This is a genomic window from Herbaspirillum sp. Sphag64 (assembly GCF_014192645.1).
GTDB lineage: Bacteria > Pseudomonadota > Gammaproteobacteria > Burkholderiales > Burkholderiaceae_D > Herbaspirillum.
Genome location: NZ_JACHYE010000009.1, coordinates 115343 through 165894, shown reverse-complemented (window position 1 = coordinate 165894; position 50552 = coordinate 115343). Strand labels below are relative to the sequence as shown.

The 50552-nt window shown below is 56.1% G+C and carries 51 protein-coding genes and 1 riboswitch (1 of these 52 cut by a window edge); of the genes, 16 read left to right on the top strand and 35 right to left on the bottom strand.

Features of this window, described 5'->3' with window-relative positions:
- Positions 1-166 precede the first annotated feature (166 nt).
- From FHW66_RS15195 to thiC, 6 genes are all read right to left on the bottom strand, one after another.
- Positions 167-772: an ankyrin repeat domain-containing protein gene (locus tag FHW66_RS15195; protein WP_183380655.1), complete on the bottom strand. Its 606-nt coding sequence runs from the start codon at positions 770-772 to the stop codon at positions 167-169.
- Between the two features lie 88 nt (positions 773-860).
- Positions 861-1502, bottom strand: a complete 642-nt coding sequence (gene thiE / locus FHW66_RS15190; RefSeq protein WP_183380654.1) for a thiamine phosphate synthase — start codon at positions 1500-1502, stop codon at positions 861-863.
- Complete coding sequence (locus tag FHW66_RS15185) at positions 1499-2329, bottom strand: hydroxymethylpyrimidine/phosphomethylpyrimidine kinase (protein ID WP_183380653.1); 831 nt, start codon at positions 2327-2329, stop codon at positions 1499-1501. The genes thiE and FHW66_RS15185 overlap by 4 nt, the downstream gene beginning before the upstream one ends.
- Positions 2326-3135, bottom strand: coding sequence for a thiazole synthase (locus FHW66_RS15180; RefSeq protein WP_183380652.1), 810 nt, complete (start codon positions 3133-3135; stop codon positions 2326-2328). The genes FHW66_RS15185 and FHW66_RS15180 overlap by 4 nt, the downstream gene beginning before the upstream one ends.
- Before the next feature lie 68 nt (positions 3136-3203).
- Positions 3204-3404 carry a sulfur carrier protein ThiS gene (thiS, locus tag FHW66_RS15175; protein ID WP_183380651.1) on the bottom strand — a complete coding sequence of 67 codons (201 nt, stop codon included), beginning with the start codon at positions 3402-3404 and terminating at the stop codon, positions 3204-3206.
- A gap of 18 nt (positions 3405-3422) precedes the next feature.
- A complete protein-coding gene (thiC, locus tag FHW66_RS15170) occupies positions 3423-5336 on the bottom strand; it encodes a phosphomethylpyrimidine synthase ThiC (protein WP_183380650.1) in 1914 nt (637 codons plus the stop codon).
- A 95-nt stretch (positions 5337-5431) separates the two neighbouring features.
- Positions 5432-5527, bottom strand: a riboswitch (TPP riboswitch).
- 217 nt (positions 5528-5744) lie between these two features.
- On the opposite strand from thiC, the gene FHW66_RS15165 reads away from it, so the two are divergent.
- Positions 5745-6926, top strand: coding sequence for an ATP/GTP-binding protein (locus tag FHW66_RS15165; RefSeq protein ID WP_183380649.1), 1182 nt, complete (start codon positions 5745-5747; stop codon positions 6924-6926).
- A gap of 8 nt (positions 6927-6934) precedes the next feature.
- Positions 6935-7429, top strand: a complete 495-nt coding sequence (locus FHW66_RS15160; RefSeq protein WP_183380648.1) for an RloB domain-containing protein — start codon at positions 6935-6937, stop codon at positions 7427-7429.
- A 57-nt stretch (positions 7430-7486) separates the two neighbouring features.
- On the opposite strand, the gene FHW66_RS15155 is transcribed toward FHW66_RS15160, so the two are convergent.
- Positions 7487-7855: a hypothetical protein gene (locus FHW66_RS15155; protein WP_183380647.1), complete on the bottom strand. Its 369-nt coding sequence runs from the start codon at positions 7853-7855 to the stop codon at positions 7487-7489.
- 429 nt (positions 7856-8284) lie between these two features.
- On the opposite strand from FHW66_RS15155, the gene FHW66_RS15150 reads away from it, so the two are divergent.
- From FHW66_RS15150 to FHW66_RS15130, 5 genes are read left to right on the top strand one after another with little or no spacing between them, the layout of a single operon-like run.
- The gene (locus FHW66_RS15150; protein ID WP_183380646.1) at positions 8285-9085 is read left to right on the top strand and encodes an ABC transporter ATP-binding protein; all 801 of its coding nucleotides are present in this window, start codon (positions 8285-8287) and stop codon (positions 9083-9085) included.
- A gap of 15 nt (positions 9086-9100) precedes the next feature.
- Positions 9101-9862: an ABC transporter permease gene (locus FHW66_RS15145; RefSeq protein WP_183380645.1), complete on the top strand. Its 762-nt coding sequence runs from the start codon at positions 9101-9103 to the stop codon at positions 9860-9862.
- Positions 9844-10830 (top strand): ABC transporter substrate-binding protein, encoded by a 987-nt coding sequence (locus tag FHW66_RS15140; RefSeq protein WP_183380644.1) that lies wholly within the window; start codon positions 9844-9846, stop codon positions 10828-10830. Before FHW66_RS15145 ends, FHW66_RS15140 begins: the two co-directional genes overlap by 19 nt.
- 46 nt (positions 10831-10876) lie before the next feature.
- The gene (locus FHW66_RS15135) at positions 10877-12133 is read left to right on the top strand and encodes an amidase (RefSeq protein WP_183380643.1); all 1257 of its coding nucleotides are present in this window, start codon (positions 10877-10879) and stop codon (positions 12131-12133) included.
- A gap of 27 nt (positions 12134-12160) precedes the next feature.
- Positions 12161-12832, top strand: coding sequence for a GntR family transcriptional regulator (locus FHW66_RS15130; protein ID WP_183380642.1), 672 nt, complete (start codon positions 12161-12163; stop codon positions 12830-12832).
- Positions 12833-12845: 13 nt separating this feature from the next.
- On the opposite strand, the gene FHW66_RS15125 is transcribed toward FHW66_RS15130, so the two are convergent.
- Together FHW66_RS15125 and FHW66_RS15120 are read right to left on the bottom strand one after the other, a co-directional pair.
- A complete protein-coding gene (locus tag FHW66_RS15125; protein ID WP_183380641.1) occupies positions 12846-13976 on the bottom strand; it encodes an MFS transporter in 1131 nt (376 codons plus the stop codon).
- 30 nt (positions 13977-14006) lie between these two features.
- Positions 14007-14345 carry a hypothetical protein gene (locus tag FHW66_RS15120; protein WP_255458995.1) on the bottom strand — a complete coding sequence of 113 codons (339 nt, stop codon included), beginning with the start codon at positions 14343-14345 and terminating at the stop codon, positions 14007-14009.
- A 308-nt stretch (positions 14346-14653) separates the two neighbouring features.
- Here FHW66_RS15120 and FHW66_RS15115 point away from each other — a divergent pair, with 308 nt between their 5' ends.
- The gene (locus FHW66_RS15115) at positions 14654-15814 is read left to right on the top strand and encodes an NAD(P)/FAD-dependent oxidoreductase (protein ID WP_183380640.1); all 1161 of its coding nucleotides are present in this window, start codon (positions 14654-14656) and stop codon (positions 15812-15814) included.
- A 3-nt stretch (positions 15815-15817) separates the two neighbouring features.
- Here the strand turns inward: FHW66_RS15115 and FHW66_RS15110 are convergent, their stop codons facing one another.
- The 5 genes from FHW66_RS15110 to FHW66_RS15090 all read right to left on the bottom strand — a co-directional run bounded on the left by FHW66_RS15110 (position 15818) and on the right by FHW66_RS15090 (position 22202).
- A complete protein-coding gene (locus FHW66_RS15110) occupies positions 15818-17542 on the bottom strand; it encodes an ABC transporter ATP-binding protein (protein ID WP_183380639.1) in 1725 nt (574 codons plus the stop codon).
- Entirely contained in the window at positions 17539-18444 is a 906-nt protein-coding gene (locus FHW66_RS15105) for an ABC transporter permease (protein WP_183380638.1), read from the bottom strand. The genes FHW66_RS15110 and FHW66_RS15105 overlap by 4 nt, the downstream gene beginning before the upstream one ends.
- Complete coding sequence (locus tag FHW66_RS15100; protein ID WP_183380637.1) at positions 18441-19358, bottom strand: ABC transporter permease; 918 nt, start codon at positions 19356-19358, stop codon at positions 18441-18443. The genes FHW66_RS15105 and FHW66_RS15100 overlap by 4 nt, the downstream gene beginning before the upstream one ends.
- A gap of 41 nt (positions 19359-19399) precedes the next feature.
- Positions 19400-21058, bottom strand: a complete 1659-nt coding sequence (locus FHW66_RS15095; RefSeq protein WP_183380636.1) for an ABC transporter substrate-binding protein — start codon at positions 21056-21058, stop codon at positions 19400-19402.
- 250 nt (positions 21059-21308) lie between these two features.
- Complete coding sequence (locus tag FHW66_RS15090) at positions 21309-22202, bottom strand: LysR family transcriptional regulator (RefSeq protein ID WP_183380635.1); 894 nt, start codon at positions 22200-22202, stop codon at positions 21309-21311.
- Between FHW66_RS15090 and FHW66_RS20985 the strand changes: the two genes are divergently transcribed.
- Positions 22108-22509 (top strand): 4-oxalocrotonate tautomerase, encoded by a 402-nt coding sequence (locus FHW66_RS20985; protein WP_370543476.1) that lies wholly within the window; start codon positions 22108-22110, stop codon positions 22507-22509. The two genes, FHW66_RS15090 and FHW66_RS20985, sit on opposite strands and share 95 nt — an antisense overlap.
- Before the next feature lie 141 nt (positions 22510-22650).
- Here FHW66_RS20985 and FHW66_RS15080 read toward each other — a convergent pair whose 3' ends face one another.
- Together FHW66_RS15080 and FHW66_RS15075 are read right to left on the bottom strand one after the other, a co-directional pair.
- Positions 22651-23061 carry a hypothetical protein gene (locus tag FHW66_RS15080; RefSeq protein WP_183380633.1) on the bottom strand — a complete coding sequence of 137 codons (411 nt, stop codon included), beginning with the start codon at positions 23059-23061 and terminating at the stop codon, positions 22651-22653.
- Positions 23062-23178: 117 nt separating this feature from the next.
- Entirely contained in the window at positions 23179-23535 is a 357-nt protein-coding gene (locus FHW66_RS15075) for a hypothetical protein (RefSeq protein WP_183380632.1), read from the bottom strand.
- Positions 23536-24027: 492 nt separating this feature from the next.
- Between FHW66_RS15075 and FHW66_RS15070 the strand changes: the two genes are divergently transcribed.
- The 3 genes from FHW66_RS15070 (at position 24028) to FHW66_RS15060 (ending at position 28251) form a co-directional block, all read left to right on the top strand.
- Positions 24028-24756, top strand: coding sequence for an NYN domain-containing protein (locus FHW66_RS15070; RefSeq protein ID WP_183380631.1), 729 nt, complete (start codon positions 24028-24030; stop codon positions 24754-24756).
- A gap of 69 nt (positions 24757-24825) precedes the next feature.
- Complete coding sequence (locus FHW66_RS15065; RefSeq protein WP_183380630.1) at positions 24826-27636, top strand: valine--tRNA ligase; 2811 nt, start codon at positions 24826-24828, stop codon at positions 27634-27636.
- Positions 27637-27798: 162 nt separating this feature from the next.
- Positions 27799-28251: a DUF2147 domain-containing protein gene (locus FHW66_RS15060; protein WP_183380629.1), complete on the top strand. Its 453-nt coding sequence runs from the start codon at positions 27799-27801 to the stop codon at positions 28249-28251.
- A gap of 39 nt (positions 28252-28290) precedes the next feature.
- On the opposite strand, the gene FHW66_RS15055 is transcribed toward FHW66_RS15060, so the two are convergent.
- From FHW66_RS15055 to tyrS, 12 genes are all read right to left on the bottom strand, one after another.
- Positions 28291-28746 (bottom strand): YaiI/YqxD family protein, encoded by a 456-nt coding sequence (locus FHW66_RS15055; protein WP_183380628.1) that lies wholly within the window; start codon positions 28744-28746, stop codon positions 28291-28293.
- Between the two features lie 10 nt (positions 28747-28756).
- Positions 28757-29599, bottom strand: coding sequence for a 2-keto-4-pentenoate hydratase (locus tag FHW66_RS15050; protein ID WP_183380627.1), 843 nt, complete (start codon positions 29597-29599; stop codon positions 28757-28759).
- Positions 29600-29750: 151 nt separating this feature from the next.
- Positions 29751-30815: a Holliday junction branch migration DNA helicase RuvB gene (gene ruvB / locus FHW66_RS15045; protein WP_183380626.1), complete on the bottom strand. Its 1065-nt coding sequence runs from the start codon at positions 30813-30815 to the stop codon at positions 29751-29753.
- A 12-nt stretch (positions 30816-30827) separates the two neighbouring features.
- Positions 30828-31406: a Holliday junction branch migration protein RuvA gene (ruvA, locus tag FHW66_RS15040; protein WP_183380667.1), complete on the bottom strand. Its 579-nt coding sequence runs from the start codon at positions 31404-31406 to the stop codon at positions 30828-30830.
- A gap of 104 nt (positions 31407-31510) precedes the next feature.
- Entirely contained in the window at positions 31511-32053 is a 543-nt protein-coding gene (gene ruvC / locus FHW66_RS15035) for a crossover junction endodeoxyribonuclease RuvC (protein ID WP_183380625.1), read from the bottom strand.
- Positions 32054-32164: 111 nt separating this feature from the next.
- Positions 32165-33736, bottom strand: coding sequence for a bifunctional phosphoribosylaminoimidazolecarboxamide formyltransferase/IMP cyclohydrolase (gene purH, locus FHW66_RS15030; RefSeq protein WP_183380666.1), 1572 nt, complete (start codon positions 33734-33736; stop codon positions 32165-32167).
- A gap of 72 nt (positions 33737-33808) precedes the next feature.
- The gene (locus FHW66_RS15025) at positions 33809-34042 is read right to left on the bottom strand and encodes a Fis family transcriptional regulator (RefSeq protein ID WP_183380624.1); all 234 of its coding nucleotides are present in this window, start codon (positions 34040-34042) and stop codon (positions 33809-33811) included.
- 66 nt (positions 34043-34108) lie between these two features.
- Entirely contained in the window at positions 34109-35125 is a 1017-nt protein-coding gene (gene dusB / locus FHW66_RS15020; protein ID WP_183380623.1) for a tRNA dihydrouridine synthase DusB, read from the bottom strand.
- 219 nt (positions 35126-35344) lie between these two features.
- On the bottom strand, positions 35345-35989 hold the full coding sequence (locus FHW66_RS15015; RefSeq protein WP_183380622.1) for a histidine phosphatase family protein: 645 nt from the start codon (positions 35987-35989) through the stop codon (positions 35345-35347).
- Between the two features lie 53 nt (positions 35990-36042).
- Entirely contained in the window at positions 36043-36681 is a 639-nt protein-coding gene (locus FHW66_RS15010; RefSeq protein WP_183380621.1) for a YbhB/YbcL family Raf kinase inhibitor-like protein, read from the bottom strand.
- Positions 36682-36721: 40 nt separating this feature from the next.
- Positions 36722-37177 (bottom strand): D-aminoacyl-tRNA deacylase, encoded by a 456-nt coding sequence (dtd, locus tag FHW66_RS15005; RefSeq protein WP_183380620.1) that lies wholly within the window; start codon positions 37175-37177, stop codon positions 36722-36724.
- Positions 37178-37215: 38 nt separating this feature from the next.
- Positions 37216-38481: a tyrosine--tRNA ligase gene (tyrS, locus tag FHW66_RS15000; RefSeq protein ID WP_183380619.1), complete on the bottom strand. Its 1266-nt coding sequence runs from the start codon at positions 38479-38481 to the stop codon at positions 37216-37218.
- Between the two features lie 481 nt (positions 38482-38962).
- On the opposite strand from tyrS, the gene FHW66_RS14995 reads away from it, so the two are divergent.
- From FHW66_RS14995 to FHW66_RS14985, 3 genes are all read left to right on the top strand, one after another.
- Positions 38963-40363, top strand: a complete 1401-nt coding sequence (locus tag FHW66_RS14995) for a peptidoglycan DD-metalloendopeptidase family protein (RefSeq protein WP_183380618.1) — start codon at positions 38963-38965, stop codon at positions 40361-40363.
- A gap of 92 nt (positions 40364-40455) precedes the next feature.
- On the top strand, positions 40456-41631 hold the full coding sequence (locus FHW66_RS14990; RefSeq protein ID WP_183380617.1) for an anhydro-N-acetylmuramic acid kinase: 1176 nt from the start codon (positions 40456-40458) through the stop codon (positions 41629-41631).
- Positions 41632-41774: 143 nt separating this feature from the next.
- Entirely contained in the window at positions 41775-42911 is a 1137-nt protein-coding gene (locus FHW66_RS14985) for a branched-chain amino acid ABC transporter substrate-binding protein (RefSeq protein WP_255458993.1), read from the top strand.
- Positions 42912-42936: 25 nt separating this feature from the next.
- Here the strand turns inward: FHW66_RS14985 and mtgA are convergent, their stop codons facing one another.
- From mtgA to mpl, 7 genes are all read right to left on the bottom strand, one after another.
- On the bottom strand, positions 42937-43695 hold the full coding sequence (gene mtgA, locus FHW66_RS14980) for a monofunctional biosynthetic peptidoglycan transglycosylase (protein WP_183380616.1): 759 nt from the start codon (positions 43693-43695) through the stop codon (positions 42937-42939).
- An 85-nt stretch (positions 43696-43780) separates the two neighbouring features.
- On the bottom strand, positions 43781-44614 hold the full coding sequence (gene aroE / locus FHW66_RS14975; RefSeq protein WP_183380615.1) for a shikimate dehydrogenase: 834 nt from the start codon (positions 44612-44614) through the stop codon (positions 43781-43783).
- 57 nt (positions 44615-44671) lie between these two features.
- A complete protein-coding gene (locus FHW66_RS14970) occupies positions 44672-45556 on the bottom strand; it encodes a TonB C-terminal domain-containing protein (RefSeq protein WP_183380614.1) in 885 nt (294 codons plus the stop codon).
- A 39-nt stretch (positions 45557-45595) separates the two neighbouring features.
- Positions 45596-47674 (bottom strand): ribonuclease catalytic domain-containing protein, encoded by a 2079-nt coding sequence (locus FHW66_RS14965; protein WP_183380613.1) that lies wholly within the window; start codon positions 47672-47674, stop codon positions 45596-45598.
- A gap of 31 nt (positions 47675-47705) precedes the next feature.
- Positions 47706-48299 (bottom strand): chorismate lyase, encoded by a 594-nt coding sequence (locus FHW66_RS14960; protein WP_183380612.1) that lies wholly within the window; start codon positions 48297-48299, stop codon positions 47706-47708.
- Positions 48300-48307: 8 nt separating this feature from the next.
- On the bottom strand, positions 48308-48910 hold the full coding sequence (locus tag FHW66_RS14955; protein ID WP_183380611.1) for a YqiA/YcfP family alpha/beta fold hydrolase: 603 nt from the start codon (positions 48908-48910) through the stop codon (positions 48308-48310).
- Entirely contained in the window at positions 48907-50298 is a 1392-nt protein-coding gene (mpl, locus tag FHW66_RS14950; RefSeq protein WP_183380610.1) for a UDP-N-acetylmuramate:L-alanyl-gamma-D-glutamyl-meso-diaminopimelate ligase, read from the bottom strand. The genes FHW66_RS14955 and mpl overlap by 4 nt, the downstream gene beginning before the upstream one ends.
- Positions 50299-50457: 159 nt before the next feature.
- Between mpl and FHW66_RS14945 the strand changes: the two genes are divergently transcribed.
- On the top strand, positions 50458-50552 hold the 5' end (the start) of the coding sequence (locus FHW66_RS14945) for a hypothetical protein (RefSeq protein WP_183380609.1). Its footprint extends 556 nt past the window's final position; only the first 95 of its 651 coding nucleotides appear in the window; its start codon is at positions 50458-50460; its stop codon lies beyond the right edge, outside the window.

The following is a 50552-nucleotide window of genomic DNA, read 5'->3' as shown; positions in this document are numbered from 1 at the left end:
GTTGCACTACCTCATGCTTGAATTTCGTTTCGTACTTCGCCATGAAAAACACCCCAAAGGTTGGATTGGTGTCCAACTTTTGGGGTGCGGTTCATTGCGCCGGCATTTTTTCGTTCTTTGCCACCATGTCAATGATGGTATTGACCTCGTCCAACCGCAGAGAAGGTCACTGAATAGTCATCCCCTTTTTGATCTCAACAACCTGTTGAGTCAAGGCGTACCGTGTCAATTTTCGACGCTCTGCGTCATCAATTTTGCACGTTGGGCGTCCAAGTAATTCACGTAACATCTTCGTATCACCACGGCCAGCAAAGTGTTCTAAAACTGTTCCACCTTTGTCGTTACGCGTAGTCACATCCGTACGTGAATCGTTTAGCAATACCTTCGCCACGTCATGATGGCACAATCTGACAGCGGCATGTAACGCAGTCTCCCCTTTAATACTAATCCCATTAGGATCCGTCTTCTCATGCTGCAGAATGCGTTCCACGACATGCGCCTCATCCTTTGCCGACGCAAGCCATAAAGGGGTCAGGTCCTTTCCAAATAAAGGAATATTCAAGTCCCCGTCACATGCCACGAACTGGCGTGGATCTCCTGGCACCGCTGGCCTGAACGGTTTCTCTTGAATCAGCATAAGCTCTGCATCAAAGCAACTGCATACGTTTTTCAAGGCTTTCGCCAACCCACTCTGCAAAGGCGACGAGGGGGCCACATCTCGACTCTGGGCAATACCAACATACGGACCTGACGTGGATACATCCGGGATCATTCGCATCTCCTTTGACAAAAGAAGACGGTAACAACCCCACTACTCAGGCAATATCAGATTTCGATCAATGATCGAATTGCCGCCAGCCTCAACCTGCTGGCAACAACGCCGCGAAAGCAGCCGCAGCGCCTCTGACATCCTCGGTCATATAGACACTACTGATTGCGGCCACCATATCGGTTCCCTGCGCAATCAGGGGCTGGCAGTTTTCCTGCGTCATGCCACCAATCACCACGACAGGTAACGGGATCTCACGTCTGGACTCTGCCACAATTTCCGGTGCGGTCTTGAATTCATACTTCTTCACCCGCGACGGATAAAAGCCGCCAAATGCCACATAGCTGGCACCCGCCTTCCAGGCATCACGTGCCAGTTGCAAGGTACCGTAGCAGGAAGCACCAACAATCTTGTCCGGCCCCACCTGCGCACGCACCTCGGCGACCGACGCATCGGTTCCGCCGACATGGATACCGTCCGCATCCAGTGACAGACACAGCTCCACATAATCGTTGATGATGAACGGCACGCTGTGGCGGCGACATACCGCCAGCAAAGCACTGGCCTGCTGCTGACGTTGCGCCGCATCGGCTGTCTTGTGGCGATACTGCACCAGCGTAGCACCGCCCAGAATAGCCTGTTCGGTCGCCGCAACCAGCTTGTCGGTATCATCCCAGTCGGGAGTGACTACATACAAGCCCTTCAAATGCCATTGTTTGGCAGACTGCGTCATGGATGTTCTCCTGCAAAAAGAGGCACGCGGCTAGGAATACGCTGCCCCGCGGCAATCGCGTAAGAAGTGTTGAGCGCGTGCTGGCAATACCGCTGCGCGGCAGCAATCGCCTCCTGCATGCCCAACCCCAGCGCCAGTTGCGCCGACAAGGCTGCGGCCAACGTACAGCCACTGCCATGAAATTCGTCCGGCAATCGCGACCAGGTCCACGCTGCAAATGCCGCCTCGGGACCAAACCAGCGGTTGACCACATCCTGCTCCTGCGGCCCATGGCCTCCCTTGAGCAAGACGTGCTGGCAACCGCGCTGCATCAGGATTGCCGCCTGCTGCTCGGGCGAATGCTCGCTGCCACACAGGCGATTGGCTTCATTCAGATTCGGCGTGATCACCGTTGCTACGGCATACAACGACTCCAGCGCCCGCGCCGCATCATCGGTCGACAACTGATCTCCCTTGCCATTGGCCAGCACCGGATCAAACACCACCGGCAAATCCGGCTGCTGCTGGCGCAATTGCTGGATCAACTGCGCAATCATCCCGGCATTGCGGCGGTTGCCAGCAATACCGAGCTTCACCGCACTGATCTTGAAACGGTCGATCAGCACCTGCGCCTGATGCCGGATCAATTCAGGGTCCAACGGATGCACCGCAAACACGCTCACGTTGTCTTGCACGGTGAGCGCTGTCGGTACCGACAGCGGATGGCAGCCGAGTGCCGTGATCGCTGGGATATCGGCCTGCAACCCAGCGCCACCACTCGGATCGGAGCCGGAAAACACCAGCACGCACGGTGGCGACGACCGGTAAGTGCTGACTAACGCACTCATGCCACGCGACCAGCCATCGGCGACGATGGCGAAGCCGCAAAGCGACGTGCAACACGGCCCGCGAGAAAGGCTTCACGACCAGCTTCCACCGCCAGCTTCATCGCCCGCGCCATACGGATCGGATCACGTGCACCGGCAATCGCGGTATTCATCAACACGCCATCACAGCCCAACTCCATTGCGATAGCTGCATCAGAGGCCGTACCAACACCGGCATCAACCAGTACCGGGATTTTCGATTGCTCAATGATCAGCGACAAATTCCACGGATTCAAAATACCCATACCGGAGCCGATCAATGACGCCAGCGGCATCACTGCCACCACGCCAAGATCTTCCAGCATGCGCGCCTGAATCGGATCATCGCTGCAATACACCATCACATCAAAGCCATCCTTGACCAAAGTCTCGGCTGCCTTCAAGGTTTCCGGCATGTTGGGGAACAAGGTTTTTTCGTCACCCAGCACTTCCAGCTTGACCAGCTTGTGCCCCCCCAGCAATTCACGCGCCAGTTGCAGCGTGTAGACCGCATCAGCCGCGTTGTAGCAACCTGCCGTATTGGGCAGAATGGTGTAGCGCGATGGCGGAACCACGTCCAGCAAACTCGGTGCATTCGGGTCCTGACCAATATTCACGCGGCGAATCGCCACGGTAATGATGTCAGCACCACTAGCCTCGGTGGCCAGACGTGTTTCTTCCAGATCCTTGTACTTGCCACTACCAACCAGCAAGCGTGACGCATAGGTTTTACCCGCAATCGTCAGCCCCGGGTCCGCAGACAGTACGGGCGTGTCGTTCATGTTCATTTCGATTCCTTTCAAGAGTGACGGTAGCTGCATCAGCTGATGCAACTGATACAGCCACCTTAGCCACCTCAGCCACCACCAATGGCGCGCACCACATCCACCCGGTCGGCCTCCACCAGCACATGGGCAGCCCATGACTGGGCCGGCACCACCTGCCGGTTCACCGCCACGGCGACTGCCTTGCCAGTCAATTCCAGTGCAGCGATAAGCTGCACCAGATCGGCCCCGTCAGGCAGCGTATGCGGTTTGCCATTCAATTCAATCTGCATCGCATTCACCGCCCGAGCTTAGGTCTTGGAGTAAATCTCGGCGCCCAGCTTGACGAACTCGACCGACTTCACTTCCATACCCTGCTTCAACGCAGCGATCTCGGAGATGCCTTCCTTGGCGGCGTAATCGCGGACTTCCTGCGTGATCTTCATCGAGCAGAAATGCGGACCACACATCGAGCAGAAATGGGCGACCTTGGCCGAATCCTTGGGCAAGGTTTCGTCATGGAATTCACGTGCCTTGTCTGGGTCCAGACCGATGTTGAACTGATCTTCCCAGCGGAATTCAAAACGTGCCTTCGACAATGCGTTGTCACGGATCTGCGCCCCCGGATGGCCCTTGGCCAGATCCGCGGCATGCGCCGCAATCTTGTAGGTGATGATGCCGTCCTTGACGTCAACCTTGTTGGGCAAGCCCAGATGTTCCTTCGGTGTCACGTAGCACAGCATGGCAGTACCGTACCAGCCAATTTGCGCGGCGCCGATACCGGAGGTGATGTGGTCGTAACCCGGAGCGATATCGGTAGTCAATGGTCCCAGGGTATAGAACGGTGCTTCATGGCACTGTTCCAGTTGCAGGTCCATGTTTTCTTTGATCAGGTGCATCGGCACGTGACCGGGACCTTCAATCATCACCTGCACGTCGTGCTTCCAGGCGATCTGGGTCAACTCACCCAGCGTCTTCAGTTCACCCAGTTGCGCTTCATCGTTGGCATCGTAGATCGAGCCAGGACGCAAGCCATCGCCGAGGCTGAAGCTGACGTCATAAGCCTTCATGATTTCACAGATGTCTTCGAAATGCTCGTACAGGAAGGATTCCTTGTGATGCGCCAGACACCACTTGGCCATGATCGAACCGCCGCGCGAGACGATACCGGTCATACGCTTGGCGGTCAGCGGCACATATTGCAGACGCACGCCAGCGTGGATGGTGAAGTAGTCAACGCCCTGCTCGGCCTGTTCAATCAAGGTATCGCGGAAGATTTCCCAGGTCAGATCTTCGGCCTTGCCGTTGACCTTTTCCAGCGCCTGATAAATTGGCACAGTACCGATTGGCACGGGCGAATTACGGATGATCCATTCGCGGGTTTCATGGATGTTCTTGCCGGTCGACAAATCCATCACGTTATCGCCACCCCAGCGAATCGCCCAGGTCATCTTCTCGACTTCTTCGCCGATCGACGAAGTCACGGCCGAGTTACCGATGTTAGCGTTGATCTTGACCAGGAAATTACGACCGATAATCATCGGCTCGATTTCAGGGTGATTGATGTTGGCAGGGATGATGGCGCGACCACGGGCGATTTCGTCACGGACGAATTCTGGTGTGATGGTCGCAGGAATCGACGCACCGAAGGATTGACCCGGATGTTGACGACCCATCAGGTCAGCCAGCTTGTTGCCCATCGGACCGGACGCCTTCAACTGCTCCAGATATTCCTGACGACGCAGGTTTTCGCGAATCGCAACAAATTCCATTTCCGGCGTAATGATGCCTTTGCGGGCATAGTGCATCTGCGACACGTTGCCGCCAGTCTTGGCGCGGCGTGGCTTGCGATGCAGGTTAAAACGCAGCTCAGCCAGTGCCGGATCGTTCAACCGTTGCTGACCATATTCCGACGTTGGGCCATCCAGTTCCTCGGTATCGTTACGTTCCAGAATCCATGGCAGACGCGGGGTCGACAGACCGGCGCGGATATCGATCTTGACGTCCGGATCAGTATAAGGACCGGAGGTATCGTAGACATAAATCGGTGGATTTTTTTCCGAGCCAAACATTGCAGGCGTATCGGACTGGCTGATCTCACGCATCGGCACGCGGATATCAGGGCGCGAACCGGTGACATAAATCTTGCGGGAATTCGGTAATGGCTGAACAGCGGCTTCGTCTACCGTGGCAGTAGCGGAGAGGAATTTCGGATTGGCATTCATTTTGGCTCCTTTGCTTGAGATTGCTTGGCTTGGAGCCAGCAAAGGAGGATACGGAGGGACTTGTTGCCTGCATTCAAGATTGATTCAAATGCAATAAGCTCTTTCCGGCGCTTCCCTTCGCTGGCATTACCCAGATCAGGTTCAAGGGTATTTCTCACCCGTCAACATCGACAGGACCCCTAGCTTTACGTCGTTTGGTTTCAAACGCTGTGGCGGGATTTTACTCCAATAATTCGAGAATCGGCACGAATGATGTCGAGGACTTGGCTCGCCACCTTCAGGATGAATGCACCTTCACATCAAGCGCCCAGCGCCAAGGAACCAAAGACAATTAAAAAAGACAAATACACAAAACAAAACCTATAATTGACATAATTTTGTCGATTACAAGAATTAAGTGAGTTAAAAATGCTACATAGAATCTCATTCGAGAACTTCCAATCCTTCCTGGAACGTACCGAAATCGACTTCACTGTGACCGATAAAATGTCCAGTAGCAACTGGATTACTTCCTGCGCTACTGGCGCTCGTCTATCGAAAATAGCTGCCGTCATCGGCCCCAATGGCAGCGGCAAGACCGCTCTGCTCAAAGCCGTCACGTTCTTGCACTGGTTTGTCACATCGTCGTTCTCCGCCAACCCTGAGGACAAAATACAATTTGCATCACACTTTGCCGCCACCAACAAACCATCCACGTTTTCTGCAGAGATGTCATTGGACGGTGATTTGTGGCGATATGAATTACGCTGCTCCGAGTACAGAGTGCAATACGAGGCACTCTATAAAAAGCATGAACGCTTCCGCTATGTGTTTACACGAGAGTGGGATGAGCAGACGCAAAGTTATAACGTCAAACAAAATGAATTTGGCATGTTACCCAGTGAGGCCAAAAAAGTACGTCCCAACGCCTCTTTGATTTCGACCGCAGCCCAATATAATGTCCCGCTGGCAAAGCGCATTGCCGGTGCCTCCGTATTCTCTAATGTCAACGTATTAGGACGTATCCCGGCCAACCAGTTTCTCGTCAATGCAGCAACTCATTACAAGAATTTCCCTGATCAGTTCGACAAAATGAGGACGCTCCTGAAATCCTGGGATCTAGGTCTGGATGACATTGAAGTACGCGAGCTAAAAGGTACGGATACAACAGGCAATACCAATGTATTCTATCTCCCTTTTGGTAAGCACCGTTGCGGCGAGATCACCGCCGAGCTGCCGTTCATGCTGGAATCAACCGGTACCCAAAGTGCATTCGTCTTGCTCTCCCACCTGCTGCAGGCATTGGCCAGCGGTGGCCTGGCAGTCATTGATGAATTTGAAAGTGATCTGCATCCGCATATGCTTGAGCCGATTATCACCCTCTTCGCACATCCTGTTTATAACCCGCACAACGCGCAGCTCCTCTTTACCTGCCATGCAATGGAAGTATTGAACATTGTGCATAAGTCGCAGGTGATTCTGGTAGAGAAGGATGAAAACTGCCAAAGTACAAGCTGCCGCCTCGACAAAATTGTCAAACATGTGCGCACCAATGAAAACTACTACGCAAAATATATGGCGGGTGCCTACGGTGCCGTCCCTCAGTTTTAAGGATCACCATGGCACATTGGCGCAATCACAAAACTTTGTTGCTCGTCGGCGAAGGCATCCATGATGAAGCCTTTCTGACCCATGTCAAAAGGCACAAAGCACCACGTGGATGTGGCTTGATCGTCACTATACGAAATGCCAATGGAAAGGGAGCGCTCCATGTTGTCGATTACACAATCCGACAAAAACAGAATGCACAATTTGATCAGGTAGCAGCAATGGTCGACACAGATACCGACTATAGCGACAGGGTACTTGCGTTAGCGAAGCGCCACCGGATCACGCTCATCAGTGCAGCCCCTTGTTTTGAAGCATTATTGCTAAGAACGATTGATCAGAAACTAGGCGAAACCAAGCAACTGAAAAAGCAGCTCTCTCCTTTCGTCAATGACAAACCCGGTGAGGCAAGCAGTTACGAAAAGCATTTTGGCTTACCCGCACTGGAAAACGCCTGCGAGAAAGAAGAAGCATTGCGCATCCTGTTGGATTTATTTTCCAGATAGCGCAGTGCTTCGATTTCAGCTTGTGTATTCATGCAGAAATTGACACCGACAGATCAGTCAGGCCGGTTGGTCACACCCGACTTCCTCCTCGTTATGCAACTCCACCTGCCGCCGCGCCTCATCGCGTAACATTCCCGCTGAGGCAATCGCCAGCCGCATCAATTGATCGGCCTGCACAATGCCCACTGCCGGGGGTGCCGAGATATCGGCATCCTCATTGCCTGCACGCTCCAGACCGCTGGCATACACGATTTGCAAACAGGCATGAATGCCTTCTGAGACATTGAGTGTGGTTTCCAGCAATTGACCGTAGAGCGTGCCTTGCAACTCGCTGTTGATCCAGTGGAAATCCTGATGGGTGGGAGATTCTTGCCGAGGATGGGTGTTGCTGTCGTTACTGGCGGAACTACGGTCTTGGTCGATCATGAAGCCTCCGGTGAATAAGCTAGAAAAATGAAAAACGCATCAGGAAGATGCGGCTTTTCGCCGGTTGTATGTAGCAGGCTGTCAAACCTGATCCCTCTCTTTTTTAGGGACGAACTCAGAATACCGTTCGCTAAAACTGAGGTCAATCGAATATTGCCGAAATGTCATGCCGTTACAGATACGTTCTCGGTGCGCTGTTTGCACGCATTGAGTGCGCCACCGGGTAAGCAAATTCACGCCTGCCACAACACACAATCCCGCCAATCCCCTAGCACAAGGCGATTCTCACCTCTGCCCCATCTCACGAACAACGCTGGCACGGCTCCTGCTTGCTGTAATGCATAATGCATAATGCATAGTTCATCGTTGTAATCGGCACCTCTTTGGACTCATCGGCAGACTTACCCGTGGCCACTTGAATGGGAGCAAATGTTGGAGAATCGCCTGGACGTCAACAACCTCAGCCATGCCTTTATCAAGGCCAATGGTGAGGAAATCAGGATCTTTCAGAATCTTGAATTTTCTGTCGGTCCCGCTGAAATTGTCGCCATTGTCGGGCGCAGCGGTGCGGGCAAAAGTACTCTCTTCAATTTGATCTCCGGCTTGCTCAGCCCGAGTGCGGGCAATATTTCACTCGGTCGGCGTGACGATGGCAGTCCCGGCAGCATCGCCTACATGCTACAAAAGGATTTGCTACTGCCATGGCGCACCATTCTTGAAAACGCCGTACTGGGCATTGAACTGCAACGCCCGGTCACCGAGGCTGACCGCAGCCGGGCCCGCACCAGGCTGGCCCGCTATGGGCTGGAGTCGGTTGCCAATGCCTATCCGCAGGCGCTCTCGGGCGGGATGAAGCAGCGTGTGGCGCTGACCCGCACCTTGCTGGCCAACCCGACGGTAGTCTTGCTGGATGAGCCCTTCTCGGCGCTCGATTACGAAACACGGTTGATGCTGGAGAACGATGTCATCAGTCTGACCCGCAGCGAAGGCACCAGCGTGATTCTGGTAACGCATGACATTGATGAGGCGATCGCCATGAGCCATCGCATCGTGGTGCTGGGCGGGCGTCCTGCCAAGATCACCAGCGAGCAGCACATCACCCTCACCGTGGAAGGCAGCAACGGCGAGCGTGATGCGATAACGGCCCGCGGTGCACCGGAGTTTCCGGTTTATCACAAGGAAATCTGGAGCGCCTTGCGCGCCAGTGACGTTGCCCATGCTGGCGTCTGAGCGGAGAAGACCATCATGAAAAAACGTAACGGCGCTACCGCTATCGTCACCACTGTCTTGCTCGCGCTGCTGGTGCTCTGGCAAATGGCGGCGCAGGCCAACTGGATCAACGGGCAGCTGCTGGGCTCGCCGATTGGTATCTACCATTCAGCGGTGATCGGCCTGACCAAGGGCAGTCTGCTCAGCGATACCTGGATCACGCTGCTGGAGACTTTGCTGGGCCTGCTGATCGGCAGCAGCCTTGGCATCATCCTGGGGTTGGTGTTGTGGTTTTATCCACGCACCTCGGATATCGTCGAGCAGTTTTCGATCCTGCTCAACAGCATCCCCAAGATTGCACTGGGACCGCTGATCATCATCTGGTTTGGTTCCGGCATGGTGTCCAAGGTCTGGCTGGCTGGCATCTCTACCTTTGCGGTAGCGATGATTTCTGCCTGCGCCGCCGCGCAAGAGGTGGACAAGGACTTACTGAACCTCTTCAAGTCCTTCAAGGCGCCGCGCGCGATGATTTTCAAGAAGCTGATCGTCCCGGCTTCGGTACCGTGGATTTTCTCGATCTTGCGGATCAATATCGGCTTCGCGCTGATCGGTGCGGTGGTCGGTGAATTCATTGCTTCCGAAAACGGACTCGGGCATGCGGTGTTTGTCGCTGGCTCTTTGTTCGATCTCAATACGGTCTGGCTGGGTGTCGTGATTCTGACGCTCATGGCCGCCATGCTTACCTGGGTTGTCCAACTTATCGAAGAGAGGATCGTGTCATGGAAAGTCGCACAATGAAGTCCCTGCGTAGCGTACTCGGTGTCAGCCTCATGACGGCTGCCTGTGTCGCCGCACCGCATGCGTTCGCTGCAGAAAAAGCCGTCGTCTATCAGGCCTTTCAGTCGATTCAGTATTTGCCGCTGTATGTGGCCATCGATGAAGGCCTGTTCACCAAGAATGGACTGGATGTCCAAAAAATCACCGCCGGTAGTGGCGCCCAAGGGGTTGCTGCGGTGATCGGCGGACACGGCGACTTCTCGCTGCAAGACCCGATGACAGCGGTGCTGGCCAATCTCAAAGGCGCTGCGCTGACCAATGTGGCGATGATCGTTTCCGGTGTGCCGGTGTGGATGGTGGCACCACCGAACTCGCCGATCAAGTCGCTGGCCGATGTCAAGGATCAGACCGTTTCTACCGCGATTCCACCATCGACCAGTACTTATCTGCTGCAAAACCTGCTCAAGGAAAAAGGCATGAGCAGCGTCAAGCTCAACACGGTGGCTATCGGTACCGAGATTGCACCGGTCACCGCTGGTCGTGCTGCCGCTGCCACGATGTACCAACCGCAGGTGGAGCAGGCGTTGGCAAGCGGCTACAAGATCGTCTATGACTTTGCCAAACAATATGACGGTGTCTATGCGTTCTCTACCATCGATACCTTGAAATCAACGCTCGAGAAGCGGCCGCAGATGGTACAAAGCTTTGTCACTGCCATCGCCGAAGCGGAGAAGCTGATGCAGACCAATCCACAAGTTGCCTATCGGGTCGCTGTGCAGGAATTTCCGTCGCTGGAGAAGAGCGTCGTGGAAGCGGCCGTTAAGCGTTTGCTGGATCAAAAGATTTACCCGGCGAACCCGAGTATTTCAAAGCAGGCCTTCCAGGCCGGGCTGGATCTGCAGATTTCCATCGGCAACATCAAGGCTGGTGAAGTAACCTACGAGAGTGCGGTCAACAACAGCTTTGCCGAGAAGGCCAGCAAGCCCTGATATTTTTCATTGATTTTTCATTGCCCTACATCGTAAAGAGCAGATCATGCGTACACCCAGCACACCAGCCATCACCCTTGATCAGGCCATCGCCCATGCCGCGCGCATTGACGGTGCATTGCATGCGTTCAACTATCGCCCTACCACCTATAAGGCAACGGTTCACTCTGGTGGTGCGCTGGCTGGGGTACCAATTGCGGTCAAGGATCTGATCGATACTGCCGACATGCCAACCACCTACGGCTCCAAGGTGTTTGAGGGGCATCAACCAGCGCAGGATGCGTGGATCGTCAGCAAGCTGCGGGCTGCGGGTGCGATCATCTTTGGAAAAACGGTCACCACCGAATTTGCCTGGCGTGATCCCGGTGCGACGGTCAACCCATGGAACCCGGCGCATAGTCCGGGGGGGTCTTCCAGCGGTTCTGCGGCGGCGGTTGGTGCTGGCATTGTGAATATTGGGCTCGGCACCCAAACCGTCGGCTCAATCATCCGTCCGGCCTCGTATTGTGGTGCAGTCGGATACAAGCCGACCTTTGGTCTGATTCCAACGAATGGCGTACACCAACTGGCCGCTAGTCTGGATCATCTCGGCTTTATCACTTCCAGTGTTTATTGGGCTGCGGTCTGCCATGCCATCGTGGTGCAAGGGACTGATGTCGATGCCGCACGTTTTAACCTGCAAGGTCTGCGCCCACGCAAGGTCGGGGTTTATCGCTCCTCGCAATGGGCGCAGGTCGATACCGCGGTACAGCAAAATTTTGACGCCGTGCTGGCGCGGCTTGCTGCGTTTGGGGTCGCGTGTGTCGAGGTCGACTTTGAGAGCGATATCCGTGATCTGAATGCCTTGACCAGTGACATCCTGGCCTATGAAGCACATGCCGCGATCGCCCCTGATATCGCTGGCAAGGAGGCATTGGCTGGCGACTACACACGCGAGTTGATGGCGCGCGGTGCCGCCATTGATGCCACCCGCTATGCCGCGTTGCTGACAGAACTGGCGCAACTGCGTGCGCGACGTGATGCCTTGTTCACTGAGGTTGATGTCATTCTCAGCATTACCTCTCCAACGACGGCGCTGAAAGGATTGCAAAAAACCGGCGACGCCTCCTTCTGCGCGCCGGCAACCTTGCTGGGCTTGCCAGCAGTGACGGTACCCTCGGGCTTCTCCAATGACTTGCTCCCTTTTGGCGTGCAACTGATCGGTGCCGGAAACAAGGATTGGGACACGCTGTTGACAGCCCAGTGGCTCAGTACGATACTGCCAGCGCTCAGTGCACCGAGCCTGCTGCCACCCGTCAATTGATCCACTGTCATCCCGCGTAGACCATCTATGCCAAAAGTATTCAAGACCATCGAGCAACACGTTCTCAACCAGTTGCGCAACGACATCCTGTCCGGCCACTATCGGCCCGGCGACAAGCTGCGTCAGGATGAAGTCGCGAAGCGCTTCGAGGTCAGTACAACACCGGTGCGGGAGGCGTTTCGCGGTTTGCGTTCGGAAGGACTGGTCTCGATTGATGCCAACAAGGGCGTGGTGGTCAAAGGGCTGACGGTGGATGATGTGGCTGAAATCTACGAACTACGGATTGCGCTAGAGCCGCTGCTGGCCAAAAAAGCCGTGCGATCCATCACGCCGGAGTCATTGAAAAAGGCGCAGGACATTCATGCGCTGATGTGCGCGACGACGGATCCGCATCAATGGTCGGCGTTGAACCGGGAGTTTCATCTACGGCTAATGCTCAGTGAAGAGTCCTCACGCCTGTATGACATGGTCAAAAATCTGTTGGTGATTGCTGAGCCGTATGTCTCACTATCCATTTTCATCCATCCGCAAATCCAGCAGGCTGACAATGACGAACACGCGATGATTCTGGAAGGCTTCGAGAAAAAGGATGGTCGGCTGGTGCAAAAAATCGTGAAACAACACCTCGCGCAAACGCTTGCTGCGATTCAGGATTCGGTCAAGGAAAATGATTTGCAGGCACTGGGTGAGATCGCCTGAAATCGCCGGTAATTCATTGGCGATAGGCCAGCAGCAGAACCATCAGGCACAACGATAACGCCATCATCAACAGGGCAACGACGGTGCCCGAGCCAGGGATCAGCGCCGCGAATGCCACTGCGAGACCGCATACCACTGGCTGCACAAATCCGAACAAGGCCGATGCCCTGACGCGGTCAACCTCAACGGTATTGATCGCATCGGCAGCGCAAGGAATCACAATGAAACCGCACGCTGTCTGCATCACAATCATGCCCGAAACCGCGTAGTGCCAGCCAAACTGCGTGCCTGCGACGGTGCAGCACAATCCGGTGCAAAGCAGGAGCAAGCCGAGATTGATCAAACTCCGGCTGGAACGAGACGTTGCGAGGTAACCACTGATCAGCAAGCCGGCAGCGACCGCGGCGCTGCTGCAAGACAGAACCAGTCCCGTCATCAGCGGACTTAGTGCGAGTTCAGTCGAAAGAATAAAGGGAAGCCGCGCACTCACCGGACTGAAGCCGATCTCGAATGCCGCTGCGATCAAGGTCGGCATCAAAAATGTCCGCGTTGACGCAATCTTGATCCATCCTGATGTCACTGCATTGGCTTGCGCCGCAGGCCATTGCCGGGGCATCAATTGCATCCAGCCGCCCACCAGCAACACCGGCAACACCAGCGCGGCGAGCGCCCAACGCCAACCGAATGCGGCGGTAATCGCTGCGACTACGACGGGCATTGCCATCTGCTTGATTTCTACCGCACCGGTGATCCATGCCAGCAACCGTTTGAAGCCGGCCTCCGAACTGGCTGTGCGTAACGCGACCCGTGTGGCATTCGCACCAACGCCATTACAGGCAAACAACGTGAGGAACATGCTGGAAAACACCATCGCATCCTCGGCCAGACACATCACCAGGCCGACACCACTCATGCTGAGGCTGGACAGTGCAATGGCGCGATACACACCAAGCACCGCGATGATCGAGGCCGATGCCAGTTGTGACAAAGCGAAGACGAGATAACAGGCTCCCAGAAGCGATTGAAACTGCTGAACCGAGATTGCGTTACCGTCAGCCATATACGGCAACAATGGTGCCAATGCGTCGAAAAAAAGCGCGACGACAACAAAGCGCACCATTGCCACCCAGGGTTTATTTTCCACTGAAGGAACTGACCAGTTTATGTGCGTAAATTATGCGGCCAGACTCACCAGCGCATGACGCCCTTCACTACGGGCCTGACTGGCCTCCATCCATTCGTGAATCACGCCGCGATGTTGCGGATACTTATTGGCAAGATAGTCGGCACTGGCGTGCCAGTTTCCCTCGCCCAGCCATCCCTGAACCTGTGCAATGTCCTGGTGTGGAATCGGCAACTCCATGTGCAGCTCCAGTGCCGTATATTTTTCAGGGGTTGCGTAGTCACACAGTATGCTTAGGTTTCTCAATTTAACGCCCATCATGATCTCCTTATCCGAAAAAATACCGGCAACCGATGCCGGTAGCCACCCCTGCAAAACGAGGGGTGACAAGACCACCTTAGGACATGAATTTCCAATAAGCAATATTTTTAATGAAAGAATGACAACCATCTTGGTATGCGAATGTCCGTCACGCTTTGATCACCATCTGGCGCTCTGGGCTTATGGCATACTACGCATCCGTACTACGCGAAAAACGGTTTCTGCATGTTGTTGGCAACGAGCCCAATCCATCAGATAACCGCGTACACGTCTACCAACACACCAGTGAGGTCGGCCAGCGTTTCCCCCGACATCTGTCGGATTTTATTGTGACTGTCGTGCCCCGGCGCGACTTGTCGCTCTGATAGGAACGCATCATGACCTTCACGCTACCTTCCGCAGCAACTGCAACTACCACACCGCACATTGCCATCATCGGTGCCGGCCTCGGCGGCCTGACACTCGCCCGTGTTCTGCATCTGCATGACATCCCGGCCATCATCTACGAAGCTGAGGCATCACCCGACAGCCGTACGCAAGGTGGATTGCTGGATATCCATGAAACCAACGGACAGCGTGGGCTGAAAGCTGCTGGTTTGTACACGCAATTTCTTGGGCTGGTCTTGCCAAGTGAAGATGCCAAACGCGTCGTAGACCAGCACGGCAATATCTTGCTCGATAAGCCCAGTCTTGGCAGCCGTGCCCGACCCGAGGTAGATCGTGGCGCACTACGCCAGCTACTCATTAGTTCTTTACCGGCTGAGACGGTGAAATGGGGCCATAAACTCACCCAGATCACGTCACTTGGCAACGGCCAGCATCAATTGACGTTTGCTGATGGCAGCGCTGTGACGACCGATCTTCTGATTGGTGCTGACGGAGCCTGGTCAAAAGTGCGGCCGCTGGTCTCCGCTGCACAGCCACATTACGTCGGTACCACCTTTATTGAAACCAGTATTACCGACGGCGACAACCGATATCCCGCCACTGCGAGCGCCATCGGCACGGGCACGCTGATGGCGGTAGCACCCGGCAAGGCCATCTTGGCGCACCGCTATGGCAATGGTGACTTGCGATCCTACATCGCCGTGAACAAGCCAGCGACATGGATCAACGCAATTGATTTCAGCGATCCTGCAACAGGGCTGGATCGCATTGCAGCTGAATTTACCGACTGGGCACCGCAACTGAAGCCATTGATTACCGAGGGAGATATAGCACCAGTGATCAGACTGATCCATGCACTGCCAAACAATCACCGGTGGCAGCGTGTGCCGGGCGTTACCTTGCTGGGCGACGCTGCGCATCTGATGTCGCCATTTGCAGGAGAAGGTGCCAATCTTGCCATTCTCGATGGCGCCGAACTGGGACAAGCCATTGCTGCAAACCTCACAAGCATAGAGACTGGACTGGCTGACTATGAGCGCGCCTTATTCCCCCGCAGTGAAGCAGCAGCGGTGCAGACCTTCAACAATCATCAGCGTTTTTTTGATTCGGATGCACCGGGGAGCGTGGTGGCGCTTTTTTCTGGACGCTAGCACTCACGCGGCTGCGGCATGATTCTCCCACTGCGGCTGCGACGCTGACACCAGCGCTTGTGTATAGGGATGTACGGGGCGCGCAAACACCTGTGCAGCATCGCCCTGCTCAATCAATCGCCCGTCCTTGAATACCAGTACGCGGTCGCTGATGTGCTGGACCACGTCCAGATCATGTGAGATGAACAGCAATGACGTTCCGAGTTTTGCCTGCAACTCAGCTAGTAAATCGAGCACCTGCGCCTGTACATAGACGTCCAGCGCCGATACCGGCTCGTCGCAGACGATCAGCGCTGGTTGAGGCGCCAGCGCACGCGCAATCGCAATACGCTGACGTTGACCGCCCGATAGTTGCAGTGGGCGTCGTTCCAGGAATGCGGCCGACAAACCCACCTGCTCCAGTAACTCCACCGAACGCGCCAGCGTTTGCGATGGCGACATGGCTTGAGACAGCAGGCTCTCTTCCAGCAAACGGCGCACGGTATAGCGTGGGTCGAAGGAGCTTAATGGATCTTGCGGAATGGTTTGCAGCCGCGTACGCAAAGTACGACGGGCAGATTCATCGATCTCTTTACCGTTCCAGCGGCTGCCAAGCAATTGCACCTCGCCTGCATCCGGTGCCAGCAAGCCCAATACAATCCTGGCGCACGTACTCTTGCCTGAACCTGACTCACCAACGATGCCCAGCACCTCTCCTGCGGCAATACTGAATGAGACATCTTCGAGCGCAGTCAATCTGCCATTGGCACCCTTGCTGCGGTAGTGCTTAGCGATACCGCTCACCTCCAGCACGCTACGGCTGCGGTCCACCTGTCTGGCGGGCAATGGCTCGCGCTCGATATGCGCTGCGGTTGATGCACTGGCACTGACAAAGCGGGCTGAGCTCAGATGATGGCCGCGTGAGCTGGCCGATGGTCGTGCTGCGAGTAATTGCCGGGTGTAGGGATGGCGTGGGTTATGCAAGACTTCATCATGCGTACCAGCATCGACCACCGCACCGTCATGCATGACCAGCACCCGATCTGCAATACCTGCCACTACCGACAGATCATGGCTGACCAGCAGTACCGCCGCGCCTTGCTGCAAGCGCTCACGCAAAACCGCCAGCACCTGGGCCTGCACGGTGACATCGAGTGCCGTGGTGGGTTCGTCGGCAATGATCAAAGCAGGCTGACCGGCGACGGCGGCAGCAATTAATGCGCGTTGACGCAAGCCGCCCGATAGTTCGTGGGCATGCTGCCGGGCACGTTGCGCCGGGTCGGGAATCCCGACATCCGTCATCACTTGCTGAACCCGGGCTTCAATCTCACGGCGGCTGCGCAACAGGCGATGATGAGCGATCACTTCACCGATCTCGGCACCGATGGTGCGCAAGGGGTCCAGCGACACTAACGCATCCTGCATCACCAGCCCGGCAAAGGTACCGCGCAATGCGCGCCAGTCACGTTCGCCGAATTCCAGTGCATCACGACCATCGATCACAAAGCGTGTCGCGCTGACCTGCGCTCCCGGACCTGCCAGACCAAGCAGACTGCGTGCAGTGAGGCTCTTGCCGGAACCCGATTCACCGACCAGCGCCACGCATTCACCAGCGCGCAGGCGCAGGTCTATACCACGTACCAAAGGCGCACCGCCATTGGCATGCGGGAAGGCAATCTGCAAACCAGCAATATCGACCAGCGGAGCCTTTGATTCTTTTGGTGCTTTGATATCGGTAACGATAGTCATCGTGGACGCCCTTCAAAATGTCGTTGCAGATACTTGCCCAGCACGGTGAAGGCAATCACCGTCAAGGTAATCGCCAGTCCCGGAAAGACACTGGGCCACCAGGCCACACGCAACACATCGCGTCCCTCAGCCAGCATCACGCCCCACTCCGGCGTGGGCGGCTGCGGCCCCAGACCGAGAAAACTCAGTCCGGCCACTGCAATGATTGCGGTGCCAATGTCGATGGTGGCAATCACCGGTACGGCGCTGAGCACGTTGGGCAACAAGTGATGGAAAAACACCTGCGCCCGGCTCGCACCAAAGGTCACGGCATGGGTGACGTAGTCGGCGCGGCGAATCTGCAAGGTGCGGCTGCGAACCACCCGACCGAATTTAGGGATACCGGCAATACCAACACCAATGGCAATGTTGACGATACCCTGCCCCAAAAAAGTGACCACAAACAAGGACAGCAAGATCGATGGAAACGCCGACAACACATCAAACACCCGTGCTATCGGCTCATCTACCCAGCGCTTGCCGACGCCTGCAGCGATACCCGCCACCAGACCAACGACCAGACTGACCAACACGCTGGCTAGCCCGATGAGCAAGGAATAACGGGCACCGTACAGTACCCGCGACAATACATCACGACCAATGCGGTCGGTGCCGAACAGGTGCTGCAGGCTCGGTGGCTGCAAGGTCTGACTGACATCGCTGACCAGTGGATCAAACCGGGTCAGCCAGTGCGGCACAATCAACGCCAGTGCCAGCAAGGCCAGAAAGCCCACTGCAATCATGACCTCAAGCGGCCAGCGCCGATACCAGCGCGGTCCCTGAAGACTGACAGTGGCATGGGTATCGCGTCCGAGAATAGGCTCGGCGGCGGGTTCTGTTGGCAAGGGAAAGGAAGTGCTCATGCGGTGCTCAATCTTGGATCGATAAACAGATACGCCACATCCAGCAGCGTCGAGATGACCACGTGGATAAAGGCCGCCAGCAATACCACTGCAAGCACCACCGGCAAGTCCTGCGACGTGACGGCATTGAGAGTGACGCTGCCGATACCAGGGCGACCAAACATTTTTTCGGTAATCACGGCGCCACCCAGCAGGCTGCCGATCAGCCATCCACCGAGCGTAATGACCGGCAGCAAGGCATGACGCAACACGTGACGCAGCCGCAACGCTAGCTCACCAAGCCCACGTGCACGGATGGTGGTGACAAACGGTTGCTCCAGCGCTTGCTCCAGCGCTTCACGCATCACCTGTGACAACACGCCGGCGGTCGGCAGAGCCAAGGTCACCGCCGGCAAGACCAGCGACTTCCAGCCAATTGCACCAGAGACCGGAAACCAGCGCCACTGGAACGAGAATGCAATCAGCAGCAACATGCCCAGCCAGAATACCGGCGTCGAGGTCAATGTCAGCTCCACCGTGGAGGCCACACGGCGACTGACGGCACCACGACCGGCGGTCAGCGTGGCTACCGTCACTGCCAGCAGCGCCGCCAGCAAACCGGCAGCCAGTGCCAGTTGCACGGTCGGCCAGATCTGGCTTGCCAGAATCTGTGTGACGGCTTGCTGCATCACATACGAGGTGCCCAGATCACCATGTGCCAGGCGCAACAGATAGTGTGTGTATTGCCAGCCCAATGATTGATTCAGACCCCATTGCGCGCTGATGGCTTCACGCAGACCGGGATAGGTCAGATCCCCCGCCAGCACATCTTCGATACGACCCGGCAAGGCATGGATCGCAACGAAAGTGGCACTGGCAGCCAGCCACAGCACCAGTGCACTGGTGAGCAGCCGTAGCAGGATTTTCTTGTGCATGGTTACTCCCAATCTGAATGTGGCGCATGCATGTCAATGCCTCACTTGGACGCCGGTGTGGTCCACAGATCGTAGGAGCTGGCTGGCGAATCCAGTTGCGGCTCAAAGCCGACACCGTGCACCGTGCTCTTGGCAGCGACGTGATACGCCGGAGCAAACAACGGCACGATATATGCCTGATCCACCGCATATTGCTGAATCTTGGCCAGCAGCTCACGCCGTTGCGGACCAACTGGCAACAAGCGCGCCTGATTGATATCGCCGGTAATCACCGGATCGGATTTGGCAATCGCGTTATAGAGAAAGCCCTTGTCGCCCAGCATGTCCCACAGCTCCATCGCGACATCGGAAGGATTATCGGTATTGGGATAAATGGTCCAGTTACCTGTCGCCTTCTGATTGGCAAAGTCGCCTGCGGTGGTGATCTGCAGGTGCAAGTCAAGACCGATGTTTTGCCGCAGCGCCGACTGAATTGCGCGGATCAGCACGTCGCGGCTGTCACGCACATACGGCTGCGGATAGCCGACTTCAATACTCAGGCGTTTGCCATCGCGGGTACGGAAGCCGTCAGCATCGCGTTGCGTCCAGCCGGCCTCGTCGAGTAACTTGTTGGCCTGCTCCACCTTATTGCCCCAGCTACCGTTGAGCGCGGCTGCATGGTCGGCATTGTCCGGCCCGATATTGGACCAGGCACGCCGCACCGTGCCGAGATACACACTCTTGACGATGGCATCCAGATCAAAACCATCACGCAAAGCCCGGCGCACACGCACGTCATCGGCCGGCGCGGTGGTGTAGTTGATATTGAGAGAGAAGGAGGTTGTGGCAGAAGGCCCGGTCAGATACTGGAAGCCATCGACCTTATCGAACACCCCAATATCGGTCGGCTGTACACCTTCAATCAAATCAACCTGCCCCGAGCTGAGTGCACCGGTGCGTACCGAGGCTTCCGGCAAAAAGCGATAGACCACCTGATCCAGATACGCTGGTCCCTGATGCTGTGCAAATGCCGGTCCCCAGTGGTAATCAGGATTCTTGGCGAAGGTCACCGACTGACCGCGCTGATAGCTGGCAAAGGTGAAAGGCCCGGTACCAACCAATGCAGGACCACCGGCGCAGAGGTCTTTATTCTCGGCCAATGTCTTCGGCGAGAGGAACCCCAGCTTGACGCTGGACAGCGACTCCAGCGTGGTGGAATCAGGTTGCTTGAGGACGATCTTCAGTTCACTCGGCGAGAGTACCTCGATATGGTCATACGGCACCAACAGCGAAGCCGACGCCGAGGTGGTTCCCTTGTTGTTGATGATGTAATCAAAATTGGCTTTGACCGCATCGGCATTGAACGGTGTGCCATCGGTGAATTTAACGTCATCACGCAGTATGAAGTTGTAGGTCTTGCCATCCTCAGAGACCGTCCACGATTTGGCCAGCCAAGGGACAAAGCTGCCGTCAGCGAGCTTGGCAACCAATGAATCGACAAAATTGCGGATCAGGAAAAACGAATTCTGTTGCGACGAGCTATGGGGATCAAAGCAGGTCGGCTCGGTGCCGACACCCCAGGTCAGGGTGCCGCCAGCGATCGGTTGTGTCGCCGTTTGCTGACTGGTACTGGCAGATTCCTTGTTGCACGCACTGAGCGCAAACAGCGAAGCGACGGCGACTACCGCAGTCGCCAGAGTGGGAGAAAATCGTGGCGTCATTAACTGCAATTCCTATCGGGAGGGTGAGCGGTGCACTGTAGCGTGAGGCAGTAACAGCGCACACAGCGAGGTCTGTATGAGCGGATGCTAAGACGGAGAAACACAGAAAGCAAATGACATATCAGCATGTCGATATGTATTCGCTGACCGGGCGAAATGCCTTATGGGATAAGGCTTTCAGGCGGCATCGACTTGTCTGTTTTAGCAGAAATCCTACAACGCGATCAGTCGCGGTGATGCCACCGGTAGTTTATGCGTTGAGCCCGAAGTGCTGCATCAGCAGGTCAATCACTGTGCGCAATTTGGCTGTTGGTCGACTGTCCTGTGCATAAATCAGATGCATTGGCGTTGGCTTGTAAGACCATGCCGGCAACACCGGCACCAGACGGCCTGCGGCAAAGTCATCCAGCAGCAGCATCTCAGGATGCAGCACGATACCGGCACCATGCATCGCGGCATTACGCAAGGTACTACCTTGATTGGCACTGAATCGCCCGGCCACAGGCACCTCACACTGCTGTCCATCCGGCCCGACCAGATGCCAGCAGTCGTGATGACGCCAGTATGAGAGGCCCAGACAACTATGTTGCGTCAACTGCTCGGGATGTTCGGGCTGCCCATGCTCGGCAATATAAGCGGGCGAAGCCGCCATGATTCTGCGGTAGGGACGCAAAGGCCGCGCGACCAATCCAACTGCATCAATAGTGCCAATGTGCAGCCCCAGCTCGTAGCCTTCCTTGATCAGATCAGGCACGCGATTATCCAGCGTCAGATCGACATTCACATCGGGATAACGGGCCAGATAATTGGTCAATACCGGCACCAGACTATGGCTGCCAAACGTCACCGGTGCCACGATGCGGACCAGACCGCGCGGGCGCGCCTGTAATTCAGAGGCGCTTGCGTCGGCCAGCTCAACATCCGCCAGAACCCGTTTACAGCGCTCGTAATAGAGCGTACCGACTTCCGTCAGTTGCTGCCGACGCGTGGTGCGATGAAGCAGCCGCGCACCCATCGATTGCTCAATCGTGCGCACATATTTGGCAACCATGGCGGGAGAAATACCGCTGGCATTGGCAGCGGCGGTGAAATTACCACTCTCCACCACGCGCACAAACATCGACATGGCAACTAGCTTATCCACGATTAAGAACCTGAAGGTAGGAAATGCTTCAAATTATTGCATATTTATTAGCAGTCAGAAGTACGCGACACTGCAGCCCTTGAGACGTCAACCCGACGGCTCCCTGACCAAGGAAAAACCTATGCCAATCATCCATGTTGAAATGTTTGCAGGCCGCACACTGGAGCAAAAACGCGCGTTCGTGAGCGAAGTCACCCGAGTAGCGTCTGAAACGCTGGCCTGCCCGCCCGAGAGCGTCGATGTGTTGTTCACTGAATTTGCACGCGAGAACTGGGCCAAAGCAGGCAAACTGGTCGCCGACAAGTAATGTTGGATTTAAACGCTGTCTTTATTGCTGCCCACAAGTGATGCGCTTGTGGGCAACACAGCTTGGCTTTCACTGCCAGACTGGGCTCAAGGATAGAGCCTTGGTGAGGCGTTTATTTTGGGCTGCGTCAGCAGCATCAATTTAACGATGGATCAATGTTGCAGCGGTGGGAGCGTAAGATTGCCCATCAACAGGTTGCCGGGTGATATGCCACATTAAGCTCTTCCCATCAAAGTTGAGCGATGCTTTTCCATTATCGCCACCAAAGAATGAAGAAAAATCAACGACTGCAATCGTTCCCGTTTCATCCAGCATGCCGTGGATATTGGGATTTTTATCGGCATCGCAGTCTATTTTATTTCCACTCTGGGTGACTGCACAGTATTGCCCGATCAAGTTGCGACCATGCTGCTCCAAATGGATCGAGAATGTCTGCGACTCCGGTGCGTTTAGCCATTCCCAATCGCCAGATAGCGGCACGACCACTGGCGATGCGATGGCGATAGCCGTTATCCAAAAAAGCAGTGTAATGAGCACTTTCACCATCTTCATGATTATTCCATTTGATCGGCCAAACATCGACACCGACATGGTGGATAAGCCCTGCCGGCGTACCCAAATTTCAGTCAGCCCAGATGGGCCACATCACTTTGATGGGCGAAGCAAGCTTCATACAGCGGCATCAACTTCCTGATGCAACTCCACCTGCCGCCGGGCCTCATCGCGCAGCAAACCGGCTGAAGCAATTGCCAGCCGCATCAATTGATCGGCCTGCAAAATACCGACTGCCGGAGGTGCTGACATATCAGCATCCTCATTACCGGCGCGTTCCAGATCGCTGGCGTACACAATTTGCAGACAGGTGTGGATACCGGCTGAGACATCGAGTGTGGTTTCCAGCAACTGACCGTAGAGCGTGCCTTGCAACTCGCTGTTGATCCAGTGGAAATCCTGATGGGTGGGAGATTCTTGCTGCGGGTGGGTGGTACTGTCGTGACTAGCGGAACTACGGTCTTGGTCGATCATGAAGCCTCCGTTGCGTACGTTGAAAAGTACTCACCAGCTCCTCGCCAGAGAGCGAGGGTGGCGGGCACAAGACAAGGTTGACAGACCGGCTTACTGTCCATTTCCGGCATACCCGAAGGTATCCCCGCCAAGGCCCGCCGTAGAGACGAGCAAAGACAGGACGAAAAAAACGCGTCATGAAGACGCGGCCTTTCGCCGGACAATAAGAACAGGCTGTCAAACCCGGTCCCCTCTTTCTCAGGGACGGGGTCAGAATACCGTTCGCTAAAACTGCGGTCAATCGAATCTTGCCGAATTGCTATTTTTTAGCAGCGTGACAAGAACCAAATTCGAACATACCTGCTCCAATCGCCAGTTCAGCCTGACGACAACTTGATGCAACCTATGCTAGACTTCATTCATCCCGCCCTTGGCAGTACGCCATCCACCTATCCAGGATGAGCCGAACCCCTGGGCGTTTTTCGTTTCGAGGCCAGAAACGAAGGGAACAACATGTCAACCGCGGTCCTTATTGATGGTGCCTACTTCGTCAAACGATTCAGGCACATCGAACCTCACAATGCCTATGATGCACAACGTGCAGCCGAACTGGCATTCCGTTGTGCCTTATCCCATCTCGCACAAGGCCCCTCCAAAGCGGAAAATAGCCGCAGCGGAGAGCCAAAGAAGAAACACGATCTGTATCGCATTTTCTTCTATGACTGCCCACCGCTTGAGAAAAAATTACATAATCCGATTTCAAAAAAGAGCATCGATTTTGCGCAATCTCAAGAGGCAGTGTTTCGCCAGAGTTTGCATAATTTGCTGAAGGTAAAACGCAAGGTAGCACTCAGACTCGGTCATCTCGCCAGCGATACACCTTGGACAATCAAGCCAAGAGTGATTGAAGAATTACTCAAGGGTAAACGACAATTTGACCAACTGACCGAGGCCGATGTGGTTCCCAATGCAAGACAAAAAGGCGTAGACATGCGCATCGGGATTGACATCTCTTCACTTGCCTTCAAGAAACAGGTTGACCAGATCGTTCTGGTGGCGGGGGACGCCGATTTTGTGCCTGCGGCCAAACTGGCCCGCCGTGAAGGCATTGACTTCATTCTCGACCCGATGTGGCAAGCCATTCCTGCCGGGCTCAATGAGCATATTGACGGCTTACGCTCGACTTGCCCTCGGCCAGGACTCAAAAAGGTCACCAATTCCACGGAACCACCGGCTCAGTAAAGCCTTGCGCATTGGTTTTGCCCGCTCCTCCCTTATAATGGACGGTTTCGCAAAAACACACGTCAAATCATGGAATTAGCCAAGTCTTTCGAGCCTGCCGAGATTGAACAATTCTGGCGCACCGAGTGGGAAAAGCGCGGATATTTCGCTGCGACCACTGCCCCGGAAAAACCATCGTTCAGCATTCAGCTGCCGCCGCCGAACGTGACCGGCACGCTGCATATGGGCCATGCCTTTAATCAGACCATCATGGATGGCCTGACCCGTTACCACCGTATGCGCGGCTTCAATACCGCCTGGATCCCCGGTACCGACCACGCCGGTATCGCAACGCAGATCGTGGTGGAGCGTCAGCTGGATGCGCAAAAGATTTCGCGCCATGATCTGGGACGTGAGAAGTTCATCGAGAAGGTCTGGGAGTGGAAAGAGAAGTCCGGCTCGACCATCACCGGTCAGATGCGCCGGATGGGTGCCTCGACCGATTGGGATCGTGAATATTTCACGATGGACCCGAAGATGTCGAAGGCGGTCACCGAAGTCTTCGTGCGCCTGTTTGAGCAAGGTTTGATCTATCGCGGCAAGCGTCTGGTGAACTGGGACCCGGTACTCGGTACGGCGGTTTCGGATCTGGAAGTGGTGTCGGAAGAGGAAGATGGCTCGATGTGGCATATCCGTTATCCGCTGGCCGATGGCAGCGGCCATATCGTGGTGGCAACGACCCGTCCTGAAACCCTGCTGGGCGACGTCGCCGTGGCAGTTGATCCGACCGATGAACGCTATGCCCATCTGGTGGGAAAGCTGCTGAAGCTGCCGCTGACTGAGCGTGAAATCCCGATCATCAAGGATGAATACGTCGACAAGGAATTCGGCACCGGCTGCGTGAAGATCACACCGGCGCATGACTTCAACGACTATGCCGTGGGTGCACGCCACAACCTGGAAAAGATCAGCATCTTTACGCTGGACGCCAAGGTCAATGAAAACGGCCCGGCAAAGTATCAGGGTCTGGACCGCTTTGAAGCACGTAAGCAGATCGTCGCTGATCTGGATGCATTGGGCCTGCTGGAACTGGTCAAGCCGCACAAGCTGATGGTGCCGCGTGGCGACCGTACCGGTGTGGTGATCGAGCCAATGCTGACCGATCAATGGTTTGTTGCCATGAGCAAACCAGCACCGGAAGGCACTTACTTCCCCGGCAAGTCGATTGCTGAAGTGGCGCTGGAGAAGGTGGCTAACGGCGAGATCAAGCTGATCCCCGAAAACTGGAACAACACCTATAACCAGTGGCTCAACAATATTCAGGACTGGTGTATTTCGCGTCAATTGTGGTGGGGTCATCAAATCCCGGCCTGGTATGACGACGACGGCAAGGTCTACGTTGCACGCAGCGAGGAAGAAGCACGCGCGCAAGCCGGTGGCAAGACGGTAACCCGTGACAACGATGTGCTGGACACCTGGTTCTCGTCGGCGCTGGTGCCGTTCTCGACCCTGGGCTGGCCGGAAGAAACACCGGACTACAAGCTGTTCCTGCCATCGTCAGTCCTGGTGACCGGCTTTGACATCATCTTCTTCTGGGTGGCGCGCATGGTCATGATGACCACGCATTTCACCGGTCAGGTACCGTTCAAAACCGTCTATGTGCATGGTCTGGTGCGCGATGCGAGTGGACAGAAGATGTCCAAGTCCAAGGGTAATACGCTGGACCCGATTGATCTGATCGATGGTATCGACGTCGATGCGCTGGTCGCCAAACGTACCGTCGGCCTGATGAATCCGAAGCAGGCCGCCAGCATTGAAAAGGCCACCCGTAAGGAATTTGCCGATGGCATTGCGGCCTTTGGTACCGATGCGCTGCGCTTTACCTTTGCCTCGCTGGCAACGCTGGGTCGCAATATCAACTTCGATCTGGGTCGCTGCGAGGGGTATCGCAATTTCTGCAACAAGCTGTGGAATGCAACCCGCTTCGTGCTGATGAATACCGAAGGCCACGATTGCGGCTTTGACGGTCACGTCAAGGGCGAGTGCAACAAGGAGAAGCTGCAGTTTTCGCAGGCGGATCGCTGGATCGTGTCGCTGTTGCAGCGCACCGAGGCAGAGGTCGAAAAGGGCTTTGCTGACTATCGCTTCGACAACATTGCTTCGGCCATCTACAAGTTCGTCTGGGATGAGTATTGCGACTGGTATCTGGAAATGGCCAAGGCGCAAATCCAGAACGGTAATCCGGCACAGCAAGCTGCCACCCGCCGCACCCTCTTGCGGGTGCTGGAGTCGGTATTGCGTCTGGCCCATCCGGTGCTACCGTTCATCACCGAGGCGTTGTGGCAAAGCGTGGCGCCATTGACCGACAAGAAGCTGGATCCGGCCGGTGATTCGATCATGCGTCAACCTTACCCGTTGCCACAGCTGGACAAGATCGACGATGACGCGGAAGCGTGGATGACCGAGTTGAAGACGCTGACCGATGCCTGCCGTAATCTGCGTGGCGAGATGCAGTTGTCTCCTGCGCTGCGCGTACCGCTGATCGTGGAAGCGGCCAATGCTGAACAAGTGGCTTCGTTCCTGCCTTATCTGCAAACGCTGGTAAAACTGAGCGACACCCAGATCGTTGCGCAGTTGCCGGAATCTCCTGCACCGGTGGCGATTGTGGGCGAGTTCAAGCTGATGCTGAAGGTGGAGATTGACGTCGCTGCCGAGCGCGTGCGGATGACCAAGGAAATTGACCGCATCAGTGGCGAGATCATCAAGGCCAACAGCAAGCTGTCCAACGAGAGTTTTGTAGCGCGTGCGCCAGAAGCCGTGGTGGCGCAGGAGAAGGAGCGCCTGGCCAACTTCACCGCGACCCTGGCAAAACTACAAGAGCAGTTGGCGAAACTGAAATAAACGCTAGCATCAACCACAATCAAGGCCGCCGTGGCATAGTCATGGCGGCCTTTTTTTATTAGTATCTCGCTGTAATTTGTTGCCTGTCTCAATAAGCTTGTCTACACTGGCTAACATAAATTAGAACAAACGTGCTTTTTATTAACCGTAATTGGAGACTTCATGAAACTTCGCAACACCCTGAGTGCTGGCCTGCTCGCCTTGAGTGCGTTGACTGCTGCTTCTGCCTGGGCGGATGGTTCGCCAGTGGGACTCTGGAAGAACATTAACGATGAGACGGGCAAGACGGAAGCATTGATTCGTATCACCGAAGCCGATGGCGTGTTGACCGGCAAGATCGAGAAGCTGTATCTAGAGCCGAGTGAAGATCAAAATCCGGTATGCACGGAATGCGAAGGCGAGCTTAAGGGCAAGCCGATTGTGGGAATGACGATTTTGAGCGGGCTAAAGAAGGACGGTGATGCCTATACCGGCGGCCAGATTCTGGATCCGAGTAACGGCAAGCTTTACAAGAGCAAACTAACCGTGATTGAAGATGGCAAGAAGATCAACGTACGGGGTTATATCGGCGTACCGATGCTGGGTCGCAGCCAGATTTGGGTACGCGATCAGTAATTTCTATCCGCGGTTATCCGTAACATGCCCAAGCCGTTGTCACGGCTTGGGCTGATGTTGCAGGACGTAGCGCTCCAGCTGCCGTGCAAATGCGCGGCCATCACTCTGGCTGAAGGCGGCCGGACCTCCTGTTTCTACTCCCCCACTACGCAGCTCTTCCATGAAATTGCGCATTGTCAGATGCTGCGCAATATTGTCGGCGGTGTACATTTCGCCGCGCGGATTGAGCACCGCTGCGCCTTTGGCAATCGCTTCTGCGGCCAGGGGAATATCGGCACTGATAACGAGATCACCGGCCTGCAGGCGCAGGACGATTTCTTTGTCGGCGACATCGAAGCCGGAAGGAACCACGACCGATTTGATATAGCGTGAAGGCGGCACCCGCACCGGGCGATTTGCCACCAGCGTGACGACAATCTGGGTGCGTTCGGCGAGCCGGTAGAGCATGTCTTTGATAACAGCTGGACAGGCATCACCATCTACCCAGATCTGCATGGAGTTCAACTCAGACAAAGGAGACCGTCAGCCCGGGCAGTGCAATGCCGGAAAAGGCCGTTACCCAGGTTTGACCGGCTTCGATCGGGTAGGCATCGGTCCAGGTACCGGTTGTAATGATTTCACCGGCACTCAAGGGTGCAAAGTCGCCTTGTGTTTTCAACAACTGATGCAAATGCCATAGTGCATGCAGGGGGCTGTCTGCCTCGTTGTTGAAGAAGCCAGCGCCGCGCAGGCTGCTGCCGGTATCGGTATTGCACGACAGCGACACACTGGAGCCGGCAAGAATGGTTGCCAGGTTGTGGCGCGTGGCCGACGACAAGACGTGTGGCTCACCAATGATCAAGGTGCCATGCAAACCGAAGGCGGCAATCACATCGGCCACGGTGAATTCCCAGTTGGCGAAGGGACAGGTAACAATCTCAAAGCCGTGTGCCATCCACTCGATACAGTCGGCCAGCTCTGCCAGACCGGCATCGGGATGCGGTGCTTTGCCCAGTTTGAAGACGATCTCCGGTTCGATTCTGGGCTGCGATGCACCGACCAGACTCTGGGTGCCGTGATTGTCTTCGGCATAGCGCACGGTGCTGTCGAAGATGGGCGCCCAGATCGGTACGCGTGCATCGTCAATCACACCATATTTGTCCCAGGTCTTGTGGACACCAAAGCCGATCTTGCGCCCGATTGGTTGCTCTCCCTGTGCAATGCGAATGTCGGCGATGCTGCGTGCAATGTCGTAGGCGTCATTGATGGCGAGCGGCTCGGTGGCAGACAACAGGGGAATCAACTGGGTGTTAGCACGGGCATCGAGCAGCTGATGCGCGTAGCGACTGGCTTGGCTCGTCATAAGCATGGGAGGCTCGCACAGAAAGATAGTGAATAGCTATCCATTGTCGATGACGATTAATTTTTGCACAAGCACAAAACAGAAATATGACGGAAACGTAATCTGTTTATTTCGAGGAAACTCATCGTTAAATTGCGAGCTTTTTAACGACTTATGGTTAGGCACCACCCCACAAGTCGCCCACGGCATTCGGATGCGCATGGGGTGCCATAACGCCAAAATGCGTGTAAGCCGCCGAAGTAGCAACCCGGCCGCGCGGGGTGCGCTGGAGGTAGCCTTGTTGGATCAGATAGGGTTCCAAGACGTCTTCGATGGTGTCGCGCTCTTCGCCGATGGCGGCGGCAAGATTGTCGAGTCCGACCGGACCACCGTTAAATTTGAACAGGACTGCTTCGAGCAGCTTGCGGTCCATCAGGTCAAAACCGACCGGATCCACATCCAGCATGACCAATGCGGCATCGGCCATAGCCCGGGTGATTTCGCCATTGCCCTTGACCTCGGCGTAATCGCGCACACGACGCAGCAGGCGGTTGGCAATACGTGGTGTGCCACGGCTGCGCTTGGCGATTTCAAGCGCACCATCGGGGACAATGGGCGCATTCAGTAACCCGGCGCTGCGGGTGACGATGCGAGCCAGCTCGGGTGGCGAATAAAACTCCAGCCGGGCAACAATGCCAAAACGGTCGCGCAGCGGGTTGGTGAGCATACCGGCGCGGGTGGTGGCACCGACCAGCGTGAACGGTTGCAGATCGAGTCGTACCGAGCGGGCTGCCGGGCCTTCGCCGATCATGATGTCAATTTGATAATCCTCCAGCGCCGGGTAGAGGATTTCCTCGACCACGGGTGACAGGCGGTGAATCTCGTCGATGAAGAGAACGTCGTTGGCTTCCAGATTGGTCAACAGTGCGGCGAGATCGCCGGCGCGCTCCAGCACCGGGCCGGAAGTCTGGCGCAGGTTCACGCCCATCTCTCGGGCGATGATGTGGGCCATGGTGGTCTTGCCCAGTCCGGGTGGACCAAACAGCAGCGTGTGGTCCAGTGCTTCACGTCGTTGACGGGCAGCCGAAATGAAAATGCTGAGCTGATCGCGGACTTTTTCCTGGCCAACATATTCGTCGAGTTGCTTGGGGCGCAAGGCGCGCTCGATCGCTTCCTCATTGGCCGACGCCGGCGTGGCCGCGATGATGCGTTGTTCGGAGAAGTCGTCGGTCTGGATGCTCATGGTCTACCCTGCTTACGCCTTGGAAAGTGCTTTGAGTGCATGCTTGATGCCTTCAGATACCGTCGCATCAGCAGGCACCTGTTTGAGGGCAAGTGTCGCTTCCTTGTCGGAATAACCCAGCGCCAGCAAGGCATTGAGAATATCGGAAGTGGTATCGTGATGTACGGCTCCGCCGACCGCGCCGAGGTCAGCACCGAGCTTGCCCTTCAACTCAAGCAGCAGGCGCTCAGCAGTCTTTTTGCCGATACCGGGCACCTTGGTCAGCCGCCCAGCTTCCTGCAAAGTCACGGCCTGCGACAAATCGGGTACCGACATGCCTGACAGGATCGATAACGCCGTGCGCGCACCGACACCGGAAATCTTGATCAGCTCCTTGAAGGTATTGCGCTCCTCGGCGCTGCCGAAACCGAACAGCACGTGGGCATCTTCGCGAATGGCGAGGTGGGTCAGCAATACCACCTTCTCACCCAGACCGGGCAAGTTGTAAAAGGTGCTCATCGGCACAGCAACTTCATAGCCGACGCCATTGCAGTCGACCAGCAGTTGCGGGGGATTTTTTTCAAGCAGGATTCCGGACAGGCGACCGATCATGATGGCGGGCAATCAGCAGTGATTCAGAGGATTTCAGAATGATACAGTACTGTTTGGATAAACAGTATCGGTGTTTGCCAATTGTGATGCGTGATGCGCAATTTTTAGCCAATCAGACGGCCACCACGCATACGCAGCCCCTTTTTGGCCAGTGTCGGTGCCAGTGCACCCAGTGTGGACAAGGCCGCACCGCTGTGCGCATGGCAGATCGCGACACCCAGCGCATCAGCGGCATCGGTGCCGGGTAGGCCGGGCAAGGCCAGCAGCCGTTGTACCATGTCCTGCACCTGCTGCTTTTGTGCTTTGCCGTGTCCGGCAACCGATTGCTTGACCTGCAGCGCGGTGTATTCGGCAACTGTCAGATCGGCCTGCACCAGCGCGCAAATCGCCGCACCACGGGCTTGGCCGAGTAACAGGGTGGATTGGGGATTGACGTTGACGAAGACCTTTTCAATCGCCGCGCAATCGGGCTGATAGGTCTGAATGACTTCGGCCACGCTGGCCAGAATGACCTTGAGCCGCTGTGGCAATTCGGCATCCGGCGTCTTGATGGTGCCGGAGGCGATGTAGGTCAGTTTGCTGCCGTTCTGGTGGATCACACCAAAACCGGTGGTACGCAAGCCTGGATCGATGCCGAGAATTTTCATGACGAAAGTCTATCCGAATGTCGCCATTCGCGAAGCTTAGCTCAACCTGCTCAAGCTCGGTAGCGCAAAGTTGTCACAGTAGTGCAGCCTCGCGCTCCGAGATTGAGTAGGTTAATGACGGAAATGGCGGGTGCCTGTCAGCAGCATCACAACATCACGCTCGTTGGCTGCATCGATCACTTCCTGGTCACGCATCGAGCCGCCTGGATGAATCACGCAGGTGGCGCCAGCATCGACCACGACGTCCAGACCATCGCGGAACGGGAAGAAGGCATCCGACGCGACGGCCGAACCAGCCAGCGACAGGCCGGCATTCTGTGCCTTGATGGAGGCGATACGGGCGGAGTCGATACGGCTCATCTGGCCAGCGCCAACGCCGAGTGTCATGCCATTGCCGCAGAACACGATGGCGTTGGACTTGACGAACTTCGCGACACGCCAGGCAAACATCAGGTCTTGCAACTGTTGTGGGGTTGGCTGCTTCTTGCTGACGACCTTGATTTCTTCGACCAGTACGTTCTTGGCATCTGGCGACTGCACCAGCAAACCGCCGCCAACGCGTTTGAAGTCGTAGGCGTTGAGACCACCACCGAGCGGGATTTCCAGCAGACGGACGTTTTGCTTGGCAGCGAAGATGGCTTTGGCTTCGGCGCTGAAGGCTGGAGCGATCAGCACTTCGACGAATTGCTTGGCAACGGCTTCGGCGGCTGCGCCGTCGAGTTCACGATTGAAGGCAATGATGCCGCCAAAAGCCGAGGTCGGATCGGTTTGCAGCGCCTTGCTGTAGGACTCCAGCGGCGTCGCACCAACCGCCACGCCACAAGGGTTGGCATGCTTGATGATGACGCAGGCAGCGGTCGCGGTGGCATCAAAGGTCTTCACGCATTCCCACGCAGCATCGGCGTCGGCGATGTTGTTGAAGGACAGTTCCTTGCCTTGCAGCTGGGTGTAGTTGGCGAGTGCGCCGTCGATCTTCTTGACGTCACGGTAGAACGCTGCCGATTGATGCGGGTTTTCGCCGTAGCGCATGTCCTGTACTTTTTCGTAGTGCAGATTCAGGATTTCCGGATAGGCGCTGCGGGTGGTGTGTTGCTTGTCTTCACCGAGCGAGGTGAAGTAGTTGGTGATGGCGCCGTCGTATTGGGCGGTGTGGGCAAACACCTTCTTGGCCAGCGCAAAGCGTTTTTCATAAGGCAGGTCGCCGCTGGCTTGCAGATCAGCCAGCACGCCGCTGTAATCGACCGGGTCACAGATGACGATGACGTCCTTGTGATTTTTGGCCGAGGAACGCAGCATCGCAGGGCCACCGATGTCGATGTTTTCAATCGCATCTTCCAGTGCGCACTGTTCCTTGGCAACGGTTTGCTGGAACGGATACAGGTTGACCACCACCATGTCGATCACGGGAATGCCGTGTTGCTCCAGTGCGGCAACGTGCTCAGGAAAGTCACGACGCGCCAGAATGCCGCCGTGCACCTTCGGGTGCAGCGTCTTGACGCGCCCATCCAGCATTTCCGGGAAACCGGTGTAATCAGCCACTTCGGTGACTTTGACGCCATTGTCGGCCAGCAGTTTGGCAGTGCCGCCAGTGGACAGGATGTTGACACCGAGACCCGACAGGGCACGCGCAAAGTCGAGCACGCCGGTCTTGTCGGAAACGGAGATGAGGGCTTGTTTGATCATGATGGGATGGACGATAAATGAAAAACCGGGAGAAAATTCGATTGGCAGCGGCACTACTGCGCCGCACCAGGCTTACAGCAAACCGTGCTGCTGCAGCTTCTTGCGCAAGGTGTTGCGGTTGATACCGAGAATTTCTGCTGCTTGGGACTGATTGCCGTCGGCACGTGCCATCACCGCCTCGAAGATCGGTTTTTCGACCGTCAAGACGACCATGTCATAGACATTTGTTGGCAGTTGCTCGCCGAGATCCTTGAAATATTTGTCAAGGCTCTTCCTGACGACATCCTCGATACTTTCTTTACTCATTACGCGGTACTTCTATTCTTATTGAATGGATTGATATTTGACTCGCATCGCAAACGCCGGCGCCAATCAGGCTGCCATTGCCGCCTCGCAAAGTCCGTATTGTAACCGCTCGCCATAACTGGCCTGCGATTGGAAAAATTCACGCACGGCATTCCACTGCTGCTGGCAGTCTTCCAGCCGGTTCATCCGCTGCCGGAAATCCTCGCCACCTGGCAGATCGCGCACATACCAGCCGATATGTTTGCGCGCCGTACGCACCCCCAGATACTCACCATAAAACGCATAGTGTGCTTGTAGATGTTCCAGCATCAGCTCCTGCACCTCGGCCACCAGTGGTGGTGGCAAATGCGTGCCGGTGTTGAGGTAATGATCGATCTCGCGAAAGATCCAGGGCCGACCTTGTGCGGCTCGACCGATCATGACGGCATCTGCTCCGGTGACTTCCAGCACATGCTTGGCACGCTCTGGAGTCGTGATGTCGCCATTGGCCACCAGCGGAATCTTGACGGCGGCTTTCACCGCAGCGATGGTCTCGTATTCGGCTTCGCCGCTGTAACCATCAGCACGCGTGCGGCCATGCAGGGTGAGCATGGCGATGCCGCTTTGCTCAGCCAGCGCGGCAATACGGAGTGCATTTTTATTTTCGCGGTTCCAGCCAGTACGGAATTTCAAAGTGACGGGCACATCAACAGCTTTGACCACGGCCTCCAGAATGCTGGCCACCAGAGTTTCGTTTTGCAACAGGGCTGAACCGCACCAGCTGTTACAGACCTTCTTGACCGGGCAGCCCATGTTGATATCGATGATCTGTGCCCCGCGATCGACATTGTGACGCGCACAATCGGCCAGCATCGCAGGATCGGCACCGGCAATCTGGACTGCCTTGGGCTCCATCTCACCGTCGTGATTGGTTCGTCGCGAGGTCTTTTCGCTCTGCCACAAACGCGGATCGGAGGCTGCCATTTCTGACACGGCATAACCTGCGCCGAGCTGTTTGCACAGCTGACGGAAAGGGCGGTCCGTCACCCCGGCCATGGGGGCGACGAATACCTTGTTGCGCAGAAAATGAGGGCCAATATTCACGTTGGGCAGACGGTTAGAAAGACGGTCGCGATGGTAATGCGGGGGAAGGGCGCTATTTTAGCGCGATTGCGGGCCTCTCCCAACAAGAATTGGTCGTGCAGCGCACTTGCTGCCACACAATGTCATTCTGACAAGCAAGTGCGATAAAGGCTGGAGACGCTGAGATATCGGATTTGTGATGGCTCTGTCAGACGATGCTGACGCTGAAGCGGATCCAGTTCAGCGATCAACCTCATCAAGCGTTTCCGCACGCAGGTGCGCAATATCGCCCCATTGCTGAATGTGGGCATGACTGCCATCCCAGCGCAGACGATTAATGCTGGCATTGAAGATATCGAAGTCGCGTGCCTTGCCAAAACCGCTTTGCTGCGACCAGCGGTACAGGCATTCGAGCACGCCGCCATGGGTCACGATGACGATCTTGCGGTAATTATTTTGCTTTACCAGTTCCATCACGGCGGCCACTGCCCGTGCGGAAAACTCGCGCATGGTTTCCGCCACACGCTCGCCCGCCGGGTATCGGGCATCCGGCTCGCGCGCTTTCCAGGCGACATAGTCGGCCGGATAAGGCTGGGCGATCTCCTGATGACGCAGGCCTTCGAAGCCACCGTAGCAACGCTCGCGCAGGGCCGGCACGATCTGCACCGTCAGACCTTGTTGCTGGGCAACTGCCTGCGCCGTATCGCGGGCACGCTGTAAATCGCTGGCAAACACGGCATCCAAGGTTTCTTCAGCGAGCGCCGCCCCCAATGCGGCGGCCTGACGGCGGCCTTCCGCATTGAGTGCGATATCAATATGCCCTTGCAGACGCTTGTCGACATTCCAGTCGGTTTCGCCGTGTCGGATCAGCAGGATGTCAGTCATTAGATTACGTCGCGTTGTGGATCTGGAGAGTCTGGTAACGGCCGGATTTCAACTCACTTGAGTGCCGGGTTGAGCGTGTAGGTGCCGGTGATGCTGGCTTGCGCCAACACATGGCCTTGCAAGGCGTTGCGAACATCGCTACCGGTGAATTGCCCCGATACCTGCAACGCAGCCACATCCAGTGCGTAGAGCGTGAACACGTAATGATGCAGCAGGGCATCATTCCATGGTGGGCAAGGACCGTCGTAGCCAAAATAGTCGCCGCGCATGTCGCCGTCACCAGCGAACCAGCCGGTGTAATCGTTAATGCCGTGACGCGCACCATGCAGTGGATCACCGGGGATGCTCGGGCCGGCTTTACCGCGTGTGGTCACACCATTGCTCAGTTGTCCAGCGGCAATGCTACTGACCGTGAGCGGAATATCAACCAGCGTCCAGTGATAGAAGTCGACCCGCAGCAGCTCTGCCGGGACGGCACGCCCTTCCTGATTGACGTCGTCGCCTCGCGATGGCACATCAGGATCGTGGCAAACCAGCACCAGTGATTTCGCAGCAGCAGGTACATCACTCCAGGCCAGATGCGGGTTACGATTCGACGAGAGAGCGATGTGGCTCTTGGGATCGATCACAGCAAATGCAAATTCACCGGGAATGGCAGCGCCATCCTGAAAAGATTCGCTCCAGACTTTCATGTGTGCTCTCCTCAAAAGTTTCAGCTATGCGTGCCAGCCATTATCCTACGGTTGTCGGTTTGACCTGCAGCCAGAAGGTAACCGGGCCGTTGTTGGTCAGCGACACTTGCATATCGGCACCAAAGCGCCCTGTAGCCACGTCGGAATGACGGGCGCGGGCCTGGGCAACAAAATAGTCAAACAGGCGACGACCATCTTCAGGTGCCGCTGCCGGCGTAAACGAAGGACGCGTACCAGAGCGGGTATCAGCCGCCAGCGTGAATTGCGGCACCAGCAACAAACCGCCACCCACATCGCTGACACTACGGTTCATCTTGCCGGCATCGTCGCTAAACACCCGATAACCGAGCAGCTTGTTGAGCAAGGCATCGGCTTGCTGCTCGGTATCGCCACGCTCGGCGCACACCAGCACCAGCAGGCCAGTACCAATGGCACCGATCTGCTCGCCGTCAACGACGACGTCGGCACGGGTGACGCGTTGTAACAGATTGATCATTGTGCTTTCGTATTCGCTTCTGTGTTGATGACCCTGACTTAGCTCAGCGTCACGCGAGCAAACTTGCGCTTGCCAACTTGCACCACGAATGCACCTGGTTCGACCTTGAGGCCCTTGTCACTGATGACAGTGCCATCAATACGCACGCCACCCTGCTCGACCATACGCAAAGCTTCCGAGGTAGAAGCGCACAGATTGGCTTGCTTAAGCAGTTGACCGATACCCAGGGGAGCACCGCTCAGTGCCAGCTCTGGAATATCGTCAGGGATGCCGCCCTTGGAGCGGTTGACGAAATCAGCCAACGCATCTTCTGCTGCCTGCTGCGAATGGAAGCGAGTCACGATTTCCTGTGCCAGCGCAACCTTGATGTCGCGTGGATTCTGCCCTTCTTCCACGGCCTTGCGATAACCAGCAATATCGGCCAGCGAACGGAATGACAGCAACTCATAGTAACGCCACATCATGACATCGGAGATGCTCATCACCTTGGCAAACATGGTATTGGCCGGCTCGGTGATACCGATGTAATTGTTCTTGGACTTGGACATCTTGTCGACGCCGTCGAGTCCTTCCAGCAGCGGCATCGTGAGGATACATTGCGGCTCCTGACCGAAGTCCTTCTGCAATTCACGGCCAACGAGCAGGTTGAATTTCTGGTCAGTACCACCGAGTTCGAGGTCGGACTTCAGCGCTACCGAGTCATAGCCCTGCATCAGTGGATACAGAAATTCATGAACCGAAATCGGCGTGCCTTCCTTGAAGCGTTTGGTGAAGTCGTCACGCTCCATCATGCGCGCAACGGTATAGCGCGAGGCCAGTTGAATCATGCCGCGACTGCCGAGCGGATCACACCACTCCGAGTTGTAACGAATCTCGGTGCGTTGCGGGTCCAATACCAGACTGGCTTGCGCAAAATAAGTCTTGGCATTGAGCTCGATCTGTTCCCGCGTCAGTGGAGGACGCGTGGCATTGCGACCAGACGGATCGCCGATCATGGAGGTGAAATCACCAATGAGGAAAATCACGTTATGACCGAGATTTTGCAACTGGCGCATCTTGTTGAGCACCACGGTGTGACCAAGATGCAGGTCGGGCGCGGTCGGATCCAGACCAAGTTTGATGCGCAGGGGCTGCCCGCTTTGTTCAGCGCGCGCCAGCTTCTGCGCGAATTCGCTCTCGATGAGCAGCTCGTCGACGCCGCGTTTGGTGATGGCCAGTGCTTCCTGCACTTGATCGGAGAGCGGCAAGGAAGCTTGCGGGGCTACTGCTGGAGTGGACTTGGAGGAGGATTGTTCGAGGCTCATTGATGTCACTGAATCTGGCTAAATTTCACAGGAAAAATTGCTAAAAAATTACTAAATAAATACAAAGAAAAATACTAAAAATTAACTAAAAAGCATGACTTGAAAAAACTGACTTCCGCGCGTCTGAATTCGTACCAGAACCGACAAAATTGCGCAGATGCTTTGCTATAATGCGCACTTTCGTCTTTCTGCCGCACGCCACTTAGAAGCGCAATCAGCAGAGAATCAGCATTCATCGCTCGTCGAGAATCTGCAACCAGCGAACGTCAAACGGAGGGTATTGACGGCGCTGCGGTTGGCTTGGAACTGAGTTGGAATTGCGTTGCCTCTTGCCCGGACCGACAACATGTCGGCCAACAGCAAACGGCAAGCAACTTATCTGCAGCAATCCTGTTTGCGATGCTGTCAGGGTTGCTCTCGCACCACTTTTCCTGGAAACAGATTCGACACCAGCGTTAAACGGTAGATTTTAACGTATTGCATGTCCCCTAAAGATAAATTCAAGCGCGTGCGCGAGCTAAGTCGCAACGCCTCCCTGCTCTGCCACGAGAAATTTCATGGCGCCTCGCGCAAGACCCGCATTCTCGGCGCAGGTGCCTTGTTTCTGGCGGCGTTCACACTGGGCGCGGCCGGTTTTGCGCCTGCCAACCCGGATACTTCAGACGCGCCCGTGCATCCGATTGTCAAGGATCTGCCGTTGCCAAATCTGCAACAACAGATTGCCCATCTGGAAGATCAGCAAAACACCTATATCAGTCAGGAACGCGTTCGTCCCGGTGATACGCTGGCTAGTTTGCTGACGCGGCTCGGTGTGGACGATAGCGACGCGGCCAATTTCATCAAGTCAGATGCGACCGCGCGCACCGTGATGCAACTGCGTGCGGGCAAGCGCGTGATCGCGCGCACCTCCGACGAAGGACAACTGGAGCAGCTGACCACTACTCTGAGCGACAACAGCAATAGCAGCAGCCCGGTCAGCACGCTGGTCATTGATCGCCATGGCGACAAATTCCAGGCACGGACCGAACCGGCCCAACTGGAGCGGCGTGTCGAAATGCGCTCCGGGGTGATTCGCTCATCACTGTTTGCGGCCACCGACAGCGCAGAAATCCCCGACGCCATCGCCAGCCAAATTGTGGATATGTTTGCCACCAACATCAACTTCGCCTCCGACCTGCGGCGCGGTGACCGCTTTACGGTAGTCTATGAAACCTTCTGGAGTAATGGCGAGCCGGTTCGCACCGGGCGCGTGCTCGCTGGCGAATTCAACAATGCCGGCAACAACTATCAGGCAGTCTGGTTCGATGACCCGGGTAGCAAAATTGGCGGTGGCTACTATTCGTTTGATGGTAAGTCACTGAAGAAGGCCTTCCTCAAATCCCCACTGACATTTACCCGGATCTCTTCGGGATTTGCGATGCGCCTGCATCCCATTCTGGGCATCTGGAAACAGCACAAGGGTGTGGATTTCGCGGCGCCAACGGGTACCCCAATTCATGCCTCTGGCGACGGCGTGATCGACTTCGCAGGTCAACAAACGGGCTATGGCAACGTGGTCATGATCAAGCACTGGAGCAACTATTCGACCGTCTACGGCCACATGAGCCGTATTGCTCCCGGTTTGCGCAAGGGCATGAAGGTGAGTCAGGGTGAACTGATCGGCTATGTCGGCATGACAGGCTGGGCCACCGGACCACATTTGCACTATGAATTCCGTATCAACAATGTGCCTCGTGACCCACTGACGGTGGATATTCCGAATGCGCAACCGCTGGCCGGCAATCAGCTGCAACGCTTCCGTGCGGTCTCCACTGACATGAGTCGCCGCCTGGCATTGCTGCGTCCGGCAGGTAGCGCAAACGCGACGCTGGCGGCACGCTAGGGCTTGCTGGTAACGTTGCCCTGAGTGCATCTGGGCTACTGACCGGTGCTGGAATCGCTGTAAAATGCAGCGACTTCATCACCGGTTTTTTTATGGCTGCCGATTTCACTTCTGCCCGCGCTTGCGTGTTCAATTCTTCCTCACCGCTTTATATCGGACTGATGTCAGGCACCAGTCTGGATGGTGTCGATGGCGTGCTGGCGACGTTACCAGTCGACAATTCCAGCATGACAACGCTGGCGACAGCTTATATTCCCTTCAGCAATACTCTGCGCGCCGAACTGATGTCCTTGCAGAGCACCAGTGACAACGAGTTACAGCGAGAGGCACTGGCAGCAAATCAACTGGCCGAGCACTATGCGCAGTGCATTGCGGCGTTGCTGCTGCAGAGTGAAAAATCGGGGTCAGAGATCCGTGCTGTGGGTGTTCACGGCCAAACTATCCGCCATCGTCCGGAACTGGGGTTCACCCGTCAGACCAACAATGCGGCACTACTGGCAGAGCTATGCGGAATTGATGTAATTGCCGATTTTCGCAGTCGCGATATTGCAGCTGGCGGCCAAGGTGCGCCACTGGTTCCGGCTTTCCATCAGGCGATCTTTGGCAGTGCGCACGAGATGCGCGTCGTGGTCAACATTGGCGGCATCAGCAACATCAGCATACTGCCACCGGCAAATGATCCAGCCATGGCAGGTACTTCAGGTTTCGATACTGGCCCAGGTAACGTCCTGATGGATGCCTGGATTGCCCGGCATCAAGGTCTGGACTTCGACCGCGATGGCGCCTGGGGTGCATCCGGCACCATTGATCAGACACTGCTGCAGACCTTGTGCAACGATCCCTATCTTGCGCTACCGCCACCCAAGAGTACTGGCCGCGATTTGTTCCATGCTGCCTGGCTCGATCAACATCTGCAAGCGTTCGCGCAATTGTCTGCTGCAGATGTGCAGGCAACGCTGACCGCCTTTACCGCAGCGACCATCGCCGATGCCATCACCACCCATGCACCCGAAACAGCGGCGCTCTATGTCTGTGGAGGTGGCGCTTACAACACGTTTCTGATGCGCCTTCTGGAGTTGGCGTTGCTGCAACGTAGCAAAGCGATTGCGGTCGAATCGACGGCAATACTGGGCGTGCCACCGCACCAGGTCGAGGCACTGGCATTCGCCTGGCTGGCACAGCGTTTCTGCCTGCGATTGCCCGGCAATCTGCCAGCAGTGACTGGCGCAAGTGGCTTGCGCTTGCTAGGTGCACTGTATCCGTCTTAATTAGCTCAACCAATGATTCTGTACACACAGCAACATTGCCACACTAGAGACAACAAGCGATCTTAAAAGCGTGCTTCACCCTTTTGCCGATTGCTTTCATGCTATAAATCCGTGATCATCGAGCTTGAGACCGGAGGTGCGTCATGCCGACTTTTCCCTGCTTCCACAAACCTGTACTAGCGTTGCTCATGATGCTCATGACAGCAACCACCGTGGCACAGGATAACAGTCAGACTGCGTTGATTGCCGTTGCAGGCCCCTTACTCCAGCCACGCGGTCTCGGTACATTGCATGGTGTGCGGTTCGCGATCAGTCGCATCAATCAGGAAGGATTGCAGGTCAATGGCCAACGTGTAACGCTGAAGTTGCTTGAAATTGATGACAAGAATGATCTGAATTTTGCCCGCATTGGTGCACACAACGCCGTCAATGCGCGTGTGATCGGGGTGATCGGCCATCTGACGACCGACACCAGCATCACCGCCTCCGAAATCTACCACCAGGCACATATCCCTCAGCTATCACCGACTGCTGCCGGTCGTGCGTTTATCGACAGAGGCTTAGATAACGTGTTCCAGATGCTCAGCCATAGTGGTAATGCTGGCCTGTATCTGGCAGAAGAGGCAATCCATGTGTTGCAGGCGCAGCGCATCATGCTGGTCTATAACGACACCGTCCTGGGGCGCGAACTGAGCGCCAGGTTCAAGGCTGCTTTGGCAGACAAAGGTGGGAATCTTGTGGCAGAAGACAGGATCAGTGACAAGAGTTCGGACTTCAACGATATCCTGGCCAAAGTCATCCGAAGCAAACCCGATCTGATCTTCTTTGCCGGTGTCATGCCACAACCGAGCGCGTTTGCCGTTCGCCTGCATCAGAGCGGTCTATCGCCCAAGCTCTTGCTGGCGGGCGGCGCGCGTAATCCGCAGTTCCCGGTCAGCACCGAGGATTATCCCGATGGCACCTTGTTGCTCGAATCGGGGGTTCCCGTTGAAAAAAGACCTGATTTCAAAGCACTCGAAAAATCTTACCACGCGACTTTCTCTACTCCCCTCACTATTTACTCCCTATTTGCCTATGATGCCGTTGGTGCACTGGTGGAAGCGATGAAAGTATCGAAGTCGATGGAGCCAGCTGTGTTAGTGCAAACCCTGCACAAGATCAAATTCAACGGATTGTCCGGGCAAATATCATTTGCCGCCGATGGCAGCATCGAGAACTTCCACTACACCCTGTATCGTGCCGAAAAGGGCCGCTGGAATCCCATCAATACACTACCCTGAACAACCTCGATGCCAGATGCCAGTATCAGTGCTTGGGCTTGGCATGCTTCGGTTTAACGGCCGGTGCTGATGGCGTCTTGGGCTTAAGCGGCGGCAGCTCGGCAGCATTCATACGATGCAGGATCAATTCGGTGCGACTGGCGAGATAGGCGGAACCCGGGTTCTTGTCGTAAAACCGGGGCCGCGGCAGCATCACCGCCAATCGCGCGGCCTGACTTGGTCCCAGGCTGGCGGCACTGCTATGGTAGTAGTGCTGGGATGCCGCCTCGGCACCAAAGACGCCATTGCCCCACTCGACAACGTTGAGGTAAATCTCAAAGATGCGCCGCTTGTCCATCAAAAACTCGAGCATATAGGTAATGATGAATTCCTGCCCTTTGCGGACGTAACTGCGCTCACCGGATAGAAACAGATTCTTGGCCAACTGCTGGGTGATGGTGGAACCGCCGGCGACGACCTTGCCTTTCTTGGCGTTTTTCTCGTAGGCCTTTTGCAGCGCATCCCAGTCTACGCCTTCATGTTCCGTGAAATTCGCATCTTCGGAGGCGATGATGGCACGCTTGAGATTATTGGAAATGCGATCGTAAGGTACCCATTGGAACTGCAACTGCGCACTCGGATTCTTTTCTTGCAACAGGGATAATTGATGACGCATGAAGCTGGTGGATGTCGGATTGTGATCAACCCACCACCAGATCTGCACGAAGAAATAAAGCTGTAACAACAGCACCAGCGAAAATGGTACGACGACCAGCCACAGAAACAACTTGCGCAGGATTTTCATTTTTTTATCTTTGTCCTATCGAACGGCGTTACGTGTGCATGGCAAGTGTATTCCAACAAGCCGACAATGATGCAGGCAGCACCTGTTACTTCACTGCTGCCGACAACTGTGCACGTAAAGTGGCAAACACCTCTGCCGTCGTCGGACGCACACCACGCCAGAGCAAGAAAGCTTCGGCCGCCTGCTCGATCAGCATACCGAGGCCATCGCGCACAAGTGCGCCGTGTTGCGCAGCAAACTGCATAAATACGGTCGGAGCACTCCCATACATCATGTCGTAAGCCAGTGTTGTGGTTGTAAAGACGGCCCCAGAAATTGGCGGCACTTCGGCTTCCAGACTGGCGGAGGTGGCGTTGATAATGACATCAAAGGAGCCTTCCAGATCAGCATAAACGCTCGCCTCCAAGGGACTCTCATTGGCGAACGGCACAAACTGCGCGACCAGCTCCTGTGCCTTGGACACAGTGCGATTGGCCAGCACCAGTTCCGCAGGCTGTTGTTCGAGCAACGGCAGCAAGGCGCCACGGGCAGCACCGCCGGCGCCGAGTAGCAGTACCCGTTTGCCTGTCAACGTTACGCCAGCGTTGACAACAATGTCGGTAACCAGTCCCGCGCCATCGGTGTTGTCACCAAGTATCGCGCCATGCTCAAATTTGAGTGTGTTGACGGCGCCTGCCAGACGCGCGCGTTCAGTCACCTGATCCGCCAGCGTGTGTGCCTGCAGCTTGAAGGGAACGGTGACATTGGCACCGCAACCACCATCGGCAATGAAGCGTCGTACCGTTGCCGGGAAATCGTCCAACGGTGCGAGCAGGCGTTCATAGCTCAGCGTCTGACCAGTTTGACGGGCAAACCCGGCGTGGATTTCTGGTGATTTGCTGTGGGCAATCGGGTTGCCGATAACGACGTATGCATCCATGCGGAGTCTCTACTCTTGGTCTCTGTTCTTGGTGTCTGTTGTGTTCGATTCTGCTACTCACTGCACCGTGCTGACTTCGGCTTCCAGGGTATCCTGATGGGTGAAACGGAAGCGCGTAATCACTTCCCACACCTCGTTGCTGCCACTGCTGCGCATACTGGCCGGGAAGCTGCCAAACGGTGCCGAACGGCGCACGATCGCCAGCGCTGCGCGGTCGAGAACGGGATTACCGGAGCTGGCCTCTACTCTGGCGCCGCCTTCTTTTTCGTAAATACTGCCATCCTGAAATACTGGAATGTAGACAATCAGCTCACCGTAGAGCTTTTTACCATCCTGCTGGGGAAAATTGAGTGTCCCCAGCTTCTCAATCTTTTCCTGCAAGCTCTTGTAATAGATGGCGTAATTGGCTTCTCGCGTGCGCGCAGTGATTTGCGTCTTCTTTGGTCGCTTATTGTAAGCCTCGATATTGCGGTTGACTTCTGCTTCCATGCGGGCGATGGCCTGCGCATCCTGGAGATCACGAGCATTCGGTTGCAACGGGAGCGGTTGCGGTATCTGACGCTGCGGCGAGACGATTGCAGTCGTGCTCTGATTGAGCTGTGACAGAACTTTCTGCTGTTGCGCTTCGAGCTCGGCGACCTGACGCCGCACCGCCTTGATGCTATCGCCTTCCTCGACCTTGTGCATGTCGGGCAAGGGCGACTTGGCGCGTCCGTCATCGGCATTGCCGCCGCCGTCAAGATTGGCCTGTGCAATTGCATCAGCTTTTTGTGGTGCCTGTGCGTGTTTGGCATTGACCAGAATCACTTCCAGCCCGGGATCGGAAGGTCGCAGGCGAAAGCTCGCCGGGGCAGCAAAATGGATGCCCAGCAAGATCAGGTGCACCAGCGCAGAGAGCGCGAGTGCACCGGTGAGGAGTCGATTTTCAACGAACGGTTTCACAGGCGCGACGAGAGCGGAAAAAGTGATTTTACGACAAAGCTAGGCCTGATCCGGCGGTTCTACGTCAGTTCCGGTCGATGTCTCTGAAGGAATGGCGCTCTCGATCCCGGTTTCATCGGAAGGCATTTCTCCATTTTCACTCCCTTCGTTCCCTTCGCCGCCAGCGCCATCCTCATCGTCATCCTCATTGAGCACGGCATCGGCATTGGCGGGCTGCGCAACTGGCACATCGAGCAGTCGTGCCTCGACCGTGAGGTCAACCTCATCCCAGCGCAACAGATCCAGTTTGACCTGCAGGCCACGCGCAATCTGCGGCATGCCGGGCAGGCGAATGACCAGCGGGATATCCACCAGTCGCAGGATTTCGTCCTTGAGCACCACAGCATCGACCTGACGTGCCTGTTGTTGAGTCAGCCAGCGCAGACACCAGTAGCGCTCCATGCCGGACTGGAAGTCGGCATAGCCGGAATAGGCCGAATCAAATGAAGAGACGATGGCAAACAGATCGGCATCACGTGGTTTGAACGGTGCTGCCAGCGGCGCAGCGACGCCGTGTTCGAGACAAGCCAGAATCTGCCACTGATTGACCAGGTCGGTATAGCGCCGCAACGGCGAAGTGCTCCAGGCGTATTGATCCACGCCCAGGCCTTGATGGGGTGCGGCATGGGTGACCATACGTACCTGCATCTTGGCGGCCCAGCCACCACTGCCGCCGCCCTGCGCACGATAAATGCCCGGGACGCCGTGGTCGGCCATGAACTTGCCCCAGGTACTGTTGGCGAAGATCATCAGCTCGGCGACGATCTTGTCCAACGGTGCACCACGCTTGCGGCGGGTAATGGTGACGATGTCGTCGTCGACATAGAAATTGAAATCGACGCGATTGTTTTGTTCGGGGCGCAGACCAAAACTTTCACGTTTGGCCATGCGGCCTTTTTCCAGCACTTGCGCCCATTGCCATAGCAGGCCAATTTCAGCCTTGTGCGCATAGTCGCCACTGTTAGCGGCCAATGCTTCTTCAGTGACCAGTGCATCGAGATCGTTGTGGCGCAGATTGGCAGCAATAGGTACCAGCTCTGCACATGTTTCAGTCTCCAGTACCGACCAGTCGGCCGGGTCCAGTGTGGCGTACAGCGACAGTGCCGGACATGGTTTGCCGGCATCCAACGTATAGGCGGCCACCAGTGCGTCGGGGAGCATGGTGATTTTTTCGCCGGGCATGTAAACAGTCGACATGCGCTGGCGGGCAATCGCATCGAGTGCATCATCACGCCGGATCCCCAGGCCCGGTGCGGCAATGTGAATGCCGACACGAATCTTGCCATCGGCCAGCGTCACGACCGACAGGGCATCATCAATCTCGGTCGTGGTGACATCATCAATCGAAAATGCCTGAACGTCGGCCAACGGCAAATTAGCTGGCGGCAAGGGGACACTGACATCAGGGAAGCCGCTGCCCTTGGGGAAATATTCAAACAGAAATTTGGCATCATGCAACTGCTTCGGCGAAGCCAGGCCGCCAGTGCTGAGCATCAGTCGTTGCGGTGTGGTTTGCAATTCCTTGCAGGCCGCATCCAGAGCCTTGTATTCAATACTGTTTTTATCCGGCCGGAACAGCAGTTGCAGCGCCAGCGGCTTGAATGCCGCCGGCAAGCTGCCTGCCTTGAGCTGCTCGATATACTCGGCCTGCACCAGCGCTTGCTGCTTTTTCTTTTCGATCCCGGCCAACGCTGCCTGCAAGGAAGCTTCCGGTGCAGCCTTATAACGGCCTCGGCCTTTCTTGTAGAAGTAAATCGGGGAAGAATGCAGACACATCAGCAAACCCGCTGCTTCATGTGGCAGCGGCGGATGGCCAAAATATTCAGTACCGAGGTCAGCGAAGGCAAACTCCTCCTGTCCAGCGACTTCCCATAGAAAGTCGAGGTCAATTTCCTGTGCAATAGCCTGCGCCTGCTCGACCAACACTGCCGGTGCCGGTGTCGCGAACTGCAACACGACATCCTTGGCCTTGACCTTGCTACGCTTGCCGGTGATCAACTCGACCTGATAGGCCTCGCCCTGCTGGGACAGTACGCTGCCAGCCTTGAAATCACCGGATTCTTCAAAAAATAAATTCATCGATTACTTAGTTAACAATGCAGAAACTGCATCAGGATTCGTCAATATTGACCGCCATCAGCGTGCTGAGAGCGGGTAAGAAAACATCAGTCACCAGCAGCAATCTGCCTTGGCGACGAAACAAAGAACGCCGCGCATACAAGGGCAAGGCCGCCTGCACCGCCGCTACCTGAACCGGTGCCAGCCCGGCACAGAGTCGCCTGAGCAAGGGATGGCCAGCATACAGACGCGCAAACTGGATTGCACCGCGCTGTACCAGCGGATCGGCAAACAGACTCGCGCCCAACGGCCGTTCGCCCAATCGCCCGAAAAACGGCCAGGCAGGCAATGCTGACAACGCAGCCACCGTATGCCCGAACAGCACCGGCTGACCATCACAATGCAAGATCACATCCCGTTCCTGTACTGGCACTCGTGGTGTCAGTTGCAGCAGATCACATTCGTCAGCAAGTGCGTTGCCGGTGCATTGACGCAACCTTTGCACCCGTAGTTCCTGACACCGTGCACGCAACTTGTAGGTCATCGAGCCGGGATCCGCCAGCCAGCTGCGCAGGACCGATCCGGGTCTCAGCGCCAGTGGATGATCGAACCACCGTGCGCGACTGTGCAGTGTTGACAGACTCATCGGCAGACTCATTGACTACGCTTGCCGGAAGTTGTCGGCAAGGGATCAACCCCGCAAAAGCGCAATACCGCATCCGCGTAGTCGGCAAACTCGGCGATGCCATGGTCACTACCTTCAATCACGGTGTGCTGGGCGCCCGGATAATGCGCCACCATATCGCGCCAGTCGAGCACTTCGTCGCCGGTTGCGGCAATCAGAAAGTAACGTTGCGGCTGGGTGATCCGGTCGATCATCAAGGTCTTGAGTTCGTCAATGTACGCGCGCTTGAACTCGAACGGCGCATCAGAATGATATTGGGTCGTCACGCCGACATAGGACTCCAGATCACGCGGTGGCTTGACTGCCGGATTAAGCAGTACGGCACGACAACCCAGTTTTTCAGCCAGCCAGGTGGCATAGAAACCGCCCAACGAAGAACCGACTACCGTCAGTTGTTCCGGTGGGCAAGCACCAATGCACTGCAGCGCCAACGCTATCGCCGCTGCCGGTGAAGCCGGCAACTGCGGGCAAAGATAGTCTTGCGCGCGCCCCAGTGCCTGCATCCGTTGCGACATCACCCTCGCCTTGAAAGACTGCGGCGAGGAGCGGAAGCCGTGCAGATACAGAATCATGCGAGCGCATCCAGCAGTTTTTGATGCACACCACCAAAACCACCGTTACTCATGACCAACACCTGATCCCCGGGTTGTGCGGCGCGCTTGACTGCCTGCACCAGCGCGGCGAGATCGTCAAAGGCCTGCGCCTTGTCACCCAGCGGTGCCAATGCCTGTCCAAGATCCCAGCCCAGTGCCTCCTTCGGATTGCCCTTGGCACCAAAGCCAAAGACCAGATCGGCCTGCGCCAGACTCCCTGGCAAGGCCTCTTTCATGGTGCCTAGCTTCATGGTGTTGGAGCGCGGCTCCAACACCGCCAGGATGCGCGCATTGCCGACCTTCTTGCGCAAACCGGCAACGGTGGTCGCAATCGCGGTAGGGTGATGGGCAAAGTCGTCATAGACCGCCACACCATTGGCTGTGCCGCGCAATTCCATGCGCCGTTTGACACTTTCAAAGCGCGCCAGCGCCTCAATCGCTATTGCCGGGGCAACCCCAACATGGCGCGCGGCAGCTACTGCTGCCAGCGCATTGAGGCGGTTGTGCTCGCCGGTGAGCGGCCATTGCACGGTCCCTTGCAACTGGCCATCGAAGAAAATCGCAAAGCTGCCATCGTCATGGGTTTGGATAGCCCAGCCAGATTCCCCGGCAGCAACACCAAAGGATTCGCACTCGCTCCAGCAGCCACGAGCAATCACGCGCTCCAATGCTGGCTCACGGGCGTTCACCAGTAAGCGGCCGATGCCGGGAACCGTGCGTACCAGATGGTGAAACTGGGTCTCGATCGCGGTCAGATCAGGGAAGATGTCTGCATGATCGTATTCGAGATTGTTCAGGATTGCCGTGCGCGCATGGTAGTGCACGAATTTACTGCGCTTGTCGAAGAAAGCAGTATCGTACTCATCGGCTTCAATGACGAAGAACACGGAATCGCTTTGTTTAGCCGTAGTTGGGCCTGACAAGCGCGCAGAAATGCCAAAATTCATCGGCACGCCACCAATCAGGAACCCCGGGGCATAGCCGGCATGTTCGAGTATCCACGCCAGCATTGCCGAGGTGGTGGTTTTGCCATGGGTGCCAGCAACCGCCAGAACCCATTTGTCACGCAGGATATGTTGCCCCATCCATTGCGGTCCGGACATGTAGGGCAAGCCACGATTGAGGATTTCTTCCATCAAGGGATTGCCGCGCGAGACCACGTTGCCGATGATAAACAGATCGGGTTGCAACCGGATCTGTTCCGGCCCAAAACCTTGAATCAATTCAATGCCCTGAGCCTCCAGCTGGGTGCTCATCGGGGGGTAGACATTGGCATCGCAGCCGGTAACCTTGTGGCCGGCCTGTTTGGCCAGCACTGCCAGGCCCCCCATGAAGGTGCCGCAAATGCCGAGGATATGAATGTGCATAGTCAATCTTGAGAACGAATCCCGAGATTCTACCTGAGCCGGGCGCCGGAACGGCGAGGATCTGGACGGCTGCGCGGGATTTGTTATGCGTTTTTTCAGATCATGAAGCCTGGCATGGCGAACTGATCTCCTGAACGGGTTCGGGGTATCATTGCGCCCATGTACCAGAACGATACCGACATCCTGCGCGCCGAAATCGCCGCTGCAGCAGCCCGCATGATCGCCGAAGATGGCGCCGATTATGCAACTGCAAA

Excerpts from the sequence above, each read along its gene's own strand:
- FHW66_RS15195 (WP_183380655.1), bottom strand. The coding sequence starts at position 772 with ATGATCCCGGATGTATCCACGTCAGGTCCGTATGTTGGTATTGCCCAG.
- thiE (WP_183380654.1), bottom strand. The coding sequence starts at position 1,502 with ATGACGCAGTCTGCCAAACAATGGCATTTGAAGGGCTTGTATGTAGTC.
- FHW66_RS15185 (WP_183380653.1), bottom strand. The coding sequence starts at position 2,329 with ATGAGTGCGTTAGTCAGCACTTACCGGTCGTCGCCACCGTGCGTGCTG.
- FHW66_RS15180 (WP_183380652.1), bottom strand. The coding sequence starts at position 3,135 with ATGAACATGAACGACACGCCCGTACTGTCTGCGGACCCGGGGCTGACG.
- thiS (WP_183380651.1), bottom strand. The coding sequence starts at position 3,404 with ATGCAGATTGAATTGAATGGCAAACCGCATACGCTGCCTGACGGGGCC.
- thiC (WP_183380650.1), bottom strand. The coding sequence starts at position 5,336 with ATGAATGCCAATCCGAAATTCCTCTCCGCTACTGCCACGGTAGACGAA.
- FHW66_RS15165 (WP_183380649.1), top strand. The coding sequence starts at position 5,745 with ATGCTACATAGAATCTCATTCGAGAACTTCCAATCCTTCCTGGAACGT.
- FHW66_RS15160 (WP_183380648.1), top strand. The coding sequence starts at position 6,935 with ATGGCACATTGGCGCAATCACAAAACTTTGTTGCTCGTCGGCGAAGGC.
- FHW66_RS15155 (WP_183380647.1), bottom strand. The coding sequence starts at position 7,855 with ATGATCGACCAAGACCGTAGTTCCGCCAGTAACGACAGCAACACCCAT.
- FHW66_RS15150 (WP_183380646.1), top strand. The coding sequence starts at position 8,285 with ATGTTGGAGAATCGCCTGGACGTCAACAACCTCAGCCATGCCTTTATC.
- FHW66_RS15145 (WP_183380645.1), top strand. The coding sequence starts at position 9,101 with ATGAAAAAACGTAACGGCGCTACCGCTATCGTCACCACTGTCTTGCTC.
- FHW66_RS15140 (WP_183380644.1), top strand. The coding sequence starts at position 9,844 with ATGGAAAGTCGCACAATGAAGTCCCTGCGTAGCGTACTCGGTGTCAGC.
- FHW66_RS15135 (WP_183380643.1), top strand. The coding sequence starts at position 10,877 with ATGCGTACACCCAGCACACCAGCCATCACCCTTGATCAGGCCATCGCC.
- FHW66_RS15130 (WP_183380642.1), top strand. The coding sequence starts at position 12,161 with ATGCCAAAAGTATTCAAGACCATCGAGCAACACGTTCTCAACCAGTTG.
- FHW66_RS15115 (WP_183380640.1), top strand. The coding sequence starts at position 14,654 with ATGACCTTCACGCTACCTTCCGCAGCAACTGCAACTACCACACCGCAC.
- FHW66_RS15110 (WP_183380639.1), bottom strand. The coding sequence starts at position 17,542 with ATGACTATCGTTACCGATATCAAAGCACCAAAAGAATCAAAGGCTCCG.
- FHW66_RS15105 (WP_183380638.1), bottom strand. The coding sequence starts at position 18,444 with ATGAGCACTTCCTTTCCCTTGCCAACAGAACCCGCCGCCGAGCCTATT.
- FHW66_RS15100 (WP_183380637.1), bottom strand. The coding sequence starts at position 19,358 with ATGCACAAGAAAATCCTGCTACGGCTGCTCACCAGTGCACTGGTGCTG.
- FHW66_RS15095 (WP_183380636.1), bottom strand. The coding sequence starts at position 21,058 with ATGACGCCACGATTTTCTCCCACTCTGGCGACTGCGGTAGTCGCCGTC.
- FHW66_RS20985 (WP_370543476.1), top strand. The coding sequence starts at position 22,108 with ATGGCGGGAGAAATACCGCTGGCATTGGCAGCGGCGGTGAAATTACCA.
- FHW66_RS15080 (WP_183380633.1), bottom strand. The coding sequence starts at position 23,061 with ATGAAGATGGTGAAAGTGCTCATTACACTGCTTTTTTGGATAACGGCT.
- FHW66_RS15075 (WP_183380632.1), bottom strand. The coding sequence starts at position 23,535 with ATGATCGACCAAGACCGTAGTTCCGCTAGTCACGACAGTACCACCCAC.
- FHW66_RS15070 (WP_183380631.1), top strand. The coding sequence starts at position 24,028 with ATGTCAACCGCGGTCCTTATTGATGGTGCCTACTTCGTCAAACGATTC.
- FHW66_RS15065 (WP_183380630.1), top strand. The coding sequence starts at position 24,826 with ATGGAATTAGCCAAGTCTTTCGAGCCTGCCGAGATTGAACAATTCTGG.
- FHW66_RS15060 (WP_183380629.1), top strand. The coding sequence starts at position 27,799 with ATGAAACTTCGCAACACCCTGAGTGCTGGCCTGCTCGCCTTGAGTGCG.
- FHW66_RS15055 (WP_183380628.1), bottom strand. The coding sequence starts at position 28,746 with ATGCAGATCTGGGTAGATGGTGATGCCTGTCCAGCTGTTATCAAAGAC.
- FHW66_RS15050 (WP_183380627.1), bottom strand. The coding sequence starts at position 29,599 with ATGCTTATGACGAGCCAAGCCAGTCGCTACGCGCATCAGCTGCTCGAT.
- ruvB (WP_183380626.1), bottom strand. The coding sequence starts at position 30,815 with ATGAGCATCCAGACCGACGACTTCTCCGAACAACGCATCATCGCGGCC.
- ruvA (WP_183380667.1), bottom strand. The coding sequence starts at position 31,406 with ATGATCGGTCGCCTGTCCGGAATCCTGCTTGAAAAAAATCCCCCGCAA.
- ruvC (WP_183380625.1), bottom strand. The coding sequence starts at position 32,053 with ATGAAAATTCTCGGCATCGATCCAGGCTTGCGTACCACCGGTTTTGGT.
- purH (WP_183380666.1), bottom strand. The coding sequence starts at position 33,736 with ATGATCAAACAAGCCCTCATCTCCGTTTCCGACAAGACCGGCGTGCTC.
- FHW66_RS15025 (WP_183380624.1), bottom strand. The coding sequence starts at position 34,042 with ATGAGTAAAGAAAGTATCGAGGATGTCGTCAGGAAGAGCCTTGACAAA.
- FHW66_RS15015 (WP_183380622.1), bottom strand. The coding sequence starts at position 35,989 with ATGACTGACATCCTGCTGATCCGACACGGCGAAACCGACTGGAATGTC.
- FHW66_RS15010 (WP_183380621.1), bottom strand. The coding sequence starts at position 36,681 with ATGAAAGTCTGGAGCGAATCTTTTCAGGATGGCGCTGCCATTCCCGGT.
- dtd (WP_183380620.1), bottom strand. The coding sequence starts at position 37,177 with ATGATCAATCTGTTACAACGCGTCACCCGTGCCGACGTCGTCGTTGAC.
- tyrS (WP_183380619.1), bottom strand. The coding sequence starts at position 38,481 with ATGAGCCTCGAACAATCCTCCTCCAAGTCCACTCCAGCAGTAGCCCCG.
- FHW66_RS14995 (WP_183380618.1), top strand. The coding sequence starts at position 38,963 with ATGTCCCCTAAAGATAAATTCAAGCGCGTGCGCGAGCTAAGTCGCAAC.
- FHW66_RS14990 (WP_183380617.1), top strand. The coding sequence starts at position 40,456 with ATGGCTGCCGATTTCACTTCTGCCCGCGCTTGCGTGTTCAATTCTTCC.
- FHW66_RS14985 (WP_255458993.1), top strand. The coding sequence starts at position 41,775 with ATGCCGACTTTTCCCTGCTTCCACAAACCTGTACTAGCGTTGCTCATG.
- mtgA (WP_183380616.1), bottom strand. The coding sequence starts at position 43,695 with ATGAAAATCCTGCGCAAGTTGTTTCTGTGGCTGGTCGTCGTACCATTT.
- aroE (WP_183380615.1), bottom strand. The coding sequence starts at position 44,614 with ATGGATGCATACGTCGTTATCGGCAACCCGATTGCCCACAGCAAATCA.
- FHW66_RS14965 (WP_183380613.1), bottom strand. The coding sequence starts at position 47,674 with ATGAATTTATTTTTTGAAGAATCCGGTGATTTCAAGGCTGGCAGCGTA.
- FHW66_RS14960 (WP_183380612.1), bottom strand. The coding sequence starts at position 48,299 with ATGAGTCTGTCAACACTGCACAGTCGCGCACGGTGGTTCGATCATCCA.
- FHW66_RS14955 (WP_183380611.1), bottom strand. The coding sequence starts at position 48,910 with ATGATTCTGTATCTGCACGGCTTCCGCTCCTCGCCGCAGTCTTTCAAG.
- mpl (WP_183380610.1), bottom strand. The coding sequence starts at position 50,298 with ATGCACATTCATATCCTCGGCATTTGCGGCACCTTCATGGGGGGCCTG.